The organism is Inquilinus sp. NPDC058860, from assembly GCF_042743185.1.
Classification (GTDB): Bacteria; Pseudomonadota; Alphaproteobacteria; order DSM-16000; family Inquilinaceae; genus Inquilinus.
Genome location: NZ_JBHYMS010000001.1, coordinates 120518 through 175088, shown reverse-complemented (window position 1 = coordinate 175088; position 54571 = coordinate 120518). Strand labels below are relative to the sequence as shown.

Genomic DNA, 54571 nt, shown 5'->3' with positions numbered 1-54571 from the left:
CCGCCATCAGTTCGAGGAAATCCAGGGCCTCCGGCTCGGTCACCGGCCACCAGTCCGGCAGCACCACCTGGATCGCTGCCGGGCCGAGGTCCCGCGCCAGCGTCACCCGTTCGCGCGCCAGGCTCGGGTCCGGCTGGCAGGCGCCGATGACGAAGGGCACGCCGGCGGCCCGGCATCTCTCGGCCAGCAGCGCCTGGATCGCGGCATATTCGCGTTCGGTCTGGTTGTGCAGCTCGCCGGCCGTGCCGTTGGAGTAGATGCCGTCGACCCGCGCCGCGACCAGCAGGTCGATCTCCTCGGCCAGCCGGCCGAAATCGATGTTCTCATCCGCCGCGATCGGCAGCAGCAGCGTCGCCCAGTTGCCGCGCAGCACGTCATTCCTCCCGCTCATCGGCTGACATCCTGGCGGATGCAGGCTTTGAAATGGCCAGGCTCGACCTCCTCCAGCTTCGGCACCTCGCGGGCGCAGGCCTCGACCGCGTGCGGGCAGCGGGTGCGAAAGACGCAGCCGGACGGCGGATTGGCCGGGCTCGGGATGTCGCCCTTCAGGATCTGGCGCTGGCGCGGCCGGTCGGGGTCCGGCTCCGGGATCGCCGACAGCAGCGCCCTGGTGTAGGGGTGCTTCGGCGCGGCGTAGAGGCGCTCGCTCGGCGCGATCTCCATGATCCGGCCGAGATACAGCACGATCACCCGGTCGCAGATGTACTCCACCACCGCGAGGTCGTGGGAGATGAACAGCATGGTCAGGCCGAGGCGCAGTTGCAGGTCGCGCAGCAGGTTGACGATCTGCGCCTGGACCGAGACGTCGAGCGCCGAGACCGGCTCGTCCGCCACCAGGAACTCCGGCTCCAGCGCCAGGGCCCGGGCGATGCCGATGCGCTGGCGCTGGCCGCCGGAGAACTCATGGGCGTAGCGGTCGACCGCGTCGGCCGGCAGCTCCACCGCCTCCAGCGCCGCCCGCGCCCTGGCCAGCCGCTCGCGGCCGGTGCCGATGCGCTGGATCGCCAGGCCCTCGGTCAGGATCTCGCCGATCGTCATGCGCGGCGACAGGCTGGCGAAGGGGTCCTGGAAGATGTACTGCATCCGTCGCCGCTGCCGGCGCATGGCGCCGCCGGACAGCTTTGTCAAATCCTGGCCGTCGAACACCACCTCGCCGGCGGTCGGCTCGATCAGCCGCAGCACCGACCGGCCGATCGTGGTCTTGCCCGAGCCGGATTCGCCGACCAGCCCGACCACCTCGCCGCGGCCGACGTCGAAATGGATGTCGTCGAGCGCACGCACCAGCGGGCCGCGGCCGAAGGCGCCGGGACCGAAATGCTTGGCCAGGCCGCGCACGGCGAGAAGCGGATCGGCCATGGTCAAAGCTCCTGCCAGCGGATGCAGCGGCTGGTGTGGCCGGGGCCGACCTCGGCCGGCGCGGGTACCGCCGCACGGCAGGCCTCGACCACATGTGGGCAGCGGGTGGCGAAGGCGCAGCCGGGCGGCATGGCGGCCAGGCTGGGCACCGTGCCGGGGATGGTGGCCAGCTTCTCTCCCGCCGCCTTCAGCCGCGTCGCCTCGCCCAGCTTCGGCACCGAGGCCAGCAGGCCGATGGTGTAGGGGTGGCGCGGGTGGCGGAACACCTCGCGCACCGGCCCGGTCTCGACGATCCGGCCGGCATACATCACCGCCACGCGGTGGGCGATCTCCGCCACCACGCCGAGATTGTGGGTCACGAACAGCACCCCCATGCCGCGCTGGTCCTGCAGCCGGCGCAGCAGGTCGAGGATCTGCGCCTGGATGGTGACGTCGAGCGCGGTGGTCGGCTCGTCGGCCAGCAGCAGCGTCGGGTCGCAGGCCAGCGCCATGGCGATGGTGGCGCGCTGGCGCATGCCGCCCGACAGCTCGTGCGGATACTGCCCGGCCCGGCGCTTCGGGTCGGGGATGCCGACGCTGTCGAGCAGGTCGACCGCCGCGGCCCAGGCCGATTTGCGGTCGCGGCCGAGATGGATGCGGACCGGTTCCGCGATCTGGTCGCCGATGGTGTAGACCGGGTTCAGGCTGGTCATCGGCTCCTGGAACACCATGCCGATGTCGTTGCCCCGGATCCGGCGCCGAGCCTCGCCGTCCAGCGTCGCCAAATCCCTGCCCTGCCCGTCCTTGCCGCGGAACTGGATCGACCCCGCGGCCACCCTACCGGCCTTGGCCGGCAGCAGCCCCATGATGGAGAGGCTCGTCACCGACTTGCCGGAGCCGGACTCGCCGACCAGCGCGACGGTCTCCGCCGCGCCGATGGCGAGGTCGAGATCCGCCACCGCGGTCACCTCGCGCCCGCGGATGCGGAACACGGTCCGCAGCCCATGGACGTCGAGGATGGGGTGCTGAGCCTCTACCATAGGATCCTCAGGCCAGCAGGCCGGTCGCCTGCAGGATCGCCTCGACCTTGGCGGCCTCGGCGTCGTTCAGCGCCCGCTGCGGCCGGGCCATGACGTTGGTCTCGATGATGCCGAGCCGACGCATCGCGGTCTTGAAGCCGCCGACGCCGGCCGACCCGGCGCTGGTGCGCGGCAGGCTGACCCAGACGATCTCGAACAGGCGGCACAGCCGCTCCTGCTCCACCCGCGCCGCCGCCCAGTCGCCCTTGCGGCACAGGTCGTAGAGGCGGACATAGCCATGCGGGTCGACATTGGCGAGGCCGGGCACGATGCCGTGCGCGCCGGCGGCGAGGGCGGAGTCGCACACGATCTCCGACCCCGTCATCATCGCGATCTCCGGCCTGTCGGCCAGGTCCAGCAGGGCGAAGCGGAAATTGCCGTCGTCGCCGCTGGAATCCTTCAGCCCGGCGATGGTGCCCTCGCGCGCCAGCGTCACCACGCTCGCGCGGTCCAGCTTGACGTGGACGCAGACCGGGATGTCGTAGGCGATGACCGGGACGTCGATGCCCTCGCGAATGTAGCGGAAATGGTCGACCACCTCCGGCGCGCTGGTGCGGGCGTAGAACGGCGCCGTCACCACCACGGCATCGACGCCGATCGACTGCGCCACCCTGGCATGGCCGATGACGCGGTCGGTGGTCGGGTCGATCACCCCGGCCAGCACGGGCACGCGGCCGTTGGCGACCTTGACCGCATGCTCCAGGATCTTCCGCCGCGTCGCCTCGTCATGGAACACCACCTCGCTGGTGGAGCCGAGCACGAACAGGCCGTGCACGCCGCCGTCGATCAGGTGCTCGAGCACGCGGGTGAAGGACGGGTAGTCGACCTGGAAATCCGCGGTCAGAGGGGTGACGACGGGCGGGACGACGCCCTGGAAGGCTGGGGCTGATGCCATGACGGGTCTTTTCGGTCAGTTGAGTTCGGAACGGGGGTCGAAGGCGTCGCGCAGGCCGTCGCCGACGAAGTTGATGGCCAGCACGGTGATCACCAGGGCGGCGCCCGGGAACAGCCATTGCCAGGGGTACTGCTCCAGCACCACGGTGCTGCGGGCGGCGTTCAGCATGTTGCCCCAGCTCGCCTCCGGCGGCGGCACGCCGAGGCCGAGGAAGGACAGGCCGGCCTCGAGCAGGATGGCGGCGGCGATCTGCAGCGTGGCGTAGACCACCAGAATGTCGATCGAGTTCGGCAGGCCATGGCGCCACAGCAGATGGCCGAGGCCGGCGCCCATGCCGCGCGACGCCACCACGAAATCGCGCTCGCGCAGCTCCATCAGCCGGGCCCGCACCATGCGCGCCAGCACCGGCCAGGACAGCAGCGAGATGACGATGATGGTCGGCACGATGCCGGCGCCGGTGATCGACGCCAAGACGAGGAGCGAGATCACCGGCGGCAGGGTCATGGCGAGGTCGACGAAGCGCATGATCGCGGCGTCGGTGAAGCGCCCGGCCATGGCCGAGACCGAGCCGACCAGGAAGCCGATCACCACCGAGATCGCGACCGAGACCACGGCGACCAGCAGCGAGATCCGCCCGCCCTGCAGCACGCGGGCCAGGATGTCGCGGCCGACCCCGTCGGTGCCGAGCCAATGCGCGGCGCTGGGTCCCTTGTTGAGGGCCAAGAGGTCGATGTCGTTCGGCTTGTGGCCGAGGATCAGCGGGTAGCAGACGATCAGCACCAGCATCGGCACCAGGATGGCGATGCCGGCCAGCGCCGCGCCGTTGGCGGCGAAGCGGCGGAAGGCGCGGGCCAGCGGGCCGTTGCCGCCGCGGGAGCGGGAGGTTTCCACGACCGCCATGTCAGGCCACCTGGATCCGCGGGTCGATCGCCGCATAGGCGATGTCGGTCAGCAGGTTGGCGAGGATCACGCAGGCGCCGACCACCAGCGTCGCGCCCATGATCACCGGATAGTCCCGGGTCTCCACCGCGTTGACCAGCAGCAGGCCCATGCCCGGCCAGTTGAAGACGCTCTCGAGGAAGATCGCGCCGCCGACCGCGATGCCGATGGTCGACCCGATCAGGGTGACGACCGGCAGCAGCGCGTTGCGCAGCGCGTGCTTCACCACCACCCAGAATTCCTTGACGCCCTTGGCGCGGGCCGAGCGGACATAGTCCTGGTTCAGCACCTCCAAGAGCGAGGCGCGCATGTAGCGCATGATCAGCGCGGCGTGGCCGATTGACAGCAGCAGCGCCGGCAGGATCAGGTGGCTGACCAGGTCGCCCAGCGAGAATTGCGCGCCGGGGGTCAGCATGCCGCCGGAGGGCGCCCAGCGCAGCAGCACGGAGAAGACGTAGAGGCCGACCAGCGCGGTCAGGAAGGCCGGGCTGGAGATGCCGAGGAAGGCGGCGACCGACAGGCCGAGATCGGTCGCCGAGTTGCGGCGGACGGCGCCGATGATGCCGGCGCCGACGCCGACCACGATGGCGATCGCCAGCCCCGTCCCCATCAGCAGCAGGGTCGGGCCGATCCGTTGCGCCACCAGCCCCAGCACGGTCTCGCCGTTGCGCTGCAGCGAGAAGCCGAGATCGCCGCGCAGCGCCCCGCCCAGCCAGGCCAGGTACTGCACCGGCAGCGGCTGGTCGAGGCCGAGACGGGTGCGCACCGCGGCCATCTCCTCCTGCGACATCGCCACATTCGGGTTGATGTAGGCGTCGATCGGGTCGCCGGGCGCGAGCCGGAGCAGGATGAAGATCAGCAGGCTGAGGGCGATCAGCATGCCGACCCCGACCGCGAGGCGACGAAGGCAGTAGTTCAGCATGTCATGTCCTGGCGGGACGGCGCGACCCGGCCGGCCGCGCCGTCCCGCCCATGGAGGGAGTCAGTTGCCGATCGCCCATTTCTCAGGATGGGCGGCGAAGGGGCCGCCGGCCGGGGCCGGGGTCCAGACGAAGTCCTTCAGCTTGGCTGAGGCGACGCCGTAGCGCTTGGCCACCCACATGGTCGCCCAGGGCAGGTTGGCGTTCATCGCCTTGCACACGGCCTGATAGCGCTCGGCCCGCTTGGCGTCGTCGGTCTCGTTCATGGCGGCGTCGAAGGCGCCGGTGACCTCCGGCATGCGGATGCGCAGGAAGTTGGCGCCGGCCGGCGGGATCTGCTTCTCGTTCAGGCCGATGTTGATGGCGCTCGGGTCCGGGCCGTTCTGCAGCCCGGCATAGACCAGCGGGAACTGCGACCAGTCGGGGTTCTGGGCGTAGATGGTGGCGTTGTAGGTCGGCGTGTCGACCGCCCGCGGCACCACGTTGATGCCGACCTGCGCCAGCATCGCCTGCACCGCGGCCAAGACGTTCGAGGCCAGCGGGTTGTTGTAGTAGGTCAGCAGCGGGATCGGCTTGCTGCCGTTGATCTGGTCCCAGCCGGCCTCGGCCAGCAGCTGCTTCGCCTTCTCCGGATCATAGGCGTAGCCGTCGATGCCCGGGGGCAGCAGATGGTCGGCGACATAGCCGCAATTGGCGATCTCGGCGGCGCCCTTGTACAGGCTCTGGACGATCGCATCGCGGTTGATGGCATGCATCACCGCCTGGCGGACGCGCACGTCCTTCCACAGCGGCACCTCCTGGTTGAAGCCCAGGTAGTTGACGACGAAGGAGTTGCCCTCGATCACCTTGAAGGCGTCGTTGCCCTGGAAGGTCGCGACGTCGTCGGCCTCGACATAGCTGAAGGCGATCTCGCCGGAGCGCAGCGCCGCCACCGCCGCCGCGGTGTTGGCGAAATAGCGGTTGATGATCCGGTCGGTCACCGGCTTGCCGCCGCGGTAGTCCGGGTTGGCCGCCAGCTCGACATACTGGTCCGTCACGTAGCGCGAGAACTTGTAGGGGCCGGTGCCGATCGGCGATTTCGACCACCATTCATGCTTGGCCAGCGAGGCCGACGGGATGTCCTTCAGCGCGTGCTGCGGCAGCATCATCAGCTGGGTCAGTGTCGCCAGCAGGCCGGCATTCGGCGCCGACAGCTTCAGCACCGCGGTCTTCGCGTCCGGCGTCTCGACCGAGGCGATGGCGCCGAGGCGGGCGGTGAAGACCGTGCCGGTGGCGCCGTTCTTCGCGGTGTCGATGGTGAACTTGACGTCGGCCGAGGTGAAGGGCTGGCCGTCATGCCATTTCGCGTCGGCCAGCTTGAAGGTGTATTGCAGCTTGCCGGCGCTGACCTCGTAGCTCGACGCCAGGTCGCCGACGATGCTCTCCAGCTTGTCGTCGTAGATCACCAGCGGCTCGAAATAGAGGCTGAGCCAGGTGAAGCCGCCGGTCGCGGCCAGCGGGTTGAAGTTGCCCTGGAAGCCGCCCGGTCCGACATCGAACCCGCCGGTGATCGTCGACGGCTCCTGCCCCACGGCGGGTGCGCCCGGCGCCCAAGCCATGGCAACGGCAAGCGCCAGCGCGGATGCCAGCATCCCGAATCTCATCATGTCCTCCCCTTTCAGTTTTCTGCTTTCGCGCCCTTCCGGGTCGCGAGGAGACGGGCGATCCCGTCATAGTGCTGGTCGAGCCGGCTGCGGGCCGCGGCCCCGTCGCGCGCCTCGATCGCGGCCCAGATTTCCTGGTGGTCCCGCCAGGTCGACATCGGGTCGGCATTGGCCAGGTTCACGAAGTCGGACGCCTTGTAGAAGGCCATCCAGAAGACATCGATCAGGCTGGTCAGCATGCGGTTGTTCTGGCAGCGGAACAGCAGGTTGTGGAACTGCTGGTCCTCCTCGGCGAAGCTCTCGTTCCGTTCGGCCCGGCGGCGCATTCGCTCCACCGTGTCCTTCAGCTCCGCCAAGTCCGCCTCGCCGATCAGCTCGATGGTCTTGCCGATCAGTCCGACCTCCAGCACGCGGCGGATCTCCAGCACCTCCTCGACCTCACGCAGCGCGCCGCCCAGGCCATAGGCCAGGTTGGCCAGCAGCGGCTCGAACGAGAATGCCTTGACGAACACGCCGATGCCGCGCCGCGTCTCCAGGATACCGAGCGATTCCAGTGCCTTGATCGCCTCACGCACGGAGTTGCGGCTGACCCCGAGCTGTTGCGCCAGGTCGTTCTCTGGCGGCAGCGGCGCACCGGGGCTGAGGGCGTTGTCGTCGATGTAGCTCTTCAGGCTCTCCTGCACCGAGACATGCAGCAGCGGCGGCCGGGCGAGCGGCTTGATCTCCTTCATCGTCGACATCCTCGGACCGGCATGGCTTGATGCTTGCCGACTTGTAGGATATCTGTCAAGGCCATAAGCCGAGAGGGAGGATGGGATGGCCCGGATGGCCTTGGCGGGCGTGGGGCATTGGCATGCGGGGATGCATCTGGAGGCCGCCCGGTCGGCCGGCGCGGAGGTGGTCGCCGCCTGGGATCCGGAGCCCGATGTCGCGGCCGGATTCGCCGCGGCGCACGGCGTTCCCCATCACCTCTCGGTCGCGGCCGTCATCGCCGCGAAGCCCGACCTGACCGTCGTCATGGGCCGGCCGGACCAGGTGCCGGCGCTGGCCCTGGCCTGCATCGAGGCGGGCCTGCCGATCGTGCTGGAGAAGCCGGCCGTGGTGTCGACCGCCGCCCTCGAACCCCTGGTGGAGGCGGCACTCGGCCTGTTCGTCGCCGTACCCCTGCCCAACCGTTGCGGCCCGATCTGGGCCGAGATCGAGGCACTGAAGGCCGCCGGCCGCCTCGGCCCGGTGTCGCATGCCCAGTTCCGGATCGTGAACGGCCCGCCGGAGCGCTACCGGCTGGACGGGGTGCCCTGGGTCCTGGACCCGGCGATCGGCGGCGGCGGGGCGCTGCGCAATCTCGGCATCCACGGCATCGACGCAGCGCTGGCCCTGGCCGGCGGTGCCGATCTCACCATCGTCTCGGCCGCGGTCGACCGGCGCCTCTACGGCGAGGCGGTCGAGGAATACGCGATCGTCACCCTGCGCGCGCCGGACGGCATGATCGCGACGGTCGAGGCCGGCTACACCTACGCCTCGATGGCGCCGGGCGGCGACTTCGAATGGCGGGTCTCGGCCCGCAATGCCACCCTCATCGACCGCGGTGATGCCTGCCGCGTCGCCACGCTCGATGACGGGCAGGTGCGCGACCTGGCGCCGATTCCGCCGGCGGACCGGTACAAGGCCTTCATGGCCGACACGCTGGACCGCCTGGCGCGCGGCACGGCACCATCGGTCGGCATCGGCGACTATCTCCAGGCCATGCGCCTGATCGACCGGGCTTACCAGGAGGTTGCATGATCGGCATCGGCATCATCGGCGCCGGTTTTTTCGGCGCGATCCATGCGCGGGCCATCGCCGCCGTGCCGGGCGCGCGGGTGGCGGCGGTCTGCCGCCAGGACATCGACGCGGCCCGGGCCTTCGCGCGGGAGCATGGCGGCAACGCCCACGCCCATTGGCAGGCGCTGCTGGACGACCCGGCGGTCGACACGGTGCTGATCGCCACGCCGCACCATCTCCACGCCGAGATGGCGATCGCCGCGGCGCAGGCCGGCAAGCACATCCTGCTCGAAAAGCCGATGGCGCCGACCGTCGCCGAATGCGACGCGATCAACGCCGCGGTGGCCGCGGCCGGAATCCATCTGATGGTCGGCCACGTCATGCATTTCGCGCTGCCCTGTCTCGCCGCCCGCGAGATCATCTCATCAGGCAGCATCGGCCGTCCGGTGCTCGGCAGCAGCTGGCTGATCAAGCTGTGGATGGAGGCGAACCGCCAGCCCTGGCACCTGTCGCCGAAGACCGGCGGCGGCATGCTGCTGACCGCGGGGATCCATGCGCTCGACCGGCTGGTCTGGCTGATGGACGGCCCGGTGGCTTCGGTCTCGGCCATGGCCGGCACCCATTTCCATGACCAGGAGGCCGACGACACGGCGCTGATGCTGCTGCGCTTCGCCGACGGCCGCATCGGCCAGGTGGCGAGCGTCGGCTATCGCGACGGCGGCGTCGGCTTCGCCATGGACCTGGTCTGCGAGGCCGGGACCCTGCGCCTCGATTTCGACCAGGGCGTCATGATCGGCCGGGACGGCGCCTGGACCCCGGTCGCGAGCTCGATCGAGCCGGACTGGATGCAGCGCGCAGTCGAGCGCGAATGGCGGGCGATGCTGGCCTTGGTCCAGGGCGATGCGGCGAACCCGGTGGATGGCGGCTATGCCCGGCACATCATCGCCTGCATCGAGGCGGCGAAGCAGGCGGAACAATCACGCCGCGAGGTCGCCGTCGCATCGGCAGGGGACTGAGGCGCCTGCATCTGCAGGCCGGCTGCAACGATAGCGCGAGTCGGTCCGTACTGCCGGCTCGAAGAAGCTCCGTTCGGGCAGCCCGATGTTCCGGGAGGGCATCGAGTCGGCCGGCCGCCCGATGCTACAGCTGGAACTGAAGCCGGCGTGACAGCACGATGCCCGCCGCCCCGCGCAGCGTGGCGAGGCCTCTCTGGTCGGTCAGGAGGACGCGGGGCTCGCTGCCGGGCCGCGGCGGCACCAGCAGGCCGACATGTGCCTCGATCGCGGCCCGCAGCCGTTCCCCGGCCTCGACCACCTCGCCATGCAGCACGAAGTGGTTGGGCGCCAGGGTCTGCTGCAGGTTGGCGATGCCGACCGCGATGTTGCGGGCGTAGAGGTCCAGCAGCCGCTCCGCCGCCTCGGAGCCTGTCTCGGCCAGCCCGGCCAGCAGGGCAGGGGTCATCTCCTCGGCCCCGGGCAGGCCGGCGGCCTGTGCCTGGCGGCGCAGCCAGCCGATGGTCGCCACCGTCTCCCAGCAGCCGCGGCGGCCGCAGGCGCAGACCTCGCCGTCGATCTGGACGAAGGTGTGGCCCAGCTCGCCGCCCGCGCCGGCCGGCCCGCTCTGCAGGTGCCCGTCCAGTTGCAGGGCGCCGCCGATCACGTCGGACAGGTACAGGACCGCGAAAGTGCGCAGGCTGCGGCCGATGCCGAACCAGCGGTCGGCCAGCAGCAGCGCCCGCGGGTGATGGTCGAGATAGACCGGCAGGCCCGTCTGCTCCTCAAGCGCCGCGCCGAGGCCGAGGCCGGACAGGACCGGCGCCAGGTTGACCTTGACGATGACGCCGCGGTCCGTGTCGATCATGCCGGTGGCGCCGACGCCGATGCCGAGCGGCGGCTGCCGGGCCGCCGACAGGGTGCGCGACAGGCTGGCGAGGATGGCCGCCATGGCCCTGGGATCCCCGGCCTCCGTGGGAAAATCCTCGCGTTCGACGGCCGTGATCTCGCCGGTCCAGGACACCAGCGCGGTTCGCACCGAGCCGTGCCGCAGGTCGACCGCCCCGATCTGCGGCGCATTGCGCGAGAACTGCAGCGGCCGGGCCGGCTTGCCGCCGGCGCCGCCCGAGGAGGCGGGCTCGCCCTCCACCAGGATGCCGTCGTCGATCAGCGGCTGGACGATGCCGGTGATGGTGGCGCGGTTGACGCCGATGTGGCGGGCCAGGCCGGCACGGCTGGTCGGGCCGAGGTCGAACAGCGACTGCAGCAGGCGGCCGCGGTTGAGGTCGCCCATCCTGGATGGGGACAGCAAGGACGGGGGCCTTGGTTTCACACCTTCGGCCGGCGCGCCCTGCGACGGCGGGGCGGCCTCGTCGGCGGCGCCGATCACCCGGCCTGACCTCTTTCCAGTCGGCATATCCTGCTCTTCCAAGGGCGCGGGCAGGGCCCGGCCTCCCGACAGTCTATCGGCGGCGGCGCGTGGTGCGGAACGATCCTCGCGCCGTCCTCCGTTTGCACGTTCTCTGGCACGGCTTCCGCGTTGACGGCAAGTTTGTTTGGAGCTAGAACAAACATACCAATGAAGCGAGCCCGTACCGGCGATGAGCCACGCTGGATGGAGGCAAGCCCGAAAAATCACAGGAGAGGCGAATGGATAAGGATCTGCTGGGTCGTTATCTGATGTCCCGCCGTCGTCTGCTGCAGGGCGCCGCCCTGGGGTCGGGCGCCGCCTTGACGGGGCTCGGCGGCCGATTTGCCCACGCCGCGCCGGCGACACCCCTGAGTTTTATCGGCTGGCAGTTCCAGCCGCAGATCGTTGAAGAGAACGTCAACACCTTCAAGTCGCTGTACGATGAGAACGTCAATTACGAGCTGGTGACCGGCGACTACCACCCGGTGGTCGAGACCAAGCTGACCGGCGGCCAGCGCATCGACATGCTGTATGCCGAGGAGGACCACATCGCCCGCTGGTGCACGGCGGAGTGGACCCGCGACCTCGAGGGGCTGGACGGTGTCGACGAGATGAAGGCCGGGATGTTTCCGGTCAGCGTCAAGTCGATGTCGCTGCCGAACGGCAAGCTGGGCGGGCTGCCCTATTACGCCGGGCACAACGCCTTCATCTACAATGAGGAGCATCTGCAGAAGGCCGGCCTGGCGGTGCCGGACAGCTGGGATTCGCTGCTCGACGCCTGCCGCAAGCTGAAGAAGGACGGCGTCTCGGACGCGCCCTACAACAGCGCCTGGGGCCAGAAATGGCCGGAGCTGTCGTGGAGCATTTTCTCCTGCTGGTACGCCGAAGGCGCGCCCGTCTTCGATGAGAAGAGCGACTTCGTCGACGACGCCGCCCTGCGCAAGGTGCTGGAGACGCACCAGGCCCTGTATAAGGAGCAGCTGGTGGCGGCCGACATCATGACGCTGCCGAATGAGGGCGTGCCCAGCTACGCCACCGGCCGCCACACCTTCATGGTGCTGCACGACTACGACCAGAAGGTCGCCAACGATCCGAAGCTCTCGAAGGCGGCCGGCAAGGTCAAGAACGCCCTGATGCCGGGCAAGACCAAATCGACCTTCGCCTGGACCGCCGTCTACATGATGGGGGCGCAGCCGACCGACGTCGAACGGACCTGGAACCTGCTGCGCTTCTTCGGCGGCAAGTCCAAGGACGGCCAGTACCATGTGATCAAGCGCTGGGCGCTCGAATTCGGCCTCGGCTCCGCCTACAAGGAGGTGATGGCGGATCCGGAAGTCGTCGCCAGCTTCGGCAAGTGGCGCGACCTCGCCGTCACCAACAAGCAGCTCGAGCTCGCCACCTCCCGCGACATCGCCAAGCAGATCTGGTTCCCGGAATGGGACCTGTTCATGATGCAGCGGGTGCAGGAATACATCCGCGGCAGCATGTCGACCGACCAGATCGTCGACGAACTCGGCAAGAAGGTGGCCGAGTTGAAGCAGCAGTACCAGTAGCCAGCCGGAACGGCGGTCGCGGCCCTGCCGCGATCGTCCTTCGCGAGCCATTCGTCGGAGGGGCGGCCCGGTGACGATCACCATTCCGCAAGCAGCTGCCATCACCCGCCCGCGCCGCCGCATCGGCCGGATCCCGGGCTTCGCCTATGGCGCGGTGGCGCCGACCCTGGCGATCGTGATCGCCGTCGTCGGCCTGCCGCTGGCCTACAGCCTGTATCTCAGCCTTCACCGCACCAACCCGATCACCAAACGCTGGATCTTCGTCGGGCTCGACAACTATGCCGGCATGCTCGGCAACGCCGAGTTCTGGGCCGCGCTGGGCCGGACCGGGTATTTCGCCGGTTTCTCGGTGATCGGCACCACCGTGATCGGCATGGCCATGGCGCTGGTCCTGAACGAGCGCTTCGCCGGGCGCGGCTTCCTGCGCAGCGTCATGCTGGTGCCCTGGGCCATGGCGCCGGTCTCGGTCGGCGTGCTCTGGTCCTTCGTCTATGCCGGCGATTACGGCGCGCTGAACGGGCTGCTCAACGATCTCGGCCTCGGCTTCCTGGCCATGCCCTGGCTCGGCGACGGCTTCCGCGCGCTCAACCTGGTCGCCCTGACCCAGGTCTGGAACCAGGCACCGCTGACGGCCCTGCTGCTGCTGGCCGGGCTGCAGTCGATGCCGGGGAACCTGCACCGGGCGGCGATGCTGGACGGCGCCGGGCCGGTCGCCCGCTTCTTCGCCATCACGCTGCCCTGGCTGAAGCCGAACCTGCTGTTCATCGCCATCATCGCCACGATCAACTCGCTGATGGCCTTCGACATCCTGTGGATCATGACCCGCGGGGGCCCGGGCGCCGCCACCACGGTTTTCGCCTGGCTCGGCTATCTCTATTCCTTCCAGTTCCTGAAGTTCGGGGAAGGGGCGGCGATCCTGTACGGCCTCACCATCCTCAGCTTCGTCCTGGCGATCCTCTATTTCCTGGTGCTCGGGCCGCGGCAGAGCCGGGTGGCCAAGGCCTTCAACAGCATCGTCCCGGACAGCGGCCGGGTCGGTGCCGGCCGGAGCCACGCCATGGTGACGCTGCCGCGCTACCGGCCGCGGGCGCGGCTACCCCGACCGGTCGAGGCCGCGCTGGCCCGCTTCGGTTTCACCGTCGCCGCGTTGCTGATCTTCCTGTGGTCGGCGCTGCCGGTGATCGCCCTGGTGCTGATGAGCATCACCCCGGCCTCGGACCTGATCCGGACGCCGCCCACCATGGTGCCCAGCGGCTTCACGTTGCAGAACTTCACCGCGGTGCTGGCGCCGGAGCTGGCGGCCGGCAACGAGACCAGCGTCCAGGCCAAGCGGGTGCCGCTGTCGCTGCTGAACAGCTTCATCGTCGGCGTGGTGGTGGTGACGATCAGCGTCGCCCTGGGCACGCTGGCCGGCTACGCCTTCGCCCGACACGGCAAGGCCCGGTTCTTCCGGATCAGCCTGTGGGGCCTGCTGCTGACCCGGATGACCCCGGCGCTGACGCTGGTGCTACCCTTCTTCGTGATCTTCCGAACGCTTGGGCTGATCGACACCCGCACCGGGCTGGTGATCGCCTACAGCAGCATCCTGCTGCCGCTCAGCGCCTGGATGATGAAGAGCTATTTCGAGGGCATCCCCGTCAGCCTGGACCGGGCGGCGCTGATCGACGGCTGCTCGCGGCTGAAGATGCTGTGGAAGATCCTGCTGCCAGTCGCCCGGCCGGGCATCATCGCCGCCGCGATCTTCTGCTTCCTGGTCAGCTGGAACGAGTTCCTGTTCGCGCTGATCCTGACCTCGACGCCGAAGGCGCAAACCATCCCGGTGGTGCTGTCCGGCTTCCTCAGCCAGGCGCGCTTCTACGAATACGGGCCGATGTTCGCCGCCAGCGTGCTGTCGATCGCGCCGCCGGTGCTCGTCGCCTTCCTGTTCCAACGCTACCTCGTCCAGGGCGCGCTCTCCGGCGCCGTCAAGGGCTGAGCCGGGAGGCCCGCATGACCTCGATCAACATCCGCGCCGTGTCCAAGAGCTACGCCCAGCACCGGGTGCTGAAGGGGCTCGACCTCGACATCGCCGACGGCGAGTTCATCTCCTTCCTCGGCCCCTCCGGCTGCGGCAAGAGCACGCTGCTGTACTGCATCGCCGGGCTGGAGGAGATCTCGACCGGCAGCATCCTGTTCGACGGCCGCGACATCAGCGGCCTGGCGCCGCGCGACCGCAACATCGCCCTGGTGTTCCAGGACTACGCGCTATACCCGCACATGGCGGTGCGGGACAACATGGCCTTCCCGCTGCGCCAGCAGCGGGTCGGGGCCGATGCCATCAAGCGCCAGGTCGCCTGGGCGGCGGAGCTGTTGGGGCTGGAGGAACTGCTGGACCGGTCGCCGGCCGAGCTGTCCGGCGGCCAGCGCCAGCGCGTCGCGGTCGGGCGCGCCATCGTCCGCAACCCGGCGGCGCTCTTGATGGACGAGCCGCTGTCCAATCTCGACGCCAGCCTGCGGGTACGGATGCGGACCGAGATCAAGCGCCTGCAGCGCGAGCTGGCGGTGACGACCATCTTCGTCACCCATGACCAGGAGGAGGCGATGGTCCTGTCGGACCGGATCGCCGTGATGCATGACGGCGTGCTGCAGCAATTCGCCGACCCGATGGCGGTGTATCGCGAGCCCGCCAACCAGTTCGTCGCCGGCTTCATCGGCAGCCCGCAGATGAACTTCCTGCCCGGCTCCGCCGTCTCCGGCGGCCAGGACGACAGCCGGGTGGTCGGCATTCGCCCGCATGATTTGACGCCGTCGGCCGGGCCGGAGGACGGGGCGCTGTCCCTGACCGGCGAGCTGGCGCTGATCGAGCCCGCCGGGCCGATCCATTTCCTCGACGTGCTGGTCGGCGACCGGATGGTCAAGGCCACCTGCGGCGACCCCGGGGCCTTGCGTCCCGGCGCCAGCCTGACCCTGACCGCCGCCGACCGCAGCATCCACCTGTTCGACCGCGCCAGCGGCGCCCGGGTCTGATCCCACAAGGAAGCGTGCATCCCATGGCCTTCGATCTCGTGCTCCGGAATGGTCGGGTGATCGACCCGTCGCAGGGCATCGACCGCGTCGCCGACGTCGCCTTCGCCGGCGGCAGGGTGGCGGCGATCGGCGCCGGGCTGGACCCTGGCGGCGGCGCCGTCCGCGACGTGTCCGGCCTGATCGTGACGCCGGGGCTGATCGACCTGCACACCCATGTCTATTGGGGCGGCACCTCGCTCGGCATCGACGCCGAGGACTTCGCGCGGCGGAGCGCGGTCACCACCTGCGTCGACACCGGCAGCGCCGGGCCCGGCAACTTCCCCGGCTTCCGCAAGCATGTGATCGAGCCGAGCCAGATCCGCATCCTGGTCTATCTGCATGTCTCCTTCGCCGGCATCTTCGCCTTCTCGGAGCGGGTGATGGTGGGGGAAAGCCACGACATCCGGCTGATGGCCGCGCGCGACGCGGTCGAGGTGGCGGAGGCCAACCGCGACGTCATCATCGGCATCAAGGTGCGGATCGGCCGCATCGCCAGCGGCCCGGCCGGCATCGCCCCGCTGGACGTCGCGCTGCAGGTGGCGGACGAGACCGGCCTGCCGCTGATGGTCCATATCGACGAGCCGCCGCCCTCCTACGAGGCGGTGGTGGACCGGCTGCGGCCGGGCGATGTGCTGACCCACTGCTTCCGCCCCTTCCCGAATTCGCCGGTCACCCGCGACGGCCGGATCAAGCCGGAGGTGCTGGCGGCGCGCGAGCGCGGCGTGCTGTTCGACATCGGCCACGGCAAGGGATCGTTCGGCTGGAAGACCGCGCGGACGATGCTGGCCCGGGGCTTCAAGCCGGACACCATCTCCTCCGACGTGCATGCGCTGTGCATCAACGGCCCGGCATACGACCAGGTGACGACGCTGTCGAAGTTCCTGGAGCTCGGCATGCCGCTGGACGAGGTGATCGCGGCCTCGACGGTCAACGCCGCCAAGGCGCTGAACCGGCCGGAGCTCGGCACGTTCAAGACCGGCAGCGTCGGCGACGCCAGCATCCTGTCGCTCAAGGACGGCGCCTTCCCGCTGGAGGATGTGCGCGGCGAGGTCGTCACCGCCGACTGGCGGATCTTCGCCGAGGGCGTCGTGGTCAACGGGCGCTGGTGGCACCCGGCGGAAGGAACGGAATGATGCAGCGCGACGACATCGAGACCTTCGCCAACCACATCGGCGGGCGCTGGGAAACCGAGCCGGAGACGATGCCGGCGACCAACCCGGCGACCGGCGAGCCGATCGGCCGGCTGCCGCGCAGCAGCCGCGAGACCGCGCGGCGCGCCATCGCCGCCGCGCGCCAGGCGCAGCCCGGCTGGGCCGCGACGCCGGTGTGGGAGCGGGCGCGCGCCTGCCTCGCCATCGCTGCCCAGATCGACGGCGCCCGCGACCGCATCGCCCGCACCCTGAGCCTGGAGCAGGGCAAGCCGTTCAAGGAGGCGCAGGGCGAGGTCGGCAAGGCGGCGGACGGGTTCCGGCTGGCGGCCGAGCTGGTCAAGCAGCTGGGCGGCGAGACGCTGCCGGCGGAGGACCCGAGCAAGCTGGTGCTGACCCTGCGTCAGCCGCGCGGCGTCTACGCCGTGATCACGCCCTGGAACTTTCCGGTCAACATCCCGGTCGAATACCTGGCGCCCGGCATCGCCACCGGCAATGCCATCGTCTGGGTGCCGGCGCCGACCACCTCGATGGCGGCGGTCGAGCTGATGCGCGCGATCGAGGCGGCAGGGCTGCCGCCGGGCGTGGTCAACCTGGTGATCGGGGAGGGGGCGGTGGTCGGCGACGAGATCGTCGCCCATCCCGACACCAACGGCATCGGCTTCACCGGCAGCCCGGCCACCGGCCAGCGCATCGCCGAGCGCGGTGCCGGCAAGCCGATGCTGCTGGAGCTCGGCGGCAACGGGCCGGTGCTGGTGTTCGCGGATGCCGATCTCGACCGCGCTGCCGCGGCCGCCGCCGGCGGCGCCTTCTTCAACGCCGGCCAGGTCTGCGCCGCCACCGGCCGGGTCCTGGCCCATCGCAGCATCGTCGAGCCGCTGGCGCAGCGGCTGGTCGAGCACGCCCGGGCGCACAAGCTGGGCGACCCACTGCAGCAGGGCACGACCATGGGGCCGCTCAACAACCCCAAGGTCGCGGCCAAGGTGCGCGAGCATGTCGAGGACGCCGTCGCCCGCGGCGCCACGGTGCTGGCCGGGGGCCGACCGCGGCCGGACCTCGGCAGCGAGCTGTTCTTCGAGCCGACCGTGATCACCGGCGTCACCCGCGAGATGAAGATCAACCGCGAGGAGACGTTCGGCCCGGTGGTCCCGGTCGTGGCCTTCGACGACGATGAAGAGGCGCTGGACCTGGCGCTGGACACCGAGCACGGCCTCAGCGTCGGCGTGTTCACCGCCGACATGGACCGGGCGCTGCGCTTCGGCGAGGCGATCCCGGCCGGCATCGTCAACGTCAATGCCGGCAGCACGTATTGGGAGCTGCACCTGCCTTTCGGCGGCGGCTCCGGCACCCGCAGCGGCATCGGCCGGCTCGGCGGCCGCCACACGCTCGAGGCGATGACCGAACTCAAGATGATCTCGATCACCCGGACCGGGAAATGACGACAACCACACCTTCTTCCGCCGTCGCGGCACGGCTGCTGGCCGACCTGGTCGACCTGCTGCTGCCGGGCGGCGGCGACTGGCCCTCCGGCGCCACGATCGGCGTCCAGTCGACGCTGGCGATCCGGCTGGTCGAGGAGCGCGGCGAGCCGGACCTGACCCGGCTGGCGCAGGCGATCCTGCAGGCCGGCGGCCCCTTCGCCGGGCAGCCGGAGGACCGGCGCATCGCCATCGCCCGGGCCCTGGAGGCGGCGGAGCCGGAGCTGTTCGGCTGGGTCCGCGACGCCGCGTATTTCGCCTATTACGAAAGCCCTTATGTGGTCGCGGTGATCAACGCCCAGGGCCATCCCTACCGGCTGCGGCCGCATGTGAAGGGCTATCCCTTGCCGCGCTTCGACCCGGCCCGCGACGCGCCGAAGCATGGCCGCGGCCGCTGGCTGCCGACCGAGGCGGTGCGCCCGGTCGACATCTCCGCCCTCGATCTCGACAGCGACCGCACGCAAGCCTGGGGCCTGAAGCGATGACCAAGCCGTTCTGCGACATCCTGATCATCGGCGCCGGCGCCACCGGCTCGCTGGCGGCCGTGGTGCTGGCCCAGGCCGGGCTGAACGTGGTCTGCCTCGAGCAGGGCTCCTGGGTCGAGGCCGGCGACCATCCGCATTACAGCTCCGACTGGTCGTGGCAGCGCCGCACCCGGTGGAACGCCGACATCAACCGCCGCCGACACCCGGACGACTACCCGGTCGTCACCGACAGCTCGCAGGTGCTGATGTGGAACGGCGTCGGCGGCTCGACCAATGTCTATGGCGCGATCTGGCCGCGCTACCGCCCGTCCGACTTCCGCAAGGGCGACGAGCACGGGCTGCAGCCGAACTGGCCGATCGCCTATGAGGACATCGCCCCGTTCTACGAGGCGGCGGACCGCATGATCGGCGTCAGCGGCCTGGCCGGCGACCCGGCGATGCCGCCGCGCGAGGCCTGCCCGACCGGGCCGCTGCCCTTCACCAAGGCGGCGCGCCGCCTGTCCCGGGCCTTCGACCATCTCGGCTGGCACTGGTGGCCGGCCGAGGCCGGGGTGATCTCCGAGGATTACGACGGCCGCCCCGGCTGCAACGGCTGCGGCATCTGCAACGGCTGCCCGCGCGGGTCGATGAGCAAGTACTCGCTGTCGATCTGGCCCAAGGCCCTGGCGGCCGGGACCGAGCTGCGCATCCACGCCCGGGTGCTGCGGATCGAGAAGGGCAGGGACGGTCGCGCCACCGGCGCCCTTTACATCGACCGCGAGACCGGCCGCACCGAGTTCCAGCCGGCCGAGATCGTGGTCGTCGCCGCCAACGGCGTCGGCACGCCGCGGCTGCTGTTGGCCTCCGACAACCTCGCCAACCAGTCCGACCAGGTCGGCCGCAACCTGCTGCACCACACCCTGGTCGGGGCCGAGATCTGGGTGGACGAGCCGATCGACGGCCATATGGGCTATGTCGCCTCGCTGATCAGCCGGCAGTTCGCCGAGACCGATGTCGGCCGCGGCTTCGTCAACGGCTTCAACTTCAACTGCCTGACCAGCACCTCGGCCGCGGCGGAGGTCGCCGCCGGCTGGATCACCGAGACCCGGGCGCCCTGGGGCCGCGACCACCACCGCTGGTTCGAGCGCCATTTCGGCCACGGCATCGGCATCTACGCCATCGGCGACGACCTGCCGAACCCGGAGAACCGCGTCGCCCTCGACTCGGTGAAGCGCGACGCCGACGGCATCCCGGTCGCGACCATGCATTACGCGCCGGGCGAGAACGACCGGCGGATGATGAACTACATGCTGGACCGGCTGGTCGACATCGGCACCGCCGCCGGCGCCTTCGAGGTCAAGCTGCAGGACTACCGCGACCAGGACGGCGTCTACCGCACCCCGGCCTGGCACATGATCGGCACCTGCCGCATGGGCAGCGATCCCGAGACCTCGGTGGTGAACAAATGGCAGCAGAGCTGGGACGTGCCGAACCTGTTCATCGTCGACGGCAGCGTCCTGGCCACCGGCGGCGTGGTCAACCCGACGCCGACGATCTCGGCCCTGGCCTTGCGGGCGGCGACCCATATCCGCGACAATTTCCGCGAGCTGAAGGGCGCGACCCGGCCGATGGCGGCCTGAGCCCGAGGGAGTCCGATCGATGCTGCAGCCGCCGCCGGCCGAGCCGGGCATGCGCGAGGAGGAGGTCGACACCCCGGCCCTGATCCTCGACCTCGACGCCTTCGAGGCCAATCTCGACCACATGGCCGGGCTGGCCGCGGCGGCCAGGGTGAAGCTGCGGCCGCATGCCAAGACCCACAAATCGCCGGTCATCGCCCATCTGCAGCTGGCGCGCGGCGCGGTCGGCCAATGCACCCAGAAGGTGGCGGAGGCCGAGGTCCTGGCCTGGGGCGGCGTGCCGGACATCCTGGTCAGCAACGAGGTGGTGTCCCCGCGCAAGCTGGCGCGGCTGGCGGCGCTGACCCGGATCGCGCGGGTCGCAGTCTGCGCCGACCATCCTGACGGCGTCGCGGCAATCGAGGCGGCGGCGGAGGCGGCGGGCACGCGGCTGAGCGTGCTGGTCGAGATCGATGTCGGCACCGGCCGCTGCGGCGTGGCGCCGGGGGAGGAGGCGGTGGCGCTGGCCCGGCGCATCGCCGCCAGCCGGCACCTCGTCTTCGGCGGGCTGCAGGCCTATCACGGCCGGGCCCAGCACCGCCGGTCGCCGAAGGAGCGGGCGGCCGCCATCGCCGAGGCGGCAGAGGCGGCGGGCGGGACGGTGGAAGCGCTGCGCCGCGCCGGCCTCGACTGCCCGATCGTCGGCGGCGCCGGCACCGGCACCTTCGCGCTGGAGGCGGCGAGCGGCGTGTTCACCGAGCTGCAGGTCGGCTCCTACGCCTTCATGGATGCCGACTACGGCCGCAACGACCCGCCGCCGCCCTTCCGCCAGGCGCTGTTCGTGCTGGCGACGGTGATGAGCGTCCCGCGCGACGGCGCCGCCGTGGTCGACGCCGGCCACAAGGCGCTGCCGACCGACAGCGGCATGCCGCTGGTCTGGGGCCGTGACGGCATCCGCTACGAGGGCCCGTCGGACGAGCATGGCCGGCTGGCGGTCGATCCGGGCGCCGACCGGCCGTGCCTCGGCGAGCGGCTGCGCCTGGTGCCGGGCCATTGCGACCCCACGGTCGACCGCTACGACTGGTATGTCGGGGTCAGGGCCGGCCGGGTCGAATGCCTGTGGCCGGTCGCGGCCCGCGGCGCCATGGCCTGACCTGCGCTGCTACGGGGCCGGCGCGACGACGGCAGGGGAGCCGTACTCCGCCATTCCGGTGATGACCTGTTCGACCTCCTCGACGCTGGTGTGCCGGGGATCGATGTCGTCCGCCACCACCCGGCCGCGGCGCATCACGACGATGCGGTCGACCACCTGGAAGACGTGGTGGATGTTGTGGGCGATGAAGATGCAGGAATGCCCCGAATCCCGGGCGTTGCGGACGAAGCGCAGCACGCCTTGCGTCTCCGCCACGCCCAGGTTGTTGGTCGGCTCGTCGAGGATGATCAGGTCGCTGTCGAAATGCATGGCGCGGGCGATCGCCACGGCCTGGCGCTCGCCGCCGGACAGCGAGCCGATCGGCGTGTCGGGCGGGATGTCCTTGCTGATGCCGACCTTCTTCAGGAGGTCGCGCGCCACCGCGTCCATCGCCGCATGGTCCATGCGGTTCAGCAGGCGCGGCCCGCGGATCGGCTCGCGCCCCAGGAACAGGTTGCGGGCGATCGACAGCTGCGTCACCAGCGCCGAATCCTGGTAGATCGTCTCGATGCCGTGGGCGATGGCGTCGGTGGTGCTGCCGATCTCGACCTTGCGGCCGCGGATGAAGATGTCGCCGCTGGTCGGCGGCACGGCGCCCGACAGGATCTTGATCAGCGTCGACTTGCCGGCGCCGTTGTCGCCGAGCAGGCCGACGATCTCGCGCTCGCCGACCGTCACGCTGACATCCTCCAGCGCCCGTACCCGGCCGTAGAACTTGCTGATATGCGCCATCCGGATCAGGGGTTCGGCCATCGCTGTCAGCTCCCTGCCTGGTGCCGGCGGTCGAGCCAGGAGTGCAGCGCCATCATCCCCAGGATGATCGCGCCGATGAAGATGTTGTAGGCCAGGCCGGGCACGCCGATCAGGACGATGCCGTTGCGCATCACCCGCAGGATGAAGACGCCGAGCACGGTGCCGAGGACGGTGCCGCGCCCGCCGCTCAGCGCCGTGCCGCCGATCACCACCATGGCGATGACCTCGAGCTCGTAGCCGGTGCCGCTGTTCGGATTGGCGGCCGAGGTGCGGATCGAGCTGATCACCCCGGCCAGGGCGGCCATCGTCGACGACAGCACGAACAGCCAGATCTTGGTGCGGCCGACGCGCACGCCGCGGGCCCGCGCCGCGCCGGGGTTGCCGCCCGCGGCCTGGATCCAGTTGCCGGCCTTGGTCTGGTTCAGGACATAGCCCATCGCCAGCGCGGCGGCGATGAACCAGAACAGCGACATGTAGATGCGGAAGCCGCCGACGAAGAAGTCGCCGGCCAGAAGCCAGGCCAGCCAGTTGCCGCCGGTGTTCCAGGTCCGCTGCGGGAAGCCGTCGGTGATGAACAGGGCCGTGCCGCGCACCACCAGCAGCATGCCGAGCGTGACCAGGAAGGACGGGATCCTCAGCCGGGTCACGAACCAGCCGTTGACCAGCCCGACCAGGGCGGCGACGGCGATCGCGGCGACGAAGCCGGCCTCCAGCGGCGCGGCGCCGCTGTTGAACAGCGTCCACATCAGCACCGGGGCGAAGCCGAAGACCGAGCCGACCGAGAGGTCGAACTCGCCCGACGTCATCAAGAGCGTCATCGCCAGCGCGATCAGGCCGAGCTCGACCGTGAAGGCCAGGGTGTTGCTGATGTTCTGGGGCGACAGGAAGTCGGGGGTGATCGCCCAGAACACGGCGAGCTCGACCACCAGCAGGATGAGCGGCCCGAATTCGGGCTTGGCCACCAGGCGGTGGACGAACGACCGGTGGTCGAAGGGCGGGCGGCCCGGCAGCGCCGCATCCGCGGCGGCGCCGGCCGCCGCGGATGCCCCCGGCGCAGCGTCACTTGCCGGAGAGGATCTTGTCATAGATCTCGGCCCTGTCCTTCTCGTACAGCGCGCCGGTGATGACGTTGAACCCGGGCGGGATGCCGCCGGACGCCATCGCCGCCAGCGACAGGGCGACGTAGCTGGTCGCCTGCGGATCCTGCCACTGCGCCGCGTTGACGTAGCCGGTGAGGACCTCCTGGGTGGTGTCGAGCGAATTGCCCCAGCCGATCACCGGGATCTCGCCGGGCTTGACGCCGACCTGGTCGAAGACGCGCTTGATGCTGCCGGTCACCAGGTCGCCGAGGCCGATGATGGCCTTGATCTTCTGCCGGTTGGCGGTCAGGTAGTCGACCATCCGGCTGATGGCCTCGGCCTGGTCCAGCGTGTTGTCGGTCACCTCCCAGGTGATCCCGAGCGGGTTGAACACGCTGGCGATGCCTTCCTCCTCCTGCACGCCGTAGGTCGCGCCGGGGATCTCGACCGGCAGCCAGACGAAGTCGCCGGACTTCACCAGGCCCTTGTCGACCAGGTACTGTGCCCAGTTCCGGCCGAAGGTGGTGTTGTCGCCGCCGACATAGGCGTCGAAGCCGGCCCTGGGGTCGGGCGTGTTGAAGTTGATGATCGGGATGCCCGCGGCCTTCGCCTCCTTCGCCACCTCGATCAGGCTGCCCGGGTCCGGGCTGGTGGTGACGATGCCGTCGGCCTTGGCCGCGATCGCGGCGCGCACCGCCTCCTGGTGCGACGGCACGTCGCCGCTGTGGAACGAGGTGTTGACGGTATTGCCGGTGTCGGCGGCCCATTGCTTGGCGCCGGCCAGGAAATAGGTCCAGACCGGGTCCGCCGGCCCGCCGTGCGAGATCCAGTAATAGGTCTTGGCCTGGGCCGCGGCCGGCGCGGCCAGCGCCAGCAGCATGCCGCACAGCAGCAGCGACAATCGCCTGAACATGCGTTTCCTCCCCTGTTATCGCCGCCTTCGCTGTCGACGGGCGGCATGCATCGAGACTGACACAGTGCGGGCGGTCCGGCGAGGATCGCCGCGGCTCTGGCCTCAGCGCATCGCGGTGCCCTCGGGCTGCGTCTTCGCTTCGACGGTCTCGTCCCGCTCCGGGTCGAAGAAGGCGCGGTGGCCGGCGTCGAGCGTCAGGCCCAGCGCCTTGATCCGGTCGTCCGGCACCCGCTCCAGCCTAGTGTAGCCGGGATGGTGATGCTGCTTGTACGGGTCGTTCCAGGCCGCGTTGTAGCAGCACAGCATGACGTTGCGCGAATGCTCGGACTTGTTCTGTTCCGAGGCGTGCAGCGTGTTGGCGTGGAAGAAGCAGACGTCGCCCGGCGCCATCTCCATGTAGTCGCGCGGCATCCGCTCCAGCGCCTGGTTCACCCGCTCCATGTCGGCGCCGGTCTGGCCGCCGACCCTGCCATGGTCGATCCTGCCCAGCTTGTGGCTGCCGCGGATCATCTGCAGGCAGCCGTTCTCCTTCGTCGCCCGGTCGATCGCGATGGCGACCGACATCATGTCGGGGTACAGGCAGCCATTGTTGTACCAGTAGCCGTAATCCTGGTGCCAATCCCAGGCCCCGCCGGCGCGCGGCCGCTTCATCGTCAGCTTGGAGTGGTAGTGATAGACCTCGCCGCCCAGCAGCCGCTCGGCGCCGCCGACCATGCGCTCGCAGCGGGCGAAGGCGCCGAACAGGTCGTCGCCGGGATGGTTCCACAGCGCCAGCTCGGTCGACCCGCCCAGGCTGTCCTTCAGCGCCACGACATGGCTGCGGATGCCCTCGTCCTGGGCGATCGCCTGCTGCAGCAGGCCGATCTCCTCGGCGTCGAAAAAGCTGCGCTTGACCACATAGCCGTCGCGCCAGAAGGCGGCGTGGTCGGCCTCGGTCAGCTGGGGAAAGGGCATGGGGTCCTCCTGGTCTTCAAGGCAGGTTCTCGCGGGTGAAGATTTCGATCCGGACCGGCGCGGCCGGCTCGGCCGGACGGGTGTGGTGGCCCAGCAGCAGCCGCAGCGTCTCCGCCGCCTCGGCCCGCGGGTTCTGGTTGATCGCGGCGTCCATCACGCCCTCGATCAGGAAGCGGCGGGTGTGCGGCGTCAGCTCGTGGCCGATATAGACCAGGTGCGGCGCGTCGGCCGGCCGGCGGCGCAGCACCTCGGCGACGCCGCGGTTGCCGCCGCCGATGTTGTAGAGGCCGATCAGCCCGGGATGGGTGTCCAGCAGCCGCGCGGTCACCGCGGCGCTCTGCTCGACGCTGTCATGGCCTTCGACCAGGGCCGGGACGGTCAGGTTCGAGAAGCGCTCGCGCAGCACGCCGCGAAAGCCGGCCTCGCGCTCCTCATGGCCGCGATAGGACAGGCTGCCGGCGATCAGCCCGACATCGCCGGTGCGGCCGGCCAGGAAGCGGCCCATCAGGTCGCCCGCGGTGCGGCCGGCGGCGCGGTTGTCGACGCCGACATAGCCGATGCGGGCCGATTGCGGCAGGTCCGACACCATGGTCGCGACCGGCACGCCGGCCGCCGCGAGCTCCGCCACCGCCTCGCGCACCGCCGGGTGGTCGAGGGCGATGAAGCCGACGCCGTCGCTGTCCCGGCCGATCCGGCGCAGCGCCTCGGCCAGGGCCTCGGGGTCGAAGCCCTCGATCAGGTGCAGCCGCGGCTTCACGCCGAAGGCGGTGAAGTCGCGCTCCGCCGCCAGCACCGCCTCGCCCAGCTCGCGGATGAAGGTGTTGCTGCCGGCCGGCAGCACGATGTCGAACTGCAGCGCCCGGCCACGCGACAGCAGGCTGGCGGCGAGGTTGGGGGCGTAGTTCAGCCGCTGCACGACAGCCTGGACCCGGCTCGCGGTCTCGGCGTTGACGCCGTCGCGGCCGTTCAGCACCCGGTCGACCGTGGCCAGGCTGACCCCGGCCTCGCGGGCGATGTCGACCATGCGGGCCTTGGCGGGGGAGGTGGTGTTGGTGGCTTGTTTCATTGGGCTGAAGCTTCCCTCTCCTGTCATTGCCGGGCTTGACCCGGCAATCCAGGGGCCACCCAGAGCGGCATCGACAGTCCCTGTATGCCCGGGTCAAGCCCGGGCATGACAGGAGAGGGAAGGGGCACGGAAAGACTCACTCTCACACCCCCAGCGCCCGCAGCTTGCCGTCGATGAAGGCCTTGGCGCGGGGCACGTCGGCCTCCTCCAGATGCTCGATGATCAGCGGGATGTTCGGGTGCCGGCGGGACAGGCGCTGCAGGTACAGGTCGTAGTTCAGCGACCCCAGCCCCGGCGCCGGCAGCTCGATCTCGCCGACGCCGCGGAAGCTGTGCGCCTCCGACGCGTCGATGTCGGCATGCTTCTCCGACTTGTCGGAGCCGGAGCGCTTCACGTCCTTGGCGTGGGAGATGCGGATGCGGTCGTCGAGCGCGTCGAAGATCCGGTTCAGCTCCCGGTCCATGCGGTCGATGTTGTGGGATTCGAAATAGTTGGTCGGGTCCATCAGCAGGCCCAGGCCGGGGCTGGGCACGTCGGCGAACAGGCGCAGCGTCTCGTCGACCGAGCCGATGACGTTGTTGACATAGGTCTCCAGCAGGAACACCGCGCCGTGGTCATAGGCGGTCCGGGCGAGGTCGGCGATGACCGCGCGGCACTCCTCGTAGCCTTCCTCGGTCTTGTTCCTCGGGTGGTGCACCCAGTCGCTGTCGGTGGCGAAGGTGCCGGTCTCGCTGATGACATAGGGGCTGCCCAGGTCGCGGGCGTGGCGGATCAGCGTCCGCAGATGCTCCAGCTTCGCCTGCCGCGCCGCCGGGTCGGGGTGGACGATGTTGGTGTAGCCGCTGACGGCGCAGACCGGCAGGTCGTGGTCGCGGAAGGTCTCGCGGATGGTCCGGCACTTCTCGCGCGTGATCGCGCTCGTCGACAGGTCCATGTCCTTGAAGGCGAGGTCGAGCTGGACGGTGTTGAAGCCCAGCGAGCGGATCTTCTTCGCCGTCTCCGGCAGCGAATAGGGGAAGTATCCGGTGAAGATGCCGACCTGGATCATGACGCGTTCCTCCGTGTTTGTTGTTGTCAGGCGCCGAATTCCGCCAGGCGGACGGCGCGTTTTTCGGTGAGCGAGCGGTAGGCGGCCTCGACCAGCGCCATGGTGCGGACGTTGTCGGCGCCGCTCAGCAGCGGCGGCTCGCCCGTCTTCACCGCGTATTGCAGCTGCTCCATCACGCCCTTGAAGGCGTGCGGGAACCACATCGTGTCCCAGCGCGGCTGCACCCAGGTGCCGCCGGTCTCCGGCGCGCAATAGGCCAGGGTACTGGGGCTGCCCTTCGGATAGTCCGGCCAGCCGATCGTGCCCTGGGCCAGACCTTCGGTGCCCTCGACCCGCCATTTGATATAGATGTCGCTGTCGAAGCCCTCGGCGCGCGGGCCGGACCAGACATCCTCCAGGCTCACCGCCATCAGCCCGCCCGGGAAGGACAGGGTGGAGCAGCAGATGCCGTCGCGATGCGGGAAGCGGGTGCGCGGGTCGGTCCGCGCCGCCGTGTAGATCTCGACCGGGTCGCCGAACAGGAAGCGCAGCACGTCGAGGTGGTGGATGCTCATGTTGAGCAGGGTCAGCCGGCCATAGGCCTCGAGGAAGGGCTGCCAGTGCGGGATCGCCCGCATCTCGATCGTCGCCAGCACCGGCGTGCCGAGCGCGTTGCGGTCGAGCAGCTGCTTCAGCACCCGCATCGACTGGTCGAAGCGCATGTTCTGATTGACCGACAGGATCTTGCCGGCAGCCGCGGCCTCCGCGGCCAGGCGCTGCGCCTCGGCATGGTCCATGGCCAGCGGCTTCTGCGCCAGGATCGCCCGGATATGCGGCTGCCCTAGCGCGTGCCGGATCAGGGCCGGCTGCTGGTCGGGCGGGAAGGCGATGTCCAGGATCTCGACCTCGCGGTCCTCGATCAGCGCCGCCGGCGTGTCGTGGACCCGGGGAATGTCCCAGCGCGCCGCCACCGCCCGCGCCTTGTCCGGGGTGCGGCTGGCGATGGCGACGACCGGGAAGCCGGCCTCGCGATACGCCGCCAGATGCACATCCGCCATGATGAACCCGGCCCCGATCGCGCCGATACGATGATCACGGCAACGGATCTCGGGATCGGGCATGAAACCCGACGGCACGGACATGGCGGCCTCCCTGACGGCTTTTGAGGTACGTTACCGATTCGCTTTTTCGGCTTCAATGCGAATCTTCATGGAGGTCACAGGTGCTTTTGCGGAGGTGCGTGAGGTACGTTACCGGTCGCGCCGGCCGAGAAACGTCGGGCGGCCGCCGCGGCCTGGCTCTCAATCCAGCGCGAAGGCCTCGTGGACGGCCGATTGCAGCGAGCCGCCGAGGACGACGCCTCCGCCCGCCACATGGATCCGGTCGCCCAGGACGGTCGCGCCGACGGCATGGCGCGGGGTCGGCATCGGCGCGTGCCGCTGCCAGGACTCCGTCTTCGGGTCGTAGCTCTCCATCTGCCCGAACACCTTGGCCTGCCGCGGCACGCCCTCCTGCAGGATGCCGGCCTCGCCCCCCATCGCGAACAGGCGGTCCCGATAGACGACGAGCCCGTGCCCGGACCGGGCCGTCGGCATCGGCGAGCGCTCCTCCCAGGTGTCGCGGTCGGGCAGGTACGCGTGATAGAGGTCGGTGTTGTACTCGAAGGTGTTGAAGCGTCCGCCGACGACATGGATCACCCCGTCATGGGCGACGCAGCCGACATGGTCGCGCGCGCCCGGCAGGGCCTTCCTCGTCTCCCACCGGTCGGTCTTCGGGTCGTAGACCTCGTGCCAGCCGACGCTCGCCCGCTCCTGGACCGGCGCGCCGCCGCCGCCGATCAGGTGGATCCTGCCGTCCAGCACCACGGCCGCGGCGGCGCCGCGGGCGCGGGGCAGGGGGGCGATGGCGCTCCACCGGTCCGTCGCGACGTCATAGGCATAGGCGTTGGTGTCGGGGTCGCGGTTCTGCTGGATGAAGCCGCCGAGCGCATAGACCCGGCCGGCATCGGCGGCGACGGCCACATGGTTGGCGCCGCGCGGCAGCGGCGCCGCGTCGAACCATCGATCCCGATCGGGATCGTAGACATGGTGATAGGCGCGGTCGACGCGGCCTTCGCCATAGCCGCCGACGATGTGCATCCGGCTCGCCCAGGCCGTCGCCCAGGCCATCTCGCTGCGCGGCAGCGGCAGCGGCGCCCGAGGGAACCAGCGGCCCTGCGGCCCTTCCGGCGCGGGGCTGTCGAACACGCGCTGGGCTTCCTGCTCGGGCTCGAGGTGGTGCACGAAGTCCCCGCCCCTCAGGCGGGAATAGGGGGCGGGCGAGGGCTGCGCTTCCTTGAGCGGCGGCAGGTGGTCGGCGTGCTGGGCCAGCGCCTCGGCTCCGAACGCCGCCGTCGCAAATCCCGTCGCGAGAAAGGTCCGGCGATCCATCTGAGGCCTCTCGGAGTGATCGTGGAGGCTCGATGATACGGGGTGGGGGCCAGGCTCGACCAGGACGAGCGGGCGCCACGAATTCGATCCGGTCCCGGCCGGGCCCGCAGTGCTTCCCGCCTCCAGGTGGCGAGGCGGGCTAGGCTCTGTCCCCGGCTTCCGTCAGGAGGCGCACGAGCAGCCGGCCGCTCGGTGACAGCGGCCGGTCGACGGCCCAGATCAGCGAGAACTGGGTCGTGTAGCGGAACGCCTCGGCGCCGCCGACCTCCCGCAGCCGATACATAGGCGCCAGCATTTCGGCATAGTGCGTCGGCAGGAAGCCGACGAAACCGCCGCCGGCGACCATCGTGGCCACGGCCTCCAGGCCGAAGGCGACGGCCGGGCGCTTCAGGTCCAGATGCTGTGCGAGGGTCTGGGTGCGGCGGTCGTTGGTCCGGGTGACCAGGGCGAAGCCGCGGTCCTTCAGCTCCGCGAGCCCGGGCGACGGCCGCACATCCGCCGCGATGTAGAGGCGGAACTCCTCGATGAAGAGCGAGTGGTAGTCGAGCTTGATGTTGCCCGCCGGCTGGCCGCTGACGGCGAGATGCAGGCGCCGTTCCGAGATGCCCTCGACCAGCTCGTCCGGCAGGCCGATCGACAGGTTCAGCGTCACGTCGGGCGCGATCTCGCGGAAGCGGGCGAGGGTGCCGACCAGCCGGCAGCGCGGGTTGGACAGGCAGTTGTCGGCGATGCCGATGCGGATCTCCCCGGTCAGGATGTTGCGGGCGAGGTTGAGCTCGTGCCGCACCATCTCCAGCGCGTCGCAGGCGGCGATGGCGGCCTGGAGCGCCCGTGCGCCGAAGGCGGTGAGCTCGAACCCCGCCGGGCCGCGGAAGCACAGCCGCGCGCCGAGCCTCGTCTCCAGCGCCTGCAGATGGCGGCTGATGGTCGACCGCTCCATGCCGAGCGGCCGCTCGGCGGCGGTGAGGCCGCCGGCCTCGGCCACCGCGCGGAAGATGCGAAGGAGCCGGAGGTCCGCCTCGCTGATCGGCGGCACGGGCGCGTGCGTCAGGTGGTCCATGTTGCATCCCCTACAAGCACGGTTTCGTCGACCGTCATCCTCGGCGCGCCCGGTCGCAGCCTAAGCTTCGGCATCCCAGTAACGATTGGGCGGATGCTCGATCGCCGAGCAGTTGCCGAAACAATCGGCATCATCCGTCGCCAGTATTCGGAGGACCCATGGCGCTGCCGCTGACCGTCCCGCCTTCGCTGAAGCATCAGAGCTTCCTCTGGTCTCCGATCTGCACCGATCTCGACCGGCTCGACGCGCATGTCGCGATCCTCGGCATCCCGTTCGGCAGCGCCTACGACGCCGCGGCCATCACCAACGACCAGACCAAGGCGCCGGACGCGGTGCGGGCGGCGACGGACCGGGTCTGCCGCAGCCTGGAGCGCTACGACTACGACGTCGGCGGCCCGATCTACGGCGGTCGGGCGCTGAAGGTGGTCGACGTCGGCAACGTGCCGGCCGACATGACCGATCTCCGCAGCCACTATCGCCGCGCCGAGGAGGCGGTACGCAAGATCCTTGCCGCCGGCGCCATGCCGATCACGATCGGCGGCGATCACGGCATCCCGATCCCGATCCTGCGCGCCTTCGAAGGCCGCGGCCCGATCACCCTGGTCCAGGTCGACGCCCACATCGACTGGCGCGACGACGTGAACGGCGTCCGCGACGGCCTGTCGAGCCCGATGCGGCGGGCGTCGGAGATGCCGCAGATCGGCGAGATCTTCCAGATCGGCATGCGCGCGCAGGGCAGCGCCCGGCCGGAGGAGGTGGCGGCCGCGACGGCCTACGGCGCCAACATCATCCCCGCCTATGAGGTGCATGACGGCGGCATGGAGGCGGTGCTCGACCGCATCCCGGACGGCGGCCAGTACTACATCACCATCGACGCCGACGGGCTGGACCCCAGCGTCATGCCGGCGGTCGAGGGGCCGGCGCCCGGCGGCCTGACCTTCCACCAGGTGCGCAAGCTGATCCACGGCCTGGTGCGCAAGGGCCGCGTGCTGGGCATGGACATCGTCGAGATCACGCCGTCGGCGGATGTGAACATGATCACCGCCATCACCGCCGGGCGGCTGATCGTGAACCTGATCGGCGCCGCGGTCCGGGCCAACCACTTCGACGCGCCGCCGGCCTGAGGCGATCTCCCGCAACAATCAATCAACCCGCAACAGAGAGGCACTGCCATGTCACGGATCCATCGCGGAGCGTTCGGTCTCCTCGCAGGCGGTGCCTGCCTGGTCCTGGCGGCCATCCAGCCGGCGCTGGCCGAGACCACGCTGGAAAAGATCAGGCGGACCGGCGAGCTGACCGTCGGCACCGAGGCGGCCTTCCCGCCCTTCGAATTCGTGCAGGACGGCAAGATCGTCGGCTACGGCTCGGACATCCTGGCCGAGGTCGAGAAGGCGCTCGGCGTCAAGACCATGCACCAGCTGGACCTGCCCTGGCAGGGCATCCTGCCGGGCGTGCTGGCCGGCAAGTTCGACTTCGTCGCCACCACCGTCGGCATCAACGAGGAGCGCGCCAGGCGCTACGCCTATACGGTGCCGATCGCCGACGGCATGCCCTACGCGATGAAGCGCAAGGGCGACGCGATCGCCAAGGTCGAGGACCTGAACGGCAAGGTGGTGGCGACCCAGATGGCCTCGTCGACCGAGCCGGTGGCCCGCGCCCTCGACGCCAAGCTCAAGGCCGCCGGCGGCTCCGGCTTCCAGGACCTGAAGCTGTTCACCGCCTTCCCCGAGAGCTACGTGGCGCTGGCCAATGGCGAGGTCGACGCGGTGATCCAGTCGCTGCCGAGCCTCGCCGTGCTGGTGAAGGACCGGCCGGAGGTGTTCGAGCTGGCGATGCCGACGCCGGTGGACGGCGGCTACACCTATCTCGCCTGGGTGACGCGGCCGGGCGACAAGGACCTGCGCGACGCCATCTCCCAGGTCATCCGCACGATGCGCGACGACGGCCGCCTCGGCGCGCTGCAGAAGAAATGGTTCGGCTTCGAGATGACGATCCCGGACAGCGGCTACCTGCCGCCCGGCGCGATGTGAGGGGGTGGCTGCCGCGAGGGAAAGGACCGGCGATGGGCTTCAACCTTGACTTCCTGCTGTCGGTCCTGCCACGGCTGACCGCGGCGGCGACGGTGAACATCCGCTTGGCGGCCGCGGTCATGCTGCTGGCGCTGCTGCTCGGCACGGGGCTGACGATCCTGCGCTCGCTCAAGATCGTGCCGGTCAATGCCGCCGTCGCCGTGGTCATCAGCTTCGTGCGCGGCACGCCGCTCCTGATCCAGATCTTCATCGCCTATTACGTGCTGCCGGCGGTCGGCCTCGACCTGTCGCCCGAGGTCGCCGGCGTGGCCGCCATCGCCTTCAACAGCATGGTGTTCGTCAGCGAGAGCATGCGCGGCGGCCTGGCCGCGATCGACAGCGGGCCGATCGAGGCGGCCACCGCGCTCGGCCTGCCGCCGCGGATCATCTGGCTCAAGGTGGTGCTGCCGCAGCTGTTCCGCCGCATCGTCCCGGTGCTGATCAACGAGGCGACGGTCGTGGTCAAGGGCACGGCGCTGCTGTCGGTCATCACCGTGGTCGACGTCCTGCGCACGGCGCAGCAGATCGCCAGCGCCAGCTACCGGCCGTTCGAGACGCTGATCGGCGCGGCGCTGGTCTTCCTGGTCCTCAACCTCGCGATCAGCCTGGCCGGCAAGGCCGCCGAGGCCCGCTTCGCCCAGGCGAGGGCCTGACCATGCCCTTCGATCCCGCCATCCTGCTCGACTATTGGCCGATCCTGCTGGACGGCGCCTGGCTGACGATCCAGGTCTCGGTTGCCGCCTTCGTGATCGGCTACGCCGCCGGCATCGTCGTGGCGCTGGTGGCGCTGGCGCCGGGCCGCCCCGTCCGGTTCCTCGCCGGCGCCTATGTCGAGACGCTGCGCAACATCCCGTTCATCATCATCCTGTTCGTCGTCTATTACGGCCTGCCGTTCTCCGGCATCCGGCTGCCGGCGACGCTGGTCGGCACGGCGGCGCTGGCGCTGTTCGCCAGCGCCTATTACGCCGAGATCGTGCGGGCCGCGATCCTGGCGCTGCCGCGCGGCCAGTTCGAGAGCGCGCGGGCGATCGGCATGTCGCCGGCGGAGGCGATGCGCCATGTGGTGGCGCCGCAGATCCTGCGCTCGCTGGTGCCGCCCTCCACCAACATGACGCTGACGATGATGAAGGAATCGGCGGTGCTGTCCTCGATCACCGTGCCGGAGCTGACCTATCAGAGCCTGGTGGTGCAGGGGAACACCTTCGCCCCCTTCGAGGTGTTCGCCGCGGTGGCCGCGATCTACTGGCTGATCGCGATCGTCATCGTGGCGCTGTCGCGCGGGCTGGAACGCCGCGCCGGCGCCGCCCAGGCCGCGAGCGTGACCGGCAACCCGATCGCGGCGCGCTACCTGTCGCTGGAAGCGCGGAGGGCGTCGTGAGCCGGGCGCCTATCCTTCGCGTCTCCGCCCTCAGCAAGCGCTTCCTCGGCACGGCCGCGCTGGACCAGCTGTATCTCGACGTCGAGGAGGGCGAGATCGTCGCCCTGATCGGGCCGAGCGGCTGCGGCAAGAGCACGCTGCTGCGCTGCCTGACCTGGCTGGAGCAGCCGGATGACGGCTTCATCGAGGTGGCGGGCCGGCCGTTCGGGCGCGAGATCGGCCGCGGCGGCCTGGTCCGCCGCCAGGGCCGGCGCGAGATCGACGCGCTGCGGCCGAAGATCGGCCTGGTGTTCCAGCAGCTCAACCTGTGGCCGCACATGACCGCGCTGGAGAATGTGGTGCGGCCGCAGATGGTGGTGCTGGGCCGGCCGCGGGCGGAGGCGACGCGGCGGGCCGAGGAGCTGCTGGGCCGGCTCGGTCTCGCCGACCGGGCCGGCCGCCATCCGCAGGCCCTGTCCGGCGGCCAGCGGCAGCGCGTCGCCATCGCCCGGGCCCTGGCGATGGAGCCGGCGCTGATGCTGTTCGACGAGCCGACCTCGGCGCTCGACCCCGAGCTGGTCGGCGAGGTGCTGGCCGTCCTCCGCGGCCTCGCCGCCGGCGGCATGACCATGCTGGTCGTCACCCACGAGATCAGCTTCGCCGCCCATGTCGCCGACCGCATCGCCTTCATGGACCGGGGCCGCATCGTCGAGGAAGGGCCCGCGCGCGACATCATCGCCGCGCCGCGGGAGCCGCGCCTGCGCAGCTTCCTAGACCTGGTGCTGTCGCGCCACGGCCCGGCCCTCGATCCCGCCATTCTCAAGACGGAGTAGGACATGTCCCGCGTCAACCGGCCCTATGTCGGCATCCCATCCTTCCTGCGCGCCCGGATCTGCGAGGATCTGTCGACGCTCGAGGCCGCCATCGCGGTGCTGGGCGTGCCGTTCGACGAAGGCTCGCCCTTCCTGCCCGGCAGCCGCTTCGCGCCGCGGGCGCTGCGCGAGCATTCGCTGCGCTTCTACGGCAGCGGCCGCGGCTACTACGACCCGGAGACGCGGCGCGAATACCTGGTCGAGGAGATGGCGCAAGGGCTGATCGCCGATGCCGGCGACGTCGACATCCACCCGGCCAATGCCGAGCGGACCTTCGCCAACATCACGACGGCGGTCCGGGCCATCCTCGACCGCGGCGCCATGCCCGTCGTGCTCGGCGGCGATCATTCGATCACCTATCCGGTGTTCCGCGCCTTTGACGATAAACTGCACGTCATCCATTTCGACGCGCACACCGACTACGCGCCGTTCGAGAACGACCTGAGCCGCACCAACAGCCATGCCTTCCGCCACATCGCCGGCATGCCGAACGCGCTGAGCCTGACCCAGGTCGGCATCCGCAGCCTGCGCCATTCGCCCGACCAGGTGGAGCCGATCATCGCCTCGGGCAACCGCGTCATCCCGATGGGCGAGTTCCGGCGCCTCGGCCCGGCCGGCATCGCCGGGCTGCTGCCGGCCGGGTCGCGCGTCTATGTCAGCATCGACGTCGACGCGATGGACATGTCGCTGGTGCCGGGCTGCGTCTCGGCCGAGCCGAACGGCATGAGCTACCCCGAGCTGCGCGACAGCCTGAAGGCGATCGCCGAGCGGCACGAGGTCGCAGCCTTCGACTTCGTCGAGGTCAACCCGCCGCTCGATGTCGGCACCGGCGTCACCGCCTATCTCGGCGCGCTCACCGTCATCGAGTTCCTCGGCCAGATCTGCGCCCAGCCGCGCTGGGCCGCGCGCCGCCGCGCCAAGGCCGCCTGAAGCAGGAGAGCACCATGCCCACCGAACGCGACATCATCCCCGCCACCCGCGGCAAGGCCGTGCGCCTGTCGGCCGGCGAGGCGGTCAGGGTCGTCAACACCCATGGCTCGCAGGTGGTCGACACCTGGGCCTTCTGCGCCGATGACCTGGCGCATCACATGTCGATGGAGCACACGCGGGTGGAGAACGGCCGGCTGATGCCGGCGGCCGGGCAGACCCTGTTCACCAACCGGCGCGAACCGATCCTGGTGCTGGAGGAGGACACGTCGCCCGGCATCCACGACACGCTGATGGCGGCCTGCGACCGCTGGCGCTATGAGCATCTCGGCTGCACCGAGTATCACCGCAACTGCGCCGACAACATGGTCGAGGCGATGGCGGCGATCGGCCTGTCCGCCGACCGGGTGCCGCAGCCGCTGAACCTGTTCATGAACATCCCGGTCAATCCCGATCTCAGCCTGACCCAGGGCGAGCCGGTGACGAAGCCGGGCGACCATGTGCTGCTGCGGGCGGCGCGCGACTGCGTCGTCGTGTTCTCGGCCTGCCCTCAGGACATCACCCCGATCAACGGCGCCGGCCGCAAGCCGACCGAGGCGCATGTCGAGGTGCTGCGCTAGGGTGATGCCCGGCGAGGTCAGGCGGGTCAGTGGATCAACTGCTCGATCACCGCCGTCACGGTCCCCGCCTCGACCGGCTTCTGGATGACGGGGGCGCCGAAGCTGTCCAGCTCCGGGTCGGTGTAGCCGGTCATGAAGGAGAAGGGGATGCTGCGGCGCTGCAGCGTCCGCGCCAGGGGGAAGACCCGCTGGCCGTGGTCGAGCCGGACGTCGAGGACGGCGGCATCGAGATCGCCGGCCTCGGCGAGGCGCAGGCCGTCTTCGAGAGAAGGAGCCGGCCCCAGGATCTCGAAGCCGAGCGATCGAAGGATGCCCTGCACGTGCAGGGCCAGGACCTGGTCGTCCTCGACCACCAGGATCCGCTTGGCCGCGCGCTCCGAGGCCGAAGGGGCTTTCGGGCGCGGCGGCCGGCGGACGCCGTTGGGCGGAAGCGGCCTGGACGCGTGGTCGGGCCGACTGGCCCAGGCCAAGGGCCGCGACCATTGCGCCACCGCCTCCAGCCCGGGGCCGTCGAGGATCTGCAGCCATTCGGCCTTCAGGCGGATCAGCCCGGCCCGCTGCAGTTTCATCACCATCCGGTTGGTGTGGACCGGCGAGATCCCCAGGGCGTCGGCGATGTCCATCTGGGTCAGCGGCAGCCGCAGGCCGCGGTCGCTGACGAGATCCCGGGCCGCGGCCCGCTCGAACAGCCCCAGCAGGAGGGCGGCGAGACGCTCGTCGGCATTGAGGCACCCGAGCGACAGCAGGGTCTCATGCGCCTGCGCGTTCTCCATCGCCAGGATGACGCAGAACTGGCGCAGGGCGGGGGCCGAGGCGGCATCGATCAGCTCCGCGACCGGGACCGTCGCCACCCGCGCGTCGGTGAGGGCGACGGCGGGGGCCGGTATCGATCCGGAGAATTGTGAGGTCACGCCGACCAGGTCGCCCGGCATGAGGACGCGAAGGATATGCCGACGGCCATCGGTCAGCGTGCGGAACTGGGCCATCCAGCCGGATCTGAGGAGGTGCAGGCTGTCGCGATCGCCCCAGTCGGTCCGGTTCCCCTTTCCCAGATGATGCTGGCCCGCGGCGATCAGCCGCGACCTGGCCGCGGGGGTGAGCAGATCCAGCGGCGGGCGTGCCAGTGCAGGCTCGTCCCGCCGGTCCGGCCGGAGGCCGTCCACGGGCGACAGGGTTCCGGACGATGCGGGGGGAGCGGCCACCTGGAACGGCATGGATCCAGTCCTGACGTTTGAGATGTCGACGCATCTCAGTCAACGCGCGGTCGATCCGCAGGTTCCGTAGGCACGGCCTCGGTCCGTCAAAACCAAGTTCGAGAATATGCATGACAACAAGTTCTCGAATATACATTCAGTTATGTAAAATATAAAATGTTAATTTCGGCGGTGTTGGATTGCCATGGACCGGGAGGTGGACCAATGCCCTTCGGCCGCCGCCGCTTCGTTCCTATGTTGTGGCCCATGCCGCGCTGGGCTAGATTTCCGGGGCATGGCCGGCCGGTTCTGGCGGCTCTCTCCTCCCATCGGCTTCGGCGTGGGCAGACCTGCTCCAGAGGGCTACGGATGAACGGCAAGACCGGGGTTGCATCGCCCGCGACACCATGGCCGGCATCACCGATCTCCCCGGCGGGGGAGCGGGCGGCGCAGGAGATGCTGCAGGCGCTTCCGGCCGCGATCTACACCACCGACGCCGCCGGGCGCATCACCTTCTACAACGAGGCCGCGGCCGTGCTGTGGGGCTGCCGGCCGGAGCTGGGGAAGAGCGAGTTCTGCGGCTCCTGGAAGCTGTACTGGCCGGACGGCACGCCGCTGCCGCATGACGAGTGCCCGATGGCCCTGGCGCTGAAGCAGGGGCGGCCGATCCGGGGCATGGAGGCGGTGGCCGAGCGGCCCGACGGCACGCGGGTCCCGTTCATCCCCTATCCGACGCCGCTGTTCGACGCCTCGGGCCGGCTGATCGGCGCCGTGAACATGCTGGTCGACATCACGGAGCGGCATCGTGCCGAGCAGCAGGCCTTGGCCGAGGCCGAGGAGCGCGCCCGCGGCGAACAGGCGGCGCAGCGGTTGGCGGCGATCGTGGAATCCTCCACGGATGCGATCGTTTCCAAGGACCTCGACGGCGTCATCACCAGTTGGAACCAGGGGGCCCGGCGCCTCTTCGGCTACACCGCCGAGGAAGCCGTCGGCCGGCCGATCACCATCGTGATCCCTGAGGACCGGCTGGACGAGGAACCGGAGATCCTGGCCCGGATCCGCCGGGGCGAGCGGGTCGAGGATTTCGAGACCGTCCGCCGTCGCAAGGACGGCAGCCCGGTCGAGATCTCGCTGACGATCTCGCCGATCCGGAACCGCAAGGGCGAGATCGTCGGCGCCTCCAAGATCGCCCGCGACATCACCGAGCGGAGGCAGGCCCAAGAACGCCAGGCCCTGCTGCTGCGGGAGATGAGCCACCGGGTCAAGAACCTGTTCGCCCTGGCCGGCGCCGTCATCACCCTGAGCACCCGCACCGCGAAATCGCCGGAGGAGCTGGCGGAGCAGGTGCGGAACCGGCTCGGCACCCTGGCTCGCGCGCATGAGCTGACCCTGCCTGACCTGCGGCGCGAGCAGGCGGCGACGCCGACCACGCTCGCGGCCCTGCTGCGCACCATCGTGTCGCCCTTCGAGGACCGGAATGACGGGCGCGTCGCCATCGCCGGGCCGGAGGTGGCCGTCGGCGGCCATGCCGTGACCAGCCTGGCGCTGCTGCTGCACGAGCTGGCGACCAACGCCGCCAAATACGGCGCCCTCTCCGTGGCATCGGGCCGGCTCGCCGTCGTCTGGACGGTCGAGGGCGAGGCGCTGTCGCTGAGCTGGGCCGAACAGGGCGGGCCGCCCGTCGATGGAACCGTCAACAGCGACGGCTTCGGCACCCGGCTGGTCGACAGCACCGTCGAGGGCCATCTGCGGGGGCGGATCTCGCGCCGCTGGGGCGCCGAGGGCCTGGCCATCATGATGACCGTGCCGCTGGACCGCCTGACCGGGTAAACCTCGCGGGTGAGACTTTCGTCGTATGCCCGGAACCCGGGTGCGATGACGCACGTTGGACGCACAACTGAGGACGCACGACTGGTGTCATGCCAGTCGGCGCCGGTCGAGAGCGACAGCATGGCCGCGATCCTGATCGTGGAAGACGAGCCCTTCGTGCGGATGATGGCGGAGGATGCGGCGCAGGGCCTCGGGCTGGAGCCGCCGTCCGCGACCGACGGCGAGGCGGCGATCGCCATGGCCAGGGATGCGCAGGCGCTGCAGATCCTGTTCACCGATATCCATATGCCGCCCGGTCCGGACGGCTGGACCGTCGCCCGCGCGGTGCGTGAGATCCATCCCGGCATCCGGGTGATCTACACCAGCGGCCAGGCCAAGCCGGAGGACTGCGCCCGGCTCGGCGTCCCGCAGTCCCGGCTGCTGTCCAAGCCCTACACCCGGGCGGAGCTGGCCGCCGCGATCGCCGAAACGGCCGGCAACCGGGACGCCGGCCCGCCCTGAGCGATCGTTTGAAAATGCGCTGGCGAGAGTCGGCTGGCGATGGTTTCGAGAACGCCGATCCGGGACCGGAACCTCCCCTCCGCCGCGCCCGTTCGCCTGATGAGGGCCTTCAGTCGAAGACCTGTCCAGGAGACCGGCGATGGATGATCTGGAACGGCGCATCCGCGAGCACGCCCACCGCATCTGGCTCGAGGAGGGCTGCCCCTCCGGACGGGAGGAGGCGCATTGGGAGATGGCGCGCGAGCTGGTCGCGATCGAGGACGGCCAGCGCGACGCGACCCGCCCCAACCCGGTCGCCACGGAGGGCGAGGAGGTCATCCACCCCGAGCCGGTCGAGCCGGCCGAGGCGGTGGAGGGCCTGGGCGACCTGCCGGGGCGCACCGACCAGTCCGAAGGCCGCGACTACCCGAAGCGGAAGGGCCGCCGCCCCGCCGGCCGAAGCTAACCCGACAGGATCGCCGTCATGCCGCAGACCGCCGATATCGCCATTGCCACCGGGGATCGGGACTGGCTCCTGGCCGCCCACGATCCCGCCGTCACCCTCTATGTCGCCACCGAACCGGTGCGGCGCGCCGTCGGCGGCGGCGGGGCGAAGCTTCAGCATCTGCGGCAGGCGCTGGAGCAGCGGCTGCAGGGCTGCGACCTGACGCCGGAGCGCCGGCGGGACCTGCTGGCCGCGGGCGAGCAGGCCCTGTCCGGCGCCGATTTCGCTGCCCTCGACCCCGGCTTCGCGCTGTTCCTGGCGGAGGATCGGGTCGAGACCCTGCCGCTGGGCGAGGCGCCGCCGCAGGACATCAGCGCGGTCGGCCATCGTTTCCTGCTGCGTCCGATCCTGGACCGGCTGGGCCCGGGCGAGCGCTTTCACATCCTGGCGATGAGCGCCGGCGGCACGCGGCTGCTCGAGGCCACGCGCGACCATTGGCGCGACATCACCCCGCAGGACCTGCCGCACTCGCTGAGCGAGGTGGTTGCCGGGACCGAGGTCGAGATCACGCGCCAGGCCAACCAGCCCGGGCGGGGCAGCGCCGCCGGCGCCACCTCGGCGGCGCGGCACAGCTACGAGAGTCCGGCCGAGCTGCACAAGACGCAGCTGATCGACTACATCCGGCACGTCGTCAACGCCGTCCGCCGCCGGCTGGCCGGCGACCCCGCCCCGGTGGTGCTGGTGGCCGAGCCGGAGCTGGCCGGCCAGGTCCGCAGCGCCGGCGACTGGCCGGAGCTGCTGCCGGACTTCGTCAGCCGCCACCCCGCGCGGCTGCGCGACGAGGAGCTGCATGCGGCGGCCCTGTTGCTGCTGCCGTCCGAGGACGAGAGGGCGGCGCCGGTGCTCGATCGCATCCAGGCCCGGCTCGGCACGGCCGAGGCCACCGTCGCCATCAAGCTGGAGGAGATCCTGACCGCCGCGCGCGACGGCCGGGTCGATTCCCTGCTGATCGCCGCGGACGAGACGATCTGGGGCCGCTTCGACGATGACGGGGGCGGGGTGACCGCCCGCGGCACGCGGACCGGCGGCGAGGAGGACCTGCTGAATCTCGCGGCGGTGATGACGCTCGCGGCCGGCGGCACCGCCCTCAGCCTGCCGCGTGCCCGGTTGCCGCGCTCGGTGCCGGCCGCGGCCGCGCTGCGCTACTGAGGAGGGCGGTCGATCGACCGCCGCGGCAGACCGCGGCCGGGCCATAACCTGGAGACGAGCCATGACCACGATGCGATGCGTCCGGATCCACGGCTTCGGCGGCCCCGAGGTGCTGTCGGTCGAGGAGGCGGCCGCCCCCCATCCGGCCGGGGGCGAAGTGCTGGTGCGGGTGCGTGCCGCGGGCGTGAACCCGGTCGACGCCAAGATCCGCTCCGGCGGCTATCCGCGGGTGCAGGCGGATCAGCTGCCGCTGGTCCTGGGCCGGGACGTGGCCGGCGAGGTGGTTGAGAGCGGCGGCGGCGCCGGGCTGCCGGCCGTCGGGACCCCGATTCACGCCATGCTGGGCTGGGATCGCGGCGGCTACGCCGATTATGCCGTGGTCAAGGCGGTCGAGCTGGCGCCGCAGCCGGACGGGCTCGACGACGCCGAGGCGGCCGCCGTGCCGCTGGCCGGGCTGACCGCCTGGCAGGGGCTGTTCGACCATGGCGGGCTGCAGGTCGGCCAACGGGTGCTGATCCATGGCGGCGCGGGCGGCGTCGGCCATTTCGCCGTCCAGTTCGCCAAGGCCGCCGGCGCCTTCGTCGCCACCACGGTGTCCGGCGACGACCTGGCCTTCGCCCATGAGCTCGGGGCCGACCAGGCCATCGACTACGAGGCCGACCGCTTCGAGGAGCGGGTCGAGCCGGTCGATGTCGTGTTCGACCTGGTGGGCGGGGAGACCCGGGCGCGGTCCTGGGGCGTGCTCAAGCCCGGCGGGATCCTGGTGTCGACGGTGGGGCCTCCCGACGAAGAGGCGGCCCGGGCCCACGGCGCGCGCGGCGCCGGCTACATGGTGCAGCCGAACGGGCTGCAGCTGGCGGAGATCGACCGGCTGATCGCCGACGGCCGGGTCCGGCCCGTCGTCGGCGCCGTGCTGCCGCTGCCCGAGGCGACCATCGCCCATGAGCGGCTGGAGCGGCACAGCCTCCGCGGCAAGCTGGTGCTCGAGGTCGCCGCGGCGGACTGACCGGCCTGCCGCCAGGCGTCGAGGATTCCGTCGATCCAGGCGACCTCGATCTGCTCCGCCAGCGTCGGCACCAGCCCGGGCAGGCGCACGCCGGAACCGATCCGGATCGGGTCCATTGACGCGTGGAGACGGTCCGCCCGCCCGAGAGCGCGGGCCGGGAGCAATCCCCCCGCCGTCTTGCCGTTCGGAGAAGGAGGATCGCATGAGAGTCAGCGAAGCGATGACCCGCGACGTGCATGTCGCAAATCCCCGCGAAACGATCCGCGAGGCTGCGCAGGCAATGGCGCGCCTCGATGTCGGCGCCTTGCCGGTCGGGGACAATGACCGCCTGGTCGGGATGATCACCGATCGCGACATCGCGACCCGCGGCGTGGCGAAAGGGCTGGGGCCCGATGCCAGGATCGCCGACATCATGACCGCCGAGGTCAAGTACTGCTTCGACGACCAGGATCTCGGCGAGGTCAGCCACAACATGGGAGACGTCCAGCTTCGCCGCCTGCCGGTGGTGGACCGCGACAAGCGTCTGGTCGGCATCCTGTCGCTGGGCGACGTCGCGATGAAGGGCGACGGCTCGGCCGGGGAAGCGCTGGGCGGGATCTCCCGTCCGCATGCCGGGCGGGGCTGAGCCCGGGGGCGCCGGCCGCACCCGCGGCGTGGGAGCGCATGTCGACAGTAATGGCTCATGACGACGACCCGGCAGGACATCGGGCATTTCGTGCCGCGGGAGGCGCCGGACGAGGTGGTCGCGGCCGCGCGGCACCTGCTCTCGCGTTGATGGGAGCCTGTCCGGCAATCCGGATCAGCCGACGCGCTCGAACGCATCCAGGCTGGTGCCGAAGGTGCGCCGGGTTGCGACCTTCCTGATCTCGGCCGGCGCGCTTTCCCCGGCCGCCGTCAGGGGCTGGTCGGCGACGGTGTGCCAGAGGGTTTCGAGCCTGCCGTCCCTGAGAAGCCCCATGTAGCCGACCGTTGCTGATCCGGCCGCCCCGTTGCCCGTAGCCGTGAAGCCGATGACGCCTGCACGGCAGTCTCACGCCCGGTTTCGGCCGGTGCGAGCCCGGCTGGCTCGAGGAAGTCGGAGCCGCAGGCCTGCCGATCACGGGACGCCTCTACCAGGGTCCGGTCTCGAGCACCTGGCCGGACAGCCGGCCGGCGCTGCGGATGGCGTCGAGCCGGGCCTCCGCATCCTCCTGGTCATAGGCCCAGATCGTCGCGGACCAGACCCGGTCCCGACCCGACGGCGTCGCCAGATGCGGGTATTCGACGATGAAGCGGAACATCGGCCGCCCCCACTGGTCGCAGGAGACGTGCCCGGCCTCCGGGGCCTGGAGATCGGGAAAGCGGACGACTGTCATGACGCGGCAATCCATCGGGGCGTGTGGGACATAGTTTCGGAATGGCGCGGCGCCGACGATGGTTCCGTGGCGTGGCTGACTTGAGGGGGATATTTACTTTAGAGGTGTTTGAGAAAACATTTGTTAGTCGATGGTTTCGATTATCATTTGATAATAAATTTGATAGAGGAACTATGTTTTCGAGGTGAAGTTAGTTCTTATGTTCCTCGTAATTATTGTCGCCTCGAATCGTTTCGTTCAGTGCGGGCGGCATCCAGTCTCGAAGGGGAAGGCCCATGCCGGACCAAGATCGTGCCGCGGATCGCGCCGAATTCACCGCCGTCGTCGCCCCGGTGCTGTGCGAGCTCCGGCGCTATGCGCGATCCCTCACCCGCAACCGCGCCGATGCGGAGGACCTGCTGCAGGACACGCTGCTGCGCGCCTACAACAAGTTCCACCTGTGGCAGCCGGGCACCAACATCGCCGGCTGGCTCTGCGTCGTGATGAAGCGGGTGTTCCTGTCGCAGTTCGAGCGCCGCAACCGGCTGGTCGCCGTGCCGGCCGAGGATTTCGACGGGCCGCAGCCGCCGAGCCAGGACGATGTCCTCGACCTCGCCCGGCTGGGCAGCGCCATCCACCGGCTGCAGCGCCATCACCGCGAGCTGGTGGAAGCGGTCGCGATCAACGGCGATTCCTACGAGGAGGCGGCGCACGCCTTCCACATCCCGATCGGCACCGTCCGCTCCCGCCTCGGCCGCGCCCGCGAGCATCTCCGGCACGAGACCGGCATCGCCTGGTAGGGCGAATTTCCCGGCCGGCACGGCATCGGCCGGAACCGGTCTTCCGATCATGCCGTTGGCCCAGCAGGAACATACGTTCGGCGGGCCGCACCGGCCCGACCTCTCCCGATCCGACCCATGCCGCAACGCAGGGGAGTCGAAAGCGTGAGCTCGAAACCCATTCGCCTGGGCATCGTGGGCGTCGGCAACTGCGCCTCGTCGCTCGTCCAGGGCCTGACCTATTATCGCGACACGCCGGGCGGCAACGAACCGCCGCCCGGGCTGATGAACATCGAGCTCGGCGGCTATCACATCGGCGACATCGAGGTCGCCTCGGCCTTCGATGTCGCCGCCGGCAAGGTCGGGCGGGACGTGTCGGAGGCGATCACCGCCCCGCCGAACAACACCCAGCGCTTCGCCGACGTCGAGCCGACCGGGGTGCGGGTGGAGCGCGGCAACACGCTGGACGGCCTCGGCAAGTACCTGCGCGACCGGATCGAGGAATCGGACGCGCCGGTGTCGGACGTCACCGGCGTCCTGAGGCGGAGCGGGACCGACGTCCTCGTCTCCTATCTCCCGGTCGGGTCGCAGCACGCCGCCGAATGGTACGCCGAGCGGGCGCTGGAGGCCGGCTGCGCCTTCGTCAACTGCATGCCCGTCTTCATCGCCTCCCGCCCCGAATGGCGGCAGCGCTTCGAGAAGCGCGGCCTGCCGATCATCGGCGACGACATCAAGAGCCAGGTCGGCGCCACCATCGTCCACCGCATGCTGACCAACCTGTTCCGCGAGCGCGGCGTGCGGCTGGACCGCACCTATCAGCTGAACTTCGGCGGCAACACCGATTTCGAGAACATGCTCGAGCGCGAGCGGCTGGAATCGAAGAAGATCTCCAAGACCCAGTCGGTGATGAGCCAGCTCGACATCCCGCTGGCCGCCGAGAACGTGCATGTCGGCCCCAGCGACTACGTGCCGTGGCTCAGCGACCGGAAATGGGCCTATATCCGGCTCGAGGGCACCACCTTCGGCGGCGTGCCGCTGAACGCCGAGGTCAAGCTCGAGGTCTGGGATTCGCCGAACTCCGCCGGCATCGTGATCGACGCGGTGCGCTGCGCCCGGCTCGGCCTCGACCGCGGCATCGGCGGCGCGCTGGCCGGCCCGTCCAGCTACTTCATGAAGTCGCCGCCGCAGCAGTTCACCGATGCGGTGGCGCGGGAGCGGACGCTGCGCTTCATCGCCGGCGACCCGCAGCAGGGGCCAGGGCTGGGGGGCGCATGACCACCACCTTCCTGCTGCTGCGCCACGCCGCGCACGACGATGTCGGCGGCTTCCTGGCCGGACGCATGCCCGGCGTGGTGCTGGGCGAGGCCGGCCGGGCCCAGGCCGAACGCCTGGCCCGGCGCCTGCGGCTGGAACGCATCGACGCCGTCCTCGCCAGCCCGCGCGAGCGGGCGCAGCAGACCGCCCAGGCGCTGGCCGTGGCCTGCGGCCGGACGGTGGCGACGGCGCCGGAGCTGGACGAGATCGACTTCGGCCGCTGGGCCGGCCGTGATTTCGAGGCGCTGCAGCAGGACCCGCTGTGGCAGCGCTGGAACGCCGTGCGCAGCCTGGTGCGCACCCCCGGCGGCGAGACCATGCTGGACGTGCAGCGGCGCGTCCTCGGGCTGATGGAGCAGCTGGGCGAGGAGCATCGCGGCCGCTGCGTCGCCCTGGTCAGCCATGCCGATGTGATCAAGGCGGCGGTGCTGCACCATCTCGGCCTGGCGATCGACGGCTGGCCGCGCTTCGACATCGCGCCCGCCTCGATCACCCGGCTCGTCGTCGGCGACTGGGGCGCCCGGCTGCTCGGCCTCAACGAGACGGTCGACTGAGGGGCCGCGATGAAGCTCGTCGTGTTCGGCCTCACCGTCAGCTCCTCCTGGGGCAACGGCCATGCCACGCTGTGGCGCGGCCTGATCCGGGCGCTGTCGCGCCGCGGCTGGCAGGTGGTGTTCTTCGAGCGCGACCTGCCCTACTACGCCGGCGCACGCGACCTGTATGCGCTGGAGCAGGGCGAACTGGTGCTGTATCCGGATTGGCCGCAGGCCCTGGCCGCGCGCCATCTCGCCGACGCCGACGCCGCCATGGTCACCTCCTTCTGTCCGGACGGGGTTGAAGCGACCCGGCTGGTGCTGGACGCGCCCCGGCCGCTGCACGTCTTCTACGATCTCGACACGCCCGTGACGCTGGAGCGGCTGGAGCAGGGGCAGCCGCTGAGCTATGTCGGCCCGCGCGGCCTCGCCGATTTCGACATCGTCCTCAGCTATGCCGGCGGCGGCGCGCTCGACGCGCTGCGCGACCGCCTCGGCGCCCGCATCGCCGTGCCGCTCTATGGCCATGTCGACCCGGACGTGCATCGCCCGGCGGCGCCGCGGCCCGAATTCGCCGGCGACCTGTCCTATATCGGCACCTATGCGGCCGACCGGCAGGCGGCGCTGGAGGCGCTGCTGGTCGAGCCGGCACGGCGGCGGCCGGATCTGCGCCTCGTCATCGCCGGGGCGCAGTACCCGGACAGCTTCCCGTGGAGCGGCAACATCTTCTTCCTGCGCCACCTGGCGCCGGGCGACCACCCGGCCTTCTACGCCTCGTCGCGGCTGACCCTGAACGTCACCCGCCGCGCGATGGCCGATATGGGCTGGTGCCCGTCGGGACGTCTGTTCGAGGCTGCGGCCTGCGGCGCGCCGGTGCTGAGCGACGCCTGGCCGGGGCTGGAAGAGTTCTTCGGGCCCGGCCGCGAGATCCTGCTGGCCCGCGGCACCGACGATGCGCTGACGGCGCTGGATCTGCCCGGGCCCGAGCTGCGCCGGATCGGCGCCGCCGCCCGCGAGCGCGTGCTGGACGAGCACACCTCGGCCCGCCGCGCCGCCGATCTCGAGGCGCTGCTCGCCTCGGCGCGGCCGGCGCCGCCCATTGCCATGGAGGCCTGACCGATGTGGGGCATCGTGCCCGCCGCGGGACGCGGCAGCCGGATCCAGCCCTTGGCCTTTTCCAAGGAGCTGCTGCCGGTCGGCAGCCGGATCGACGGCGGCGAGGAGCGTCCCTGCGCCGTCAGCGAATACCTGCTGGAGCGCATGATCGAGGCCGGGGCCGACAAGATCTGCTTCGTCATCGCCCCCGGCAAATCCGACATCCTGGAATATTACGGCAGCGACTACGGCGGCGCTGCCGCCACCTATGTGGTGCAGCCGCAGCCCTCGGGCCTGTGCGACGCGATCTTCCGCGCGTTGCCGCTGATCCAACCCGATGAGCCCATTCTCGTCGGCCTGCCCGACACGGTCTGGTTCCCGAAGGACGGCTTCGCCGACCTGCCGGAGGAAGGCCTGTCCTTCCTGCTGTTCCCGGTCGACCACCCCGAGTTCTTCGACGCCGTGGTGCTGGACGGGCAGGGGGCGGTGCGCGAGATCCAGGTCAAGCAGGCCGATGCCGGGACCCGCTGGATCTGGGGTGCCTTCAAGATGCCGGGCGCCGTGCTGCGGCAGCTGCACGCGCTGTGGCTGCGGCGCGGCCGGCGCGACGAATACATCGGCACGCTGGTCAACGCCTGGCTGGCCGAAGGCGGCACGGCCGTCGGCGTCCGGTCCGGGCTGTCCTATGTCGATGTCGGCACGCTGAACGGCTACCGGGCGGCGATCGGGCTGCTCGGCGAGGCCGCGGCGTCGGAGGCCCGCGTGACCATCGGCCGGCCGGCGGGCCGATCCTGCGGCAGCCCCATTCGCTATCAGCAGTGACGGAGGCGCGAAGCATGGCACGCCTGTCCGGTGAGGAGATCCGCCGTCGGGCCGAGGCGCTCGGCCCCTGGTTCCACAACATCGACCTCGACGGGGTCGCGACCGCGCCCGACCATTTCCTGGGCGACTATCCGGCGGTGAAGTGGAAGGCCTTCGCCGGCGCCATCCCGCAGGATCTGCACGGCCGCACCGTGCTCGACATCGGCTGCAACGGCGGCTTCTATTCGCTGGAGATGAAGCGCCGCGGCGCCGACCGGGTGCTCGGCGTCGATTTCGACGACAGCTACCTGGCCCAGGCGCGCTTCGCGGCCGACATCGCCGGCCTCGACATCGAGTTCCGCCACCTGTCGGTCTACGACGTGGCGGCGCTGGGCGAGCGCTTCGACATCGTCCTGTTCATGGGCGTGCTCTATCACCTGCGCCACCCGCTGCTGGCGCTGGACCTGGTGCGCGAGCACGTGGTCGGCGACCTGATGGTGTTCCAGTCGATGCAGCGGGGCAGCGCCGAGGTGGTGCCGCTGGAGCCGAACTACCCGTTCTGGAACGAGGCGCTGTTCGACCGGCCGGACTTCCCGAAGCTGCACTTCATCGAGCACCGCTACGCCGACGACCCGACCAACTGGTGGGTGCCGAACCGCGCCTGCGTCGAGGCGATGCTGCGCAGCGCCGGCTTCGAGATCGCCGGGCATCCGGAACCGGAGGTCTATCTCTGCCGCCCCGCCGGCCGGCCGGAGGGGGAGGGCGCCGTCTATCCGAACCGCGGGAGGCACGCATGATCGAAGCGGCGATGATCTGGAACGAGCCGAACAACAAGTCGCATTGGGACCGCGAGCTCGATCCGGACTGGGCGCTGTTCGCCGACATGGCGATCGACGCGGCCGACGCCATCGCCGCCGAGAACCCGGACATCCCGAAGGTGCTGGGCGGCATCTCGCCGATCGACCCGGTGTTCATCGAGGGCATGAAGCGGCGCGGCGTGCTCGACCATCTCGACGCGGTCGCGGTGCACGGCTTCCCGCTGGACTGGAACCTGTGGCAGATCCGGGAATGGCCGGAGAAGCTGGAGGAGATCCGCGCCGTCACCGACCTGCCGGTCTGGGTCAGCGAGGTCGGCGTCTCCAGCTTCGGGGCGGAGGAGGTGCAGGCCTGGGGTCTCGACCGCACCGCCGAGCTTCTCGTCGGCCGCACGCCGCGCATCCACTGGTACAGCCTGTACGACCTGCCCGGCACCTGGGAGGCGACGACCCGGCACAGGGAGGCCGAGGGCTCGTCCTACTACCGGCATTTCTACATGGGCCTGCTGCGCGAGGACGGCACGCCCAAGCCGGCGCTGGAGCGCTTCGCCCGGCATGCGCCGGCGCTGGGCCTGTGCCAGTGGTTCCACTACCAGGACCATCGCCTGGACGACGCCGTGGCCTGGATGAAGCGGCTCGGCGTGACATACCTCCGCACCGGCCTGTCCTGGGCCGACAGCTTCCGGCCGGACGCCCTGGCCTGGTTCGACCGGCAGATGGAGGCGCTGGCCGATTTCGACGTCACCGTCACCTTCTGCTTCACGCCGGAGCATCGCGGCCTGATGCCCCACCACACCAGCCCGCCGGTCGACAGGCAGGAGTTCGCCGCCTTCTGCGCCGACATGATCCGCCGCTACGGCACCCGGGCAGAGCCGCGGGCGCCCCGGCTGGCGCTCGGCTGAGACGATGGGCGCCGCGGCGTCGACGCTGCTGTCCTCCCTGGCGGGCGCTCCGATCGCCCCGGCCGAGGCGGCGGTCGTCGTCGCCCATCCCGACGACGAGACCATCGGCATCGGCGGGCAGCTGCGCCACCTGCCGGGCATCGCCATGCTGCACGTCACCGACGGCGCGCCGCGCGGGCTGGAGGATGCGCGGCTCTACGGCCACGTCACCTGGCAGGACTATGCGGCGGCGCGGCAGCGGGAGCTGGTTGCCGCCATGGAAGCGGCCGGGATCCCGGCCGCGGCGCTGCTGTGCCTCGGCGTGCCGGACCAGCAAGCCTGCCGGCGCCTCGCCGCCGTCACGCGCGCCCTGGCCGCCCAGTTCGCCGCGCGCGGCACCCGGCTGGCGCTGACCCATCCCTATGAGGGCGGCCACCCGGACCACGACGCCACCGGCTTCACCGTCCACGCCGCCCGCCGCCTGCTGCAACGGCAGGGCGCGGCGGCGCCGGCGATCGCCGAGATGGCCTTCTATCATCTCGGCCCCGACGGTCCGGTGCTGCAGCGCTTCCCGGCGGACGAGGCGTCGCCGGAGATCGTCCTCATGCTGGACGAGGCGGATTGGGAGACCAAGCGGCGGATGCTGGCCTGCCACGAGACCCAGCGCCGGACCCTGGCGCCGTTCACCGACCGGGTCGAGCGGTTCCGGCGGGCGCCGGCCTACGATTTCGCGCGGCTGCCGAATGGCGGCCGGGTGCATTACGACGCCTATCCCTGGGGGCTGACCGCGGCGGAATGGCCCGGCCTCGTCGCCGCGGCCGTGGCCGAGCTGGAGCTGGACCCGCCGCCATGGCCCTGACCGTGCTCAACGTCGCCTACCCGCTGGCGCCGGTCGGCCCCGATGCGGTCGGCGGGGCGGAGCAGGTGCTGTCCGCCCTCGACCGCGCGCTGGTCGAGGCCGGGCACCGCTCGCTGGTGGTGGCCTGCGAGGACTCCGCCGTCGCCGGCACGCTGTGCCCGATCCCGGCGGAGCCCGGACCGCTGGACGACGCGGCACGGCAGCGGGCCTGGGCGGCGCAGCGCCAGGCCATCGCCGACTGCCGGCGCCGCTGGCCGGTCGGCCTCGTCCATCTGCACGGCATCGACTTCGACGCCTATCTGCCGGCGGACGGGCCGACCCTGGTCACCCTGCACCTGCCGCTCGGCTGGTACCCGGCCGAGGCGCTGCGGCCCTCGCGTCCCGACCTGTGGCTGCACGGCGTGTCCGAGGCCCAGTGCCGCGACGCCCCCGCCGGCGCCCGGCTGCTGCCGCCGATCCCGAACGGCGTCTCGATCGGCGACGGTGCGCGGCTGCACGCCCGGCGCGGCTTCGCCCTGATGCTCGGCCGGATCTGCCCGGAGAAAGGCGTCCATCTCGCCCTCGATGCGTCGCGGCAGGCGGATGTGCCGCTGATCGTGGCCGGCCGGCTGTTCCCGTACGACGCCCATATCCGCTATTTCGAGCAGGAGGTGGTGCCGCGGCTGGATGCCCGGCAGCGCTTCGTCGGGCCGCTGGGCCTGCGGCGCAAGCGGCGCTTCCTGGCGGCCGCGCGATGCCTGGTGGTGCCGAGCCTGTGCCCGGAGACCAGCTCGCTGGTGGCGATGGAGGCGCTGTCCTGCGGCACGCCGGTCGTCGCCTTCCCGAACGGCGCCCTGCCGGAGATCGTCGATCACGGCCGCACCGGCTTCCTGGTCCGCGACGTGGCCGAGATGGCAGGGGCGATGCACGCCGCCGCCGATCTCGACCCGGCCGAATGCCGGGCCGAGGCCGTCCGGCGCTTCTCGCTGGACCGGATGCTGCAGGGTTACCTGGCCGTCTATCGCCGGCTGGCGGCACAGCCCGGGCCGACGGTGCGGATCTCGGGATGAGCCTCTTCGCCGAGGTGCTGACCGAGGAGCCGGCGCTGGCCGCGCTCGAGTCGGACTGGTGGGACCTCTGGCTCCGCTGCCCGGCGGCGACGCCGTTCCAGTCCCCGGCCTGGCTGCTGCCCTGGTGGCGCTGCTTCGCGCCCGGCCGGCTGCGGACGATCGCGGTCCGGCGGGACAGGCGCCTGGTCGGCTTGGCGCCACTCTATCTGGAGGACGGAGCCCTGGGCCGCCGGCTGCTTCTGCTGGGGCTCGGCACCACCGACTATCTCGACGTGCTGCTCGATCCGGACCAGGCCGGTCCTGCGGCTGCGGTGATCGAGCATGCGGCGCTGGATCTCGACTGGAGTTCCTGGGAGCTGGAGGAGCTCGCGTCCGGCGCTGCCGCCCTGCAGTTGCGCTGCCCGGCGGCCTGCGCCGAGACGGCCGCCGGGCAGCGCCTGCCCGACCCTCGATCTCGCCGGGCCCGAGGATCTTTCGGGATGCGTTCCGACCCGTCGGCGCAAGCAGCTGCGGCGGGCGTTGACCCTGGCACGGAAACGCGGCGCCATCGAGATCGAGCCGGTCGAGGACGCGGCGGATGGTTTCCTCGACGACCTCCAGCGCCTTCATGGTGCCCGATGGGCGGATCAGGGCCAGTCCGGCCTGCTGCAGGACGACGCGGTGCGGCGCTTCCACCGCGCGGCGCTGCCCGGCCTGCTCCGGTCCGGGCTGGCGCGGCTCACCCGGCTGCGGATCGCGGGACGTGTGGCCGGCGTCTTCCATGGCCTGTCCGCGCGCGGGCGGACCTACGCCTATCTCGGCGGCTTCGACCCGGACTATGCCCATGAGAGCCCGGGGGCGATCCTGATCGGCCATGCCATCGCCGCCGCGCTCCGCGATGGCGGGCGCGAATTCCACTTCCTGCGCGGCCGGGAGGCGTACAAATACGCCTGGGGCGCGGTCGACCGCTGGAACCGCCGCCGCAGCTTCCGAAGGGGCCGGGCGTGACCGTCGACGAGGCGCTCAGCGCATATCCGGACGCGCTGCGGCCGGCCCTGCGCGGCTGCCTGACAGGGGAACTGCCGGTCGCATCGGCGCTGACCCGGCTGCTGATCCAGGCCGAAAGCAGCCGGGCGCTGACAAGACTGCTGGACACGCTCGACGCGGCGATCGTCGCGGATGAGATCGCGGTCCGCCGACGTCTTCAGGCGCTGCGGCAGATGCATGCCGAACACCCTGCGGCCTGGGGCACCATCCAGGGCGTGCTGGGCGAGGTCCGGCACGAGGCCGCGGCCGGGGACGAGGCGCAGGCCGTGGAGGCCTTCGCCCGGGCGTTCGACCGCGCCGCCGGCGTGTCACCCGAGGCCAGCGTCGCCCTGCATTCCCTCGGCGATGCCGGCCGGCTCGAACAGGCGACGGCCGAGGTGGTGCGCCGCATGGCCGAATGGAGCCTGCTCGGCCCCGACCGCACGGTGCTGGATTTCGGCTGCGGCATCGGCCGCTTCGCCGTCGCGATCTCCGGGCGCGTCCGGCGGGTCATCGGCCTCGACATCTCGGCCCGGATGGTGGCGGCGGCGCGGCGGCGCTGCGCCGGCCTGGCGAATGTCGAGATCCGCCGGACATCGGGCCGCGACCTCGCCGGCATCGCCGACGGCTCCATCGACACCATCCTCGCCGCCGACAGCTTCCCCTATCTCGTGCTCGCCGGGCCGGCGCTGGTGCGGCGCCATGTCGAGGAGGCGGCGCGGGTGCTCGGGCCCGGCGGCCACCTCCTGATCCTCAACCATTCCTACCGGGGAGACGAGGCGGCAGACCGGCGCGAGCTCGCCGATCTCGCGGCGGACACCGGCTTTCGCCTGCGCCGGGCCGGAACCCGTCCCTTCGCCCTGTGGGACGGGCTTGCCTTCCATCTGGTCAAGGACCGGTGAGGCTCAGGCCGGCGTCGGCATGCGGCCGCTCGCCTCCGTGTCACCCGGGCGGGCACTCGGCGCCGGTCTCGATCCAGGCGGCGATGAGCGCGCCGAACCCGTCCTGGGTGCCGGGGGCGGGCCGCCGCCCGTCGCCCGGATGCCACGCCCAGGCCACGAGATGGTCCTCGGCCAGGTGCTGCCGGATCCGGGCCAGGCTGCGGCCGCCGTTGCGCTCGGGATCCTTCAGCTGCCGGCAGATATAGCCGAGCGAATGCCCCTGCCAGCCCATGCTGTCCGGCGCCAGCGACCAGTGCGCGTTGCCCGGGATGGAGCGCAGGCGGCTCCCCACGATGGTCGTGTTCTCCGCCCGGTGGCAGGCGCTGCACGCCAGGCCGTCCATCCCGATGCGGCTGGCGCCCGCCTGCATGAAGGGCACATGCGGATGCAGGTCGTCGCCCT

Annotated in this window: 56 protein-coding genes (2 of these 56 cut by a window edge); 34 read left to right on the top strand and 22 right to left on the bottom strand. The window is 70.7% G+C overall.

The genetic code is table 11. The features are described from left to right. The 8 genes in view from ACFW16_RS00850 to ACFW16_RS00815 are tightly spaced (at most 60 nt apart) and all read right to left on the bottom strand, a layout consistent with a single transcriptional unit that may run on beyond the window. On the bottom strand, positions 1-391 hold the start of the coding sequence (locus ACFW16_RS00850; protein ID WP_380300888.1) for a dihydrodipicolinate synthase family protein. 545 nt of this gene lie to the left of the window's left edge; only the first 391 of its 936 coding nucleotides appear in the window; the start codon lies at positions 389-391; its stop codon lies beyond the left edge, outside the window. Beyond that, positions 388-1356 (bottom strand): ABC transporter ATP-binding protein, encoded by a 969-nt coding sequence (locus ACFW16_RS00845; RefSeq protein ID WP_380300886.1) that lies wholly within the window; start codon positions 1354-1356, stop codon positions 388-390. Before ACFW16_RS00845 ends, ACFW16_RS00850 begins: the two co-directional genes overlap by 4 nt. A gap of 2 nt (positions 1357-1358) precedes the next feature. Further along, the gene (locus ACFW16_RS00840) at positions 1359-2375 is read right to left on the bottom strand and encodes an ABC transporter ATP-binding protein (protein ID WP_380300884.1); all 1017 of its coding nucleotides are present in this window, start codon (positions 2373-2375) and stop codon (positions 1359-1361) included. A 7-nt stretch (positions 2376-2382) separates the two neighbouring features. After that, positions 2383-3309: a dihydrodipicolinate synthase family protein gene (locus tag ACFW16_RS00835; protein ID WP_380300882.1), complete on the bottom strand. Its 927-nt coding sequence runs from the start codon at positions 3307-3309 to the stop codon at positions 2383-2385. Between the two features lie 15 nt (positions 3310-3324). After that, positions 3325-4209, bottom strand: a complete 885-nt coding sequence (locus tag ACFW16_RS00830) for an ABC transporter permease (protein WP_380300880.1) — start codon at positions 4207-4209, stop codon at positions 3325-3327. A 1-nt stretch (position 4210) separates the two neighbouring features. Then, a complete protein-coding gene (locus tag ACFW16_RS00825; RefSeq protein ID WP_380300878.1) occupies positions 4211-5170 on the bottom strand; it encodes an ABC transporter permease in 960 nt (319 codons plus the stop codon). Between the two features lie 60 nt (positions 5171-5230). Next, entirely contained in the window at positions 5231-6799 is a 1569-nt protein-coding gene (locus ACFW16_RS00820) for an ABC transporter substrate-binding protein (protein WP_380300876.1), read from the bottom strand. A 26-nt stretch (positions 6800-6825) separates the two neighbouring features. Then, entirely contained in the window at positions 6826-7542 is a 717-nt protein-coding gene (locus ACFW16_RS00815) for a FadR/GntR family transcriptional regulator (protein WP_380300874.1), read from the bottom strand. Between the two features lie 85 nt (positions 7543-7627). Between ACFW16_RS00815 and ACFW16_RS00810 the strand changes: the two genes are divergently transcribed. Together ACFW16_RS00810 and ACFW16_RS00805 are read left to right on the top strand one after the other, a co-directional pair. Next, entirely contained in the window at positions 7628-8596 is a 969-nt protein-coding gene (locus ACFW16_RS00810; protein ID WP_380300872.1) for a Gfo/Idh/MocA family protein, read from the top strand. Further along, a complete protein-coding gene (locus tag ACFW16_RS00805) occupies positions 8593-9591 on the top strand; it encodes a Gfo/Idh/MocA family protein (protein WP_380300870.1) in 999 nt (332 codons plus the stop codon). The genes ACFW16_RS00810 and ACFW16_RS00805 overlap by 4 nt, the downstream gene beginning before the upstream one ends. Before the next feature lie 124 nt (positions 9592-9715). Here the strand turns inward: ACFW16_RS00805 and ACFW16_RS00800 are convergent, their stop codons facing one another. Continuing rightward, a complete protein-coding gene (locus ACFW16_RS00800) occupies positions 9716-10861 on the bottom strand; it encodes an ROK family protein (RefSeq protein ID WP_380300867.1) in 1146 nt (381 codons plus the stop codon). A 356-nt stretch (positions 10862-11217) separates the two neighbouring features. On the opposite strand from ACFW16_RS00800, the gene ACFW16_RS00795 reads away from it, so the two are divergent. The 8 genes from ACFW16_RS00795 (at position 11218) to ACFW16_RS00760 (ending at position 21435) form a co-directional block, all read left to right on the top strand. Further along, positions 11218-12531: an ABC transporter substrate-binding protein gene (locus ACFW16_RS00795; protein ID WP_380300865.1), complete on the top strand. Its 1314-nt coding sequence runs from the start codon at positions 11218-11220 to the stop codon at positions 12529-12531. A 70-nt stretch (positions 12532-12601) separates the two neighbouring features. Further along, complete coding sequence (locus tag ACFW16_RS00790; protein WP_380300863.1) at positions 12602-14506, top strand: ABC transporter permease subunit; 1905 nt, start codon at positions 12602-12604, stop codon at positions 14504-14506. Positions 14507-14520: 14 nt separating this feature from the next. Continuing rightward, a complete protein-coding gene (locus ACFW16_RS00785; protein WP_380300861.1) occupies positions 14521-15537 on the top strand; it encodes an ABC transporter ATP-binding protein in 1017 nt (338 codons plus the stop codon). 23 nt (positions 15538-15560) lie between these two features. Then, a complete protein-coding gene (locus tag ACFW16_RS00780; protein ID WP_380300859.1) occupies positions 15561-16709 on the top strand; it encodes an amidohydrolase/deacetylase family metallohydrolase in 1149 nt (382 codons plus the stop codon). Further along, positions 16706-18163 (top strand): aldehyde dehydrogenase family protein, encoded by a 1458-nt coding sequence (locus ACFW16_RS00775; protein ID WP_380300857.1) that lies wholly within the window; start codon positions 16706-16708, stop codon positions 18161-18163. The genes ACFW16_RS00780 and ACFW16_RS00775 overlap by 4 nt, the downstream gene beginning before the upstream one ends. Then, positions 18160-18687, top strand: coding sequence for a hypothetical protein (locus ACFW16_RS00770; protein WP_380300855.1), 528 nt, complete (start codon positions 18160-18162; stop codon positions 18685-18687). Before ACFW16_RS00775 ends, ACFW16_RS00770 begins: the two co-directional genes overlap by 4 nt. Continuing rightward, positions 18684-20306 carry a GMC family oxidoreductase gene (locus ACFW16_RS00765; protein WP_380300853.1) on the top strand — a complete coding sequence of 541 codons (1623 nt, stop codon included), beginning with the start codon at positions 18684-18686 and terminating at the stop codon, positions 20304-20306. Before ACFW16_RS00770 ends, ACFW16_RS00765 begins: the two co-directional genes overlap by 4 nt. Positions 20307-20325: 19 nt before the next feature. Next, positions 20326-21435, top strand: coding sequence for a DSD1 family PLP-dependent enzyme (locus ACFW16_RS00760; RefSeq protein ID WP_380300851.1), 1110 nt, complete (start codon positions 20326-20328; stop codon positions 21433-21435). Positions 21436-21444: 9 nt separating this feature from the next. On the opposite strand, the gene ACFW16_RS00755 is transcribed toward ACFW16_RS00760, so the two are convergent. The 9 genes from ACFW16_RS00755 to ACFW16_RS00715 all read right to left on the bottom strand — a co-directional run bounded on the left by ACFW16_RS00755 (position 21445) and on the right by ACFW16_RS00715 (position 30755). After that, positions 21445-22227, bottom strand: coding sequence for an ATP-binding cassette domain-containing protein (locus ACFW16_RS00755; RefSeq protein ID WP_380300849.1), 783 nt, complete (start codon positions 22225-22227; stop codon positions 21445-21447). 5 nt (positions 22228-22232) lie between these two features. Beyond that, on the bottom strand, positions 22233-23312 hold the full coding sequence (locus ACFW16_RS00750; RefSeq protein ID WP_380300847.1) for an ABC transporter permease: 1080 nt from the start codon (positions 23310-23312) through the stop codon (positions 22233-22235). After that, complete coding sequence (locus ACFW16_RS00745; RefSeq protein WP_380300845.1) at positions 23287-24219, bottom strand: substrate-binding domain-containing protein; 933 nt, start codon at positions 24217-24219, stop codon at positions 23287-23289. The genes ACFW16_RS00750 and ACFW16_RS00745 overlap by 26 nt, the downstream gene beginning before the upstream one ends. Positions 24220-24321: 102 nt before the next feature. Next, entirely contained in the window at positions 24322-25173 is an 852-nt protein-coding gene (locus tag ACFW16_RS00740) for a phytanoyl-CoA dioxygenase family protein (RefSeq protein WP_380300843.1), read from the bottom strand. A gap of 16 nt (positions 25174-25189) precedes the next feature. Next, positions 25190-26239: a LacI family DNA-binding transcriptional regulator gene (locus ACFW16_RS00735; RefSeq protein ID WP_380300841.1), complete on the bottom strand. Its 1050-nt coding sequence runs from the start codon at positions 26237-26239 to the stop codon at positions 25190-25192. 142 nt (positions 26240-26381) lie between these two features. Beyond that, entirely contained in the window at positions 26382-27287 is a 906-nt protein-coding gene (locus ACFW16_RS00730) for a sugar phosphate isomerase/epimerase family protein (protein WP_380300838.1), read from the bottom strand. Between the two features lie 26 nt (positions 27288-27313). After that, positions 27314-28408, bottom strand: coding sequence for a Gfo/Idh/MocA family protein (locus ACFW16_RS00725; RefSeq protein WP_380300836.1), 1095 nt, complete (start codon positions 28406-28408; stop codon positions 27314-27316). Between the two features lie 159 nt (positions 28409-28567). Then, positions 28568-29695, bottom strand: coding sequence for a Kelch repeat-containing protein (locus ACFW16_RS00720; protein WP_380300834.1), 1128 nt, complete (start codon positions 29693-29695; stop codon positions 28568-28570). Positions 29696-29834: 139 nt separating this feature from the next. Next, on the bottom strand, positions 29835-30755 hold the full coding sequence (locus ACFW16_RS00715; RefSeq protein ID WP_380300832.1) for a LysR family transcriptional regulator: 921 nt from the start codon (positions 30753-30755) through the stop codon (positions 29835-29837). 158 nt (positions 30756-30913) lie between these two features. On the opposite strand from ACFW16_RS00715, the gene ACFW16_RS00710 reads away from it, so the two are divergent. Genes ACFW16_RS00710 through ACFW16_RS00680 form a run of 7 tightly spaced genes read left to right on the top strand, consistent with a single transcriptional unit; the run spans position 30914 to position 36600 of the window. After that, positions 30914-31879 carry an agmatinase gene (locus ACFW16_RS00710; protein ID WP_380300830.1) on the top strand — a complete coding sequence of 322 codons (966 nt, stop codon included), beginning with the start codon at positions 30914-30916 and terminating at the stop codon, positions 31877-31879. A 48-nt stretch (positions 31880-31927) separates the two neighbouring features. Next, complete coding sequence (locus ACFW16_RS00705; RefSeq protein WP_380300828.1) at positions 31928-32785, top strand: transporter substrate-binding domain-containing protein; 858 nt, start codon at positions 31928-31930, stop codon at positions 32783-32785. Positions 32786-32817: 32 nt separating this feature from the next. Continuing rightward, complete coding sequence (locus ACFW16_RS00700; protein WP_380300826.1) at positions 32818-33477, top strand: amino acid ABC transporter permease; 660 nt, start codon at positions 32818-32820, stop codon at positions 33475-33477. A gap of 2 nt (positions 33478-33479) precedes the next feature. Further along, positions 33480-34202, top strand: a complete 723-nt coding sequence (locus ACFW16_RS00695) for an amino acid ABC transporter permease (RefSeq protein WP_380300824.1) — start codon at positions 33480-33482, stop codon at positions 34200-34202. Continuing rightward, entirely contained in the window at positions 34199-35014 is an 816-nt protein-coding gene (locus tag ACFW16_RS00690; protein ID WP_380300822.1) for an amino acid ABC transporter ATP-binding protein, read from the top strand. The genes ACFW16_RS00695 and ACFW16_RS00690 overlap by 4 nt, the downstream gene beginning before the upstream one ends. A 3-nt stretch (positions 35015-35017) precedes the next feature. Next, on the top strand, positions 35018-35983 hold the full coding sequence (locus tag ACFW16_RS00685) for an arginase family protein (RefSeq protein ID WP_380300820.1): 966 nt from the start codon (positions 35018-35020) through the stop codon (positions 35981-35983). Positions 35984-35997: 14 nt separating this feature from the next. Continuing rightward, a complete protein-coding gene (locus ACFW16_RS00680; protein ID WP_380300818.1) occupies positions 35998-36600 on the top strand; it encodes a DUF1989 domain-containing protein in 603 nt (200 codons plus the stop codon). 26 nt (positions 36601-36626) lie between these two features. Here ACFW16_RS00680 and ACFW16_RS00675 read toward each other — a convergent pair whose 3' ends face one another. Further along, complete coding sequence (locus ACFW16_RS00675; protein ID WP_380300816.1) at positions 36627-37814, bottom strand: helix-turn-helix domain-containing protein; 1188 nt, start codon at positions 37812-37814, stop codon at positions 36627-36629. Positions 37815-38162: 348 nt separating this feature from the next. On the opposite strand from ACFW16_RS00675, the gene ACFW16_RS00670 reads away from it, so the two are divergent. The 6 genes from ACFW16_RS00670 (at position 38163) to ACFW16_RS00645 (ending at position 43388) form a co-directional block, all read left to right on the top strand. Beyond that, on the top strand, positions 38163-39623 hold the full coding sequence (locus ACFW16_RS00670) for a PAS domain S-box protein (protein WP_380300814.1): 1461 nt from the start codon (positions 38163-38165) through the stop codon (positions 39621-39623). A 120-nt stretch (positions 39624-39743) separates the two neighbouring features. Next, positions 39744-40124 carry a response regulator gene (locus ACFW16_RS00665; RefSeq protein ID WP_380300812.1) on the top strand — a complete coding sequence of 127 codons (381 nt, stop codon included), beginning with the start codon at positions 39744-39746 and terminating at the stop codon, positions 40122-40124. A gap of 139 nt (positions 40125-40263) precedes the next feature. Continuing rightward, positions 40264-40569 carry a DUF2934 domain-containing protein gene (locus ACFW16_RS00660; RefSeq protein WP_380300810.1) on the top strand — a complete coding sequence of 102 codons (306 nt, stop codon included), beginning with the start codon at positions 40264-40266 and terminating at the stop codon, positions 40567-40569. An 18-nt stretch (positions 40570-40587) separates the two neighbouring features. Further along, a complete protein-coding gene (locus tag ACFW16_RS00655) occupies positions 40588-41757 on the top strand; it encodes a hypothetical protein (protein WP_380300808.1) in 1170 nt (389 codons plus the stop codon). Between the two features lie 61 nt (positions 41758-41818). After that, positions 41819-42763 (top strand): NADP-dependent oxidoreductase, encoded by a 945-nt coding sequence (locus ACFW16_RS00650; protein WP_380300806.1) that lies wholly within the window; start codon positions 41819-41821, stop codon positions 42761-42763. 202 nt (positions 42764-42965) lie between these two features. Then, complete coding sequence (locus ACFW16_RS00645) at positions 42966-43388, top strand: CBS domain-containing protein (protein ID WP_380300804.1); 423 nt, start codon at positions 42966-42968, stop codon at positions 43386-43388. Between the two features lie 174 nt (positions 43389-43562). Here ACFW16_RS00645 and ACFW16_RS00640 read toward each other — a convergent pair whose 3' ends face one another. Both ACFW16_RS00640 and ACFW16_RS00635 read right to left on the bottom strand, forming a co-directional pair. Continuing rightward, on the bottom strand, positions 43563-43721 hold the full coding sequence (locus ACFW16_RS00640; RefSeq protein WP_380300802.1) for a hypothetical protein: 159 nt from the start codon (positions 43719-43721) through the stop codon (positions 43563-43565). A 151-nt stretch (positions 43722-43872) separates the two neighbouring features. After that, a complete protein-coding gene (locus ACFW16_RS00635) occupies positions 43873-44118 on the bottom strand; it encodes a hypothetical protein (RefSeq protein ID WP_380300801.1) in 246 nt (81 codons plus the stop codon). Positions 44119-44393: 275 nt separating this feature from the next. Between ACFW16_RS00635 and ACFW16_RS00630 the strand changes: the two genes are divergently transcribed. From ACFW16_RS00630 to ACFW16_RS00580, 11 genes are all read left to right on the top strand, one after another. Continuing rightward, positions 44394-44897: a sigma-70 family RNA polymerase sigma factor gene (locus ACFW16_RS00630; RefSeq protein WP_380300799.1), complete on the top strand. Its 504-nt coding sequence runs from the start codon at positions 44394-44396 to the stop codon at positions 44895-44897. A 117-nt stretch (positions 44898-45014) separates the two neighbouring features. Next, positions 45015-46151, top strand: coding sequence for an inositol-3-phosphate synthase (locus ACFW16_RS00625; protein WP_380300797.1), 1137 nt, complete (start codon positions 45015-45017; stop codon positions 46149-46151). Next, a complete protein-coding gene (locus ACFW16_RS00620) occupies positions 46148-46744 on the top strand; it encodes a histidine phosphatase family protein (protein ID WP_380300795.1) in 597 nt (198 codons plus the stop codon). Before ACFW16_RS00625 ends, ACFW16_RS00620 begins: the two co-directional genes overlap by 4 nt. A gap of 9 nt (positions 46745-46753) precedes the next feature. Next, the gene (locus ACFW16_RS00615) at positions 46754-47839 is read left to right on the top strand and encodes a glycosyltransferase (protein ID WP_380300793.1); all 1086 of its coding nucleotides are present in this window, start codon (positions 46754-46756) and stop codon (positions 47837-47839) included. 3 nt (positions 47840-47842) lie between these two features. Continuing rightward, entirely contained in the window at positions 47843-48640 is a 798-nt protein-coding gene (locus tag ACFW16_RS00610; protein WP_380300791.1) for a nucleotidyltransferase family protein, read from the top strand. Positions 48641-48654: 14 nt separating this feature from the next. Continuing rightward, complete coding sequence (locus ACFW16_RS00605) at positions 48655-49416, top strand: TIGR04290 family methyltransferase (RefSeq protein WP_380300789.1); 762 nt, start codon at positions 48655-48657, stop codon at positions 49414-49416. Next, the gene (locus ACFW16_RS00600; protein WP_380300787.1) at positions 49413-50336 is read left to right on the top strand and encodes a beta-xylosidase; all 924 of its coding nucleotides are present in this window, start codon (positions 49413-49415) and stop codon (positions 50334-50336) included. The genes ACFW16_RS00605 and ACFW16_RS00600 overlap by 4 nt, the downstream gene beginning before the upstream one ends. Before the next feature lie 4 nt (positions 50337-50340). Next, on the top strand, positions 50341-51174 hold the full coding sequence (locus ACFW16_RS00595) for a PIG-L deacetylase family protein (protein WP_380300785.1): 834 nt from the start codon (positions 50341-50343) through the stop codon (positions 51172-51174). Further along, positions 51165-52223 carry a glycosyltransferase gene (locus ACFW16_RS00590; RefSeq protein WP_380300783.1) on the top strand — a complete coding sequence of 353 codons (1059 nt, stop codon included), beginning with the start codon at positions 51165-51167 and terminating at the stop codon, positions 52221-52223. Before ACFW16_RS00595 ends, ACFW16_RS00590 begins: the two co-directional genes overlap by 10 nt. A 321-nt stretch (positions 52224-52544) precedes the next feature. Then, complete coding sequence (locus tag ACFW16_RS00585) at positions 52545-53210, top strand: GNAT family N-acetyltransferase (RefSeq protein ID WP_380300781.1); 666 nt, start codon at positions 52545-52547, stop codon at positions 53208-53210. Beyond that, positions 53207-54130 (top strand): class I SAM-dependent methyltransferase, encoded by a 924-nt coding sequence (locus ACFW16_RS00580; RefSeq protein ID WP_380300779.1) that lies wholly within the window; start codon positions 53207-53209, stop codon positions 54128-54130. The genes ACFW16_RS00585 and ACFW16_RS00580 overlap by 4 nt, the downstream gene beginning before the upstream one ends. Before the next feature lie 40 nt (positions 54131-54170). Here the strand turns inward: ACFW16_RS00580 and ACFW16_RS00575 are convergent, their stop codons facing one another. Further along, on the bottom strand, positions 54171-54571 hold the 3' portion of the coding sequence (locus ACFW16_RS00575) for a hypothetical protein (protein WP_380300777.1). 253 nt of this gene lie beyond the right edge of the window; 401 of the gene's 654 nt are visible here — the last part of the coding sequence; its start codon lies beyond the right edge, outside the window; its stop codon occupies positions 54171-54173.

What these genes read in the sequence shown, in the direction of transcription:
- ACFW16_RS00765 (WP_380300853.1), top strand. Translation starts at nt 18,684, where the DNA reads ATGACCAAGCCGTTCTGCGACATCCTGATCATCGGCGCCGGCGCCACC.
- ACFW16_RS00610 (WP_380300791.1), top strand. Translation starts at nt 47,843, where the DNA reads ATGTGGGGCATCGTGCCCGCCGCGGGACGCGGCAGCCGGATCCAGCCC.
- ACFW16_RS00745 (WP_380300845.1), bottom strand. Translation starts at nt 24,219, where the DNA reads ATGTTCAGGCGATTGTCGCTGCTGCTGTGCGGCATGCTGCTGGCGCTG.
- ACFW16_RS00655 (WP_380300808.1), top strand. Translation starts at nt 40,588, where the DNA reads ATGCCGCAGACCGCCGATATCGCCATTGCCACCGGGGATCGGGACTGG.
- ACFW16_RS00825 (WP_380300878.1), bottom strand. Translation starts at nt 5,170, where the DNA reads ATGCTGAACTACTGCCTTCGTCGCCTCGCGGTCGGGGTCGGCATGCTG.
- ACFW16_RS00775 (WP_380300857.1), top strand. Translation starts at nt 16,706, where the DNA reads ATGATGCAGCGCGACGACATCGAGACCTTCGCCAACCACATCGGCGGG.
- ACFW16_RS00810 (WP_380300872.1), top strand. Translation starts at nt 7,628, where the DNA reads ATGGCCCGGATGGCCTTGGCGGGCGTGGGGCATTGGCATGCGGGGATG.
- ACFW16_RS00760 (WP_380300851.1), top strand. Translation starts at nt 20,326, where the DNA reads ATGCTGCAGCCGCCGCCGGCCGAGCCGGGCATGCGCGAGGAGGAGGTC.
- ACFW16_RS00845 (WP_380300886.1), bottom strand. Translation starts at nt 1,356, where the DNA reads ATGGCCGATCCGCTTCTCGCCGTGCGCGGCCTGGCCAAGCATTTCGGT.
- ACFW16_RS00660 (WP_380300810.1), top strand. Translation starts at nt 40,264, where the DNA reads ATGGATGATCTGGAACGGCGCATCCGCGAGCACGCCCACCGCATCTGG.
- ACFW16_RS00795 (WP_380300865.1), top strand. Translation starts at nt 11,218, where the DNA reads ATGGATAAGGATCTGCTGGGTCGTTATCTGATGTCCCGCCGTCGTCTG.
- ACFW16_RS00720 (WP_380300834.1), bottom strand. Translation starts at nt 29,695, where the DNA reads ATGGATCGCCGGACCTTTCTCGCGACGGGATTTGCGACGGCGGCGTTC.
- ACFW16_RS00750 (WP_380300847.1), bottom strand. Translation starts at nt 23,312, where the DNA reads ATGACAAGATCCTCTCCGGCAAGTGACGCTGCGCCGGGGGCATCCGCG.
- ACFW16_RS00650 (WP_380300806.1), top strand. Translation starts at nt 41,819, where the DNA reads ATGACCACGATGCGATGCGTCCGGATCCACGGCTTCGGCGGCCCCGAG.
- ACFW16_RS00695 (WP_380300824.1), top strand. Translation starts at nt 33,480, where the DNA reads ATGCCCTTCGATCCCGCCATCCTGCTCGACTATTGGCCGATCCTGCTG.
- ACFW16_RS00635 (WP_380300801.1), bottom strand. Translation starts at nt 44,118, where the DNA reads ATGACAGTCGTCCGCTTTCCCGATCTCCAGGCCCCGGAGGCCGGGCAC.
- ACFW16_RS00640 (WP_380300802.1), bottom strand. Translation starts at nt 43,721, where the DNA reads ATGGGGCTTCTCAGGGACGGCAGGCTCGAAACCCTCTGGCACACCGTC.
- ACFW16_RS00685 (WP_380300820.1), top strand. Translation starts at nt 35,018, where the DNA reads ATGTCCCGCGTCAACCGGCCCTATGTCGGCATCCCATCCTTCCTGCGC.
- ACFW16_RS00755 (WP_380300849.1), bottom strand. Translation starts at nt 22,227, where the DNA reads ATGGCCGAACCCCTGATCCGGATGGCGCATATCAGCAAGTTCTACGGC.
- ACFW16_RS00680 (WP_380300818.1), top strand. Translation starts at nt 35,998, where the DNA reads ATGCCCACCGAACGCGACATCATCCCCGCCACCCGCGGCAAGGCCGTG.
- ACFW16_RS00595 (WP_380300785.1), top strand. Translation starts at nt 50,341, where the DNA reads ATGGGCGCCGCGGCGTCGACGCTGCTGTCCTCCCTGGCGGGCGCTCCG.
- ACFW16_RS00725 (WP_380300836.1), bottom strand. Translation starts at nt 28,408, where the DNA reads ATGTCCGTGCCGTCGGGTTTCATGCCCGATCCCGAGATCCGTTGCCGT.
- ACFW16_RS00835 (WP_380300882.1), bottom strand. Translation starts at nt 3,309, where the DNA reads ATGGCATCAGCCCCAGCCTTCCAGGGCGTCGTCCCGCCCGTCGTCACC.
- ACFW16_RS00675 (WP_380300816.1), bottom strand. Translation starts at nt 37,814, where the DNA reads ATGCCGTTCCAGGTGGCCGCTCCCCCCGCATCGTCCGGAACCCTGTCG.
- ACFW16_RS00770 (WP_380300855.1), top strand. Translation starts at nt 18,160, where the DNA reads ATGACGACAACCACACCTTCTTCCGCCGTCGCGGCACGGCTGCTGGCC.
- ACFW16_RS00740 (WP_380300843.1), bottom strand. Translation starts at nt 25,173, where the DNA reads ATGCCCTTTCCCCAGCTGACCGAGGCCGACCACGCCGCCTTCTGGCGC.
- ACFW16_RS00815 (WP_380300874.1), bottom strand. Translation starts at nt 7,542, where the DNA reads ATGAAGGAGATCAAGCCGCTCGCCCGGCCGCCGCTGCTGCATGTCTCG.
- ACFW16_RS00780 (WP_380300859.1), top strand. Translation starts at nt 15,561, where the DNA reads ATGGCCTTCGATCTCGTGCTCCGGAATGGTCGGGTGATCGACCCGTCG.
- ACFW16_RS00670 (WP_380300814.1), top strand. Translation starts at nt 38,163, where the DNA reads ATGAACGGCAAGACCGGGGTTGCATCGCCCGCGACACCATGGCCGGCA.
- ACFW16_RS00605 (WP_380300789.1), top strand. Translation starts at nt 48,655, where the DNA reads ATGGCACGCCTGTCCGGTGAGGAGATCCGCCGTCGGGCCGAGGCGCTC.
- ACFW16_RS00625 (WP_380300797.1), top strand. Translation starts at nt 45,015, where the DNA reads ATGCCGCAACGCAGGGGAGTCGAAAGCGTGAGCTCGAAACCCATTCGC.
- ACFW16_RS00665 (WP_380300812.1), top strand. Translation starts at nt 39,744, where the DNA reads ATGGCCGCGATCCTGATCGTGGAAGACGAGCCCTTCGTGCGGATGATG.
- ACFW16_RS00730 (WP_380300838.1), bottom strand. Translation starts at nt 27,287, where the DNA reads ATGATCCAGGTCGGCATCTTCACCGGATACTTCCCCTATTCGCTGCCG.
- ACFW16_RS00710 (WP_380300830.1), top strand. Translation starts at nt 30,914, where the DNA reads ATGGCGCTGCCGCTGACCGTCCCGCCTTCGCTGAAGCATCAGAGCTTC.
- ACFW16_RS00820 (WP_380300876.1), bottom strand. Translation starts at nt 6,799, where the DNA reads ATGCTGGCATCCGCGCTGGCGCTTGCCGTTGCCATGGCTTGGGCGCCG.
- ACFW16_RS00615 (WP_380300793.1), top strand. Translation starts at nt 46,754, where the DNA reads ATGAAGCTCGTCGTGTTCGGCCTCACCGTCAGCTCCTCCTGGGGCAAC.
- ACFW16_RS00830 (WP_380300880.1), bottom strand. Translation starts at nt 4,209, where the DNA reads ATGGCGGTCGTGGAAACCTCCCGCTCCCGCGGCGGCAACGGCCCGCTG.
- ACFW16_RS00620 (WP_380300795.1), top strand. Translation starts at nt 46,148, where the DNA reads ATGACCACCACCTTCCTGCTGCTGCGCCACGCCGCGCACGACGATGTC.
- ACFW16_RS00600 (WP_380300787.1), top strand. Translation starts at nt 49,413, where the DNA reads ATGATCGAAGCGGCGATGATCTGGAACGAGCCGAACAACAAGTCGCAT.
- ACFW16_RS00800 (WP_380300867.1), bottom strand. Translation starts at nt 10,861, where the DNA reads ATGGGCGACCTCAACCGCGGCCGCCTGCTGCAGTCGCTGTTCGACCTC.
- ACFW16_RS00840 (WP_380300884.1), bottom strand. Translation starts at nt 2,375, where the DNA reads ATGGTAGAGGCTCAGCACCCCATCCTCGACGTCCATGGGCTGCGGACC.
- ACFW16_RS00785 (WP_380300861.1), top strand. Translation starts at nt 14,521, where the DNA reads ATGACCTCGATCAACATCCGCGCCGTGTCCAAGAGCTACGCCCAGCAC.
- ACFW16_RS00805 (WP_380300870.1), top strand. Translation starts at nt 8,593, where the DNA reads ATGATCGGCATCGGCATCATCGGCGCCGGTTTTTTCGGCGCGATCCAT.
- ACFW16_RS00735 (WP_380300841.1), bottom strand. Translation starts at nt 26,239, where the DNA reads ATGAAACAAGCCACCAACACCACCTCCCCCGCCAAGGCCCGCATGGTC.
- ACFW16_RS00705 (WP_380300828.1), top strand. Translation starts at nt 31,928, where the DNA reads ATGTCACGGATCCATCGCGGAGCGTTCGGTCTCCTCGCAGGCGGTGCC.
- ACFW16_RS00585 (WP_380300781.1), top strand. Translation starts at nt 52,545, where the DNA reads ATGCGGCGCTGGATCTCGACTGGAGTTCCTGGGAGCTGGAGGAGCTCG.
- ACFW16_RS00645 (WP_380300804.1), top strand. Translation starts at nt 42,966, where the DNA reads ATGAGAGTCAGCGAAGCGATGACCCGCGACGTGCATGTCGCAAATCCC.
- ACFW16_RS00630 (WP_380300799.1), top strand. Translation starts at nt 44,394, where the DNA reads ATGCCGGACCAAGATCGTGCCGCGGATCGCGCCGAATTCACCGCCGTC.
- ACFW16_RS00700 (WP_380300826.1), top strand. Translation starts at nt 32,818, where the DNA reads ATGGGCTTCAACCTTGACTTCCTGCTGTCGGTCCTGCCACGGCTGACC.
- ACFW16_RS00590 (WP_380300783.1), top strand. Translation starts at nt 51,165, where the DNA reads ATGGCCCTGACCGTGCTCAACGTCGCCTACCCGCTGGCGCCGGTCGGC.
- ACFW16_RS00715 (WP_380300832.1), bottom strand. Translation starts at nt 30,755, where the DNA reads ATGGACCACCTGACGCACGCGCCCGTGCCGCCGATCAGCGAGGCGGAC.